This is a genomic window from Mycobacterium sp., from assembly GCF_019247635.1.
Classification (GTDB): domain Bacteria; phylum Actinomycetota; class Actinomycetes; order Mycobacteriales; family Mycobacteriaceae; genus Mycobacterium.
The window spans coordinates 1-57671 of sequence record NZ_JAFBAR010000023.1; the positions used below are offsets into that span (position 1 = coordinate 1).

At 65.4% G+C, this 57671-nt stretch carries 51 protein-coding genes and 3 pseudogenes (1 of these 54 running past the window's edge); 32 read left to right on the forward strand and 22 right to left on the reverse strand.

The features are described from left to right. Positions 1 to 375 (forward strand): annotated as a pseudogene (locus JO236_RS03710) (hypothetical protein); the annotation flags it as partial. Positions 376 to 381: 6 nt separating this feature from the next. On the opposite strand, the gene JO236_RS03715 reads toward JO236_RS03710, so the two are convergent. Together JO236_RS03715 and JO236_RS03720 are read right to left on the reverse strand one after the other, a co-directional pair. After that, positions 382 to 2229, reverse strand: a complete 1848-nt coding sequence (locus JO236_RS03715; RefSeq protein WP_293324906.1) for an Hsp70 family protein — start codon at positions 2227 to 2229, stop codon at positions 382 to 384. A gap of 118 nt (positions 2230 to 2347) precedes the next feature. Further along, positions 2348 to 3376 (reverse strand): dihydrodipicolinate reductase, encoded by a 1029-nt coding sequence (locus JO236_RS03720; RefSeq protein ID WP_323802147.1) that lies wholly within the window; start codon positions 3374 to 3376, stop codon positions 2348 to 2350. Between the two features lie 157 nt (positions 3377 to 3533). Between JO236_RS03720 and JO236_RS03725 the strand changes: the two genes are divergently transcribed. The 5 genes from JO236_RS03725 (at position 3534) to JO236_RS03745 (ending at position 9628) form a co-directional block, all read left to right on the forward strand. Then, complete coding sequence (locus JO236_RS03725; protein ID WP_293324909.1) at positions 3534 to 5408, forward strand: serine/threonine-protein kinase PknH/PknJ; 1875 nt, start codon at positions 3534 to 3536, stop codon at positions 5406 to 5408. A 201-nt stretch (positions 5409 to 5609) separates the two neighbouring features. Then, entirely contained in the window at positions 5610 to 5945 is a 336-nt protein-coding gene (locus tag JO236_RS03730) for an MmpS family transport accessory protein (protein WP_293324912.1), read from the forward strand. Positions 5946 to 6037: 92 nt separating this feature from the next. After that, positions 6038 to 7312 (forward strand): cytochrome P450, encoded by a 1275-nt coding sequence (locus tag JO236_RS03735; protein ID WP_293324915.1) that lies wholly within the window; start codon positions 6038 to 6040, stop codon positions 7310 to 7312. Between the two features lie 102 nt (positions 7313 to 7414). Then, the gene (locus tag JO236_RS03740; protein ID WP_293324918.1) at positions 7415 to 8788 is read left to right on the forward strand and encodes a flavin monoamine oxidase family protein; all 1374 of its coding nucleotides are present in this window, start codon (positions 7415 to 7417) and stop codon (positions 8786 to 8788) included. 318 nt (positions 8789 to 9106) lie between these two features. Further along, positions 9107 to 9628: a hypothetical protein gene (locus JO236_RS03745; protein WP_293324921.1), complete on the forward strand. Its 522-nt coding sequence runs from the start codon at positions 9107 to 9109 to the stop codon at positions 9626 to 9628. Positions 9629 to 9964: 336 nt separating this feature from the next. On the opposite strand, the gene JO236_RS03750 is transcribed toward JO236_RS03745, so the two are convergent. From JO236_RS03750 to JO236_RS03760, 3 genes are read right to left on the reverse strand one after another with little or no spacing between them, the layout of a single operon-like run. After that, complete coding sequence (locus JO236_RS03750) at positions 9965 to 10120, reverse strand: hypothetical protein (RefSeq protein ID WP_293324924.1); 156 nt, start codon at positions 10118 to 10120, stop codon at positions 9965 to 9967. A 6-nt stretch (positions 10121 to 10126) separates the two neighbouring features. Continuing rightward, positions 10127 to 10906 (reverse strand): Rv3717 family N-acetylmuramoyl-L-alanine amidase, encoded by a 780-nt coding sequence (locus JO236_RS03755; RefSeq protein ID WP_293324927.1) that lies wholly within the window; start codon positions 10904 to 10906, stop codon positions 10127 to 10129. 56 nt (positions 10907 to 10962) lie between these two features. Next, positions 10963 to 11307 carry a hypothetical protein gene (locus tag JO236_RS03760; RefSeq protein ID WP_293324930.1) on the reverse strand — a complete coding sequence of 115 codons (345 nt, stop codon included), beginning with the start codon at positions 11305 to 11307 and terminating at the stop codon, positions 10963 to 10965. Between the two features lie 149 nt (positions 11308 to 11456). Between JO236_RS03760 and JO236_RS03765 the strand changes: the two genes are divergently transcribed. Beyond that, positions 11457 to 12626 (forward strand): acyl-CoA dehydrogenase, encoded by a 1170-nt coding sequence (locus JO236_RS03765; protein WP_293324932.1) that lies wholly within the window; start codon positions 11457 to 11459, stop codon positions 12624 to 12626. 5 nt (positions 12627 to 12631) lie between these two features. On the opposite strand, the gene JO236_RS03770 is transcribed toward JO236_RS03765, so the two are convergent. Both JO236_RS03770 and JO236_RS03775 read right to left on the reverse strand, forming a co-directional pair. Beyond that, a complete protein-coding gene (locus JO236_RS03770; RefSeq protein WP_293324934.1) occupies positions 12632 to 13198 on the reverse strand; it encodes a TetR/AcrR family transcriptional regulator in 567 nt (188 codons plus the stop codon). A gap of 41 nt (positions 13199 to 13239) precedes the next feature. Next, entirely contained in the window at positions 13240 to 13695 is a 456-nt protein-coding gene (locus JO236_RS03775; protein ID WP_293324937.1) for a VOC family protein, read from the reverse strand. Between the two features lie 145 nt (positions 13696 to 13840). Between JO236_RS03775 and JO236_RS03780 the strand changes: the two genes are divergently transcribed. From JO236_RS03780 to JO236_RS03790, 3 genes are all read left to right on the forward strand, one after another. Next, on the forward strand, positions 13841 to 15112 hold the full coding sequence (locus tag JO236_RS03780) for a cytochrome P450 (RefSeq protein ID WP_293324940.1): 1272 nt from the start codon (positions 13841 to 13843) through the stop codon (positions 15110 to 15112). Positions 15113 to 15298: 186 nt separating this feature from the next. Beyond that, positions 15299 to 16732 (forward strand): FAD-binding oxidoreductase, encoded by a 1434-nt coding sequence (locus JO236_RS03785; protein ID WP_293324943.1) that lies wholly within the window; start codon positions 15299 to 15301, stop codon positions 16730 to 16732. Next, positions 16702 to 17484, forward strand: a complete 783-nt coding sequence (locus tag JO236_RS03790) for an SDR family NAD(P)-dependent oxidoreductase (protein ID WP_293324946.1) — start codon at positions 16702 to 16704, stop codon at positions 17482 to 17484. The genes JO236_RS03785 and JO236_RS03790 overlap by 31 nt, the downstream gene beginning before the upstream one ends. Positions 17485 to 17489: 5 nt before the next feature. Here JO236_RS03790 and JO236_RS03795 read toward each other — a convergent pair. Continuing rightward, positions 17490 to 18077 (reverse strand): annotated as a pseudogene (locus JO236_RS03795) (RsiV family protein); the annotation flags it as partial. A gap of 8 nt (positions 18078 to 18085) precedes the next feature. On the opposite strand from JO236_RS03795, the pseudogene JO236_RS03800 reads away from it, so the two are divergent. Together JO236_RS03800 and JO236_RS03805 are read left to right on the forward strand one after the other, a co-directional pair. After that, positions 18086 to 18535 (forward strand): annotated as a pseudogene (locus tag JO236_RS03800) (helix-turn-helix domain-containing protein); the annotation flags it as partial. Between the two features lie 80 nt (positions 18536 to 18615). Further along, positions 18616 to 20208, forward strand: coding sequence for a Na+/H+ antiporter (locus JO236_RS03805; RefSeq protein ID WP_293324949.1), 1593 nt, complete (start codon positions 18616 to 18618; stop codon positions 20206 to 20208). On the opposite strand, the gene JO236_RS03810 is transcribed toward JO236_RS03805, so the two are convergent. Together JO236_RS03810 and JO236_RS03815 are read right to left on the reverse strand one after the other, a co-directional pair. Next, on the reverse strand, positions 20099 to 20866 hold the full coding sequence (locus JO236_RS03810; RefSeq protein WP_323802146.1) for a TetR/AcrR family transcriptional regulator: 768 nt from the start codon (positions 20864 to 20866) through the stop codon (positions 20099 to 20101). The genes JO236_RS03805 and JO236_RS03810 overlap by 110 nt on opposite strands. 18 nt (positions 20867 to 20884) lie before the next feature. After that, positions 20885 to 22054 (reverse strand): aromatic ring-hydroxylating oxygenase subunit alpha, encoded by a 1170-nt coding sequence (locus JO236_RS03815; protein WP_293324952.1) that lies wholly within the window; start codon positions 22052 to 22054, stop codon positions 20885 to 20887. Positions 22055 to 22297: 243 nt separating this feature from the next. Here JO236_RS03815 and JO236_RS03820 point away from each other — a divergent pair, with 243 nt between their 5' ends. Both JO236_RS03820 and JO236_RS03825 read left to right on the forward strand, forming a co-directional pair. After that, positions 22298 to 23437, forward strand: a complete 1140-nt coding sequence (locus JO236_RS03820; RefSeq protein WP_293324955.1) for a glycosyltransferase — start codon at positions 22298 to 22300, stop codon at positions 23435 to 23437. A 197-nt stretch (positions 23438 to 23634) separates the two neighbouring features. Then, a complete protein-coding gene (locus tag JO236_RS03825) occupies positions 23635 to 24489 on the forward strand; it encodes a sulfurtransferase (RefSeq protein WP_293324957.1) in 855 nt (284 codons plus the stop codon). A 154-nt stretch (positions 24490 to 24643) separates the two neighbouring features. On the opposite strand, the gene JO236_RS03830 is transcribed toward JO236_RS03825, so the two are convergent. Next, positions 24644 to 25231 carry a hypothetical protein gene (locus JO236_RS03830; protein WP_293324959.1) on the reverse strand — a complete coding sequence of 196 codons (588 nt, stop codon included), beginning with the start codon at positions 25229 to 25231 and terminating at the stop codon, positions 24644 to 24646. A gap of 267 nt (positions 25232 to 25498) precedes the next feature. On the opposite strand from JO236_RS03830, the gene JO236_RS03835 reads away from it, so the two are divergent. Beyond that, a complete protein-coding gene (locus JO236_RS03835; protein ID WP_293324962.1) occupies positions 25499 to 26677 on the forward strand; it encodes a M23 family metallopeptidase in 1179 nt (392 codons plus the stop codon). A 54-nt stretch (positions 26678 to 26731) separates the two neighbouring features. On the opposite strand, the gene JO236_RS03840 is transcribed toward JO236_RS03835, so the two are convergent. Then, positions 26732 to 27982, reverse strand: a complete 1251-nt coding sequence (locus tag JO236_RS03840) for a cytochrome P450 (RefSeq protein WP_293324965.1) — start codon at positions 27980 to 27982, stop codon at positions 26732 to 26734. After that, positions 27979 to 28527 (reverse strand): TetR/AcrR family transcriptional regulator C-terminal domain-containing protein, encoded by a 549-nt coding sequence (locus JO236_RS03845; RefSeq protein WP_293324968.1) that lies wholly within the window; start codon positions 28525 to 28527, stop codon positions 27979 to 27981. Before JO236_RS03845 ends, JO236_RS03840 begins: the two co-directional genes overlap by 4 nt. Positions 28528 to 28684: 157 nt before the next feature. Here JO236_RS03845 and JO236_RS03850 point away from each other — a divergent pair, with 157 nt between their 5' ends. Together JO236_RS03850 and JO236_RS03855 are read left to right on the forward strand one after the other, a co-directional pair. Next, a complete protein-coding gene (locus JO236_RS03850) occupies positions 28685 to 29419 on the forward strand; it encodes a hypothetical protein (protein ID WP_293324971.1) in 735 nt (244 codons plus the stop codon). Positions 29420 to 29461: 42 nt separating this feature from the next. Then, positions 29462 to 29980: a lipoprotein LpqH gene (locus JO236_RS03855; protein ID WP_293324974.1), complete on the forward strand. Its 519-nt coding sequence runs from the start codon at positions 29462 to 29464 to the stop codon at positions 29978 to 29980. A 9-nt stretch (positions 29981 to 29989) separates the two neighbouring features. On the opposite strand, the gene JO236_RS03860 is transcribed toward JO236_RS03855, so the two are convergent. Beyond that, entirely contained in the window at positions 29990 to 31216 is a 1227-nt protein-coding gene (locus tag JO236_RS03860) for a hypothetical protein (protein ID WP_293324976.1), read from the reverse strand. A gap of 296 nt (positions 31217 to 31512) precedes the next feature. On the opposite strand from JO236_RS03860, the gene JO236_RS03865 reads away from it, so the two are divergent. The 3 genes from JO236_RS03865 (at position 31513) to JO236_RS03875 (ending at position 34666) form a co-directional block, all read left to right on the forward strand. Further along, positions 31513 to 32508: an alpha/beta fold hydrolase gene (locus JO236_RS03865; RefSeq protein WP_293324978.1), complete on the forward strand. Its 996-nt coding sequence runs from the start codon at positions 31513 to 31515 to the stop codon at positions 32506 to 32508. 66 nt (positions 32509 to 32574) lie between these two features. Further along, complete coding sequence (locus JO236_RS03870) at positions 32575 to 33357, forward strand: SDR family oxidoreductase (protein ID WP_293324981.1); 783 nt, start codon at positions 32575 to 32577, stop codon at positions 33355 to 33357. Between the two features lie 58 nt (positions 33358 to 33415). Then, complete coding sequence (locus JO236_RS03875; protein WP_293324984.1) at positions 33416 to 34666, forward strand: MalY/PatB family protein; 1251 nt, start codon at positions 33416 to 33418, stop codon at positions 34664 to 34666. Between the two features lie 45 nt (positions 34667 to 34711). On the opposite strand, the gene JO236_RS03880 is transcribed toward JO236_RS03875, so the two are convergent. From JO236_RS03880 to JO236_RS03890, 3 genes are all read right to left on the reverse strand, one after another. Next, the gene (locus JO236_RS03880; protein ID WP_293324988.1) at positions 34712 to 35911 is read right to left on the reverse strand and encodes an acyl-CoA dehydrogenase family protein; all 1200 of its coding nucleotides are present in this window, start codon (positions 35909 to 35911) and stop codon (positions 34712 to 34714) included. Between the two features lie 13 nt (positions 35912 to 35924). Beyond that, positions 35925 to 36716, reverse strand: a complete 792-nt coding sequence (locus JO236_RS03885) for an SDR family NAD(P)-dependent oxidoreductase (protein ID WP_293324991.1) — start codon at positions 36714 to 36716, stop codon at positions 35925 to 35927. A gap of 74 nt (positions 36717 to 36790) precedes the next feature. Continuing rightward, positions 36791 to 37219 carry a nitroreductase family deazaflavin-dependent oxidoreductase gene (locus tag JO236_RS03890; RefSeq protein WP_293324994.1) on the reverse strand — a complete coding sequence of 143 codons (429 nt, stop codon included), beginning with the start codon at positions 37217 to 37219 and terminating at the stop codon, positions 36791 to 36793. 161 nt (positions 37220 to 37380) lie between these two features. Between JO236_RS03890 and JO236_RS03895 the strand changes: the two genes are divergently transcribed. Then, complete coding sequence (locus JO236_RS03895; protein ID WP_416362149.1) at positions 37381 to 37965, forward strand: hypothetical protein; 585 nt, start codon at positions 37381 to 37383, stop codon at positions 37963 to 37965. On the opposite strand, the gene JO236_RS03900 is transcribed toward JO236_RS03895, so the two are convergent. Continuing rightward, the gene (locus JO236_RS03900) at positions 37962 to 39137 is read right to left on the reverse strand and encodes a thiolase family protein (RefSeq protein WP_293324999.1); all 1176 of its coding nucleotides are present in this window, start codon (positions 39135 to 39137) and stop codon (positions 37962 to 37964) included. The two genes, JO236_RS03895 and JO236_RS03900, sit on opposite strands and share 4 nt — an antisense overlap. 369 nt (positions 39138 to 39506) lie before the next feature. Between JO236_RS03900 and JO236_RS03905 the strand changes: the two genes are divergently transcribed. From JO236_RS03905 to JO236_RS03915, 3 genes are all read left to right on the forward strand, one after another. Then, on the forward strand, positions 39507 to 41441 hold the full coding sequence (locus tag JO236_RS03905; RefSeq protein ID WP_293325002.1) for a methyltransferase domain-containing protein: 1935 nt from the start codon (positions 39507 to 39509) through the stop codon (positions 41439 to 41441). After that, positions 41438 to 42214, forward strand: coding sequence for an aspartate/glutamate racemase family protein (locus JO236_RS03910; protein ID WP_293325005.1), 777 nt, complete (start codon positions 41438 to 41440; stop codon positions 42212 to 42214). The genes JO236_RS03905 and JO236_RS03910 overlap by 4 nt, the downstream gene beginning before the upstream one ends. A 205-nt stretch (positions 42215 to 42419) precedes the next feature. Further along, positions 42420 to 42788, forward strand: a complete 369-nt coding sequence (locus tag JO236_RS03915; RefSeq protein ID WP_293325008.1) for a hypothetical protein — start codon at positions 42420 to 42422, stop codon at positions 42786 to 42788. Between the two features lie 66 nt (positions 42789 to 42854). Here JO236_RS03915 and JO236_RS03920 read toward each other — a convergent pair whose 3' ends face one another. Continuing rightward, positions 42855 to 44036, reverse strand: coding sequence for a cation:proton antiporter (locus tag JO236_RS03920; protein WP_293325011.1), 1182 nt, complete (start codon positions 44034 to 44036; stop codon positions 42855 to 42857). Positions 44037 to 44151: 115 nt separating this feature from the next. Here JO236_RS03920 and JO236_RS03925 point away from each other — a divergent pair, with 115 nt between their 5' ends. Further along, entirely contained in the window at positions 44152 to 45012 is an 861-nt protein-coding gene (locus JO236_RS03925; protein ID WP_416362146.1) for an alpha/beta fold hydrolase, read from the forward strand. Between the two features lie 158 nt (positions 45013 to 45170). Beyond that, positions 45171 to 47069 (forward strand): ABC transporter ATP-binding protein/permease, encoded by a 1899-nt coding sequence (locus JO236_RS03930; RefSeq protein ID WP_293325014.1) that lies wholly within the window; start codon positions 45171 to 45173, stop codon positions 47067 to 47069. Positions 47070 to 47121: 52 nt separating this feature from the next. On the opposite strand, the gene JO236_RS03935 is transcribed toward JO236_RS03930, so the two are convergent. Further along, entirely contained in the window at positions 47122 to 48717 is a 1596-nt protein-coding gene (locus tag JO236_RS03935; protein ID WP_293325017.1) for a flavin-containing monooxygenase, read from the reverse strand. Positions 48718 to 49089: 372 nt separating this feature from the next. Between JO236_RS03935 and JO236_RS03940 the strand changes: the two genes are divergently transcribed. The 5 genes from JO236_RS03940 (at position 49090) to JO236_RS03960 (ending at position 54605) form a co-directional block, all read left to right on the forward strand. Next, positions 49090 to 50274 (forward strand): acyl-CoA dehydrogenase family protein, encoded by a 1185-nt coding sequence (locus JO236_RS03940; protein WP_293325019.1) that lies wholly within the window; start codon positions 49090 to 49092, stop codon positions 50272 to 50274. Between the two features lie 11 nt (positions 50275 to 50285). Further along, the gene (gene bphC / locus JO236_RS03945; protein ID WP_293325022.1) at positions 50286 to 51194 is read left to right on the forward strand and encodes a biphenyl-2,3-diol 1,2-dioxygenase; all 909 of its coding nucleotides are present in this window, start codon (positions 50286 to 50288) and stop codon (positions 51192 to 51194) included. Continuing rightward, entirely contained in the window at positions 51191 to 52654 is a 1464-nt protein-coding gene (locus JO236_RS03950; protein WP_293325025.1) for an FAD-dependent oxidoreductase, read from the forward strand. Before bphC ends, JO236_RS03950 begins: the two co-directional genes overlap by 4 nt. A gap of 215 nt (positions 52655 to 52869) precedes the next feature. Then, positions 52870 to 53694 carry an IclR family transcriptional regulator gene (locus JO236_RS03955; protein WP_293325028.1) on the forward strand — a complete coding sequence of 275 codons (825 nt, stop codon included), beginning with the start codon at positions 52870 to 52872 and terminating at the stop codon, positions 53692 to 53694. Further along, on the forward strand, positions 53691 to 54605 hold the full coding sequence (locus tag JO236_RS03960) for an alpha/beta hydrolase (protein ID WP_293325032.1): 915 nt from the start codon (positions 53691 to 53693) through the stop codon (positions 54603 to 54605). The genes JO236_RS03955 and JO236_RS03960 overlap by 4 nt, the downstream gene beginning before the upstream one ends. A gap of 14 nt (positions 54606 to 54619) precedes the next feature. On the opposite strand, the gene JO236_RS03965 is transcribed toward JO236_RS03960, so the two are convergent. Both JO236_RS03965 and JO236_RS03970 read right to left on the reverse strand, forming a co-directional pair. Next, positions 54620 to 55747: a BTAD domain-containing putative transcriptional regulator gene (locus JO236_RS03965; RefSeq protein ID WP_293325142.1), complete on the reverse strand. Its 1128-nt coding sequence runs from the start codon at positions 55745 to 55747 to the stop codon at positions 54620 to 54622. 142 nt (positions 55748 to 55889) lie between these two features. Beyond that, positions 55890 to 57113 carry a PucR family transcriptional regulator gene (locus tag JO236_RS03970; RefSeq protein ID WP_293325035.1) on the reverse strand — a complete coding sequence of 408 codons (1224 nt, stop codon included), beginning with the start codon at positions 57111 to 57113 and terminating at the stop codon, positions 55890 to 55892. Positions 57114 to 57318: 205 nt separating this feature from the next. Between JO236_RS03970 and JO236_RS03975 the strand changes: the two genes are divergently transcribed. Continuing rightward, a protein-coding gene (locus JO236_RS03975) for an alpha/beta hydrolase (protein ID WP_293325038.1) crosses the window boundary here: on the forward strand, positions 57319 to 57671 show its 5' portion. It continues 628 nt past the right edge of the window; only the first 353 of its 981 coding nucleotides appear in the window; the start codon lies at positions 57319 to 57321; its stop codon lies off the right edge, out of view.

Here is a 57671-nt window from a genome sequence, read left to right on the forward strand (position 1 = left end):
GAGGAGAAGTCTGGCAAAGACGAGAAGTCTGACAAAGACGAGTCTGGCAAAGACGAGAAGTCTGACAAAGACGAGTCTGGCAAAGCGGAGCCTGGAAAAGCCGAGCCAGCCGAAGACGAGTCGGAGCACAAGTCCGAAAGCGCCAAGGACGAGAAGCCCGAGGAACAGGACTCCAAGCGCAGAAACACCAATGATGAAAGCGACCGCGGCACCCGGGCCGATCAGACGGCCGAAGACAAGTCGGTCGAACAGCTGAACAAAGAGGCCCGGGAGAAGGCGGAAGAAAACGTCGAGAAAGACAAGGCTTTCAACGAGCAGATTCTCAAAGAGGCCAAGGACCAAGCCAAGGACCAAAAGGAAGGCGCGAGCACTTAACTCGTCTCAGTGCCGCACACTCGCCTTCAAACCGGCAATTGCCGGTAGCGAAACCGCACCCGGAGGTGTCAGCCCCGGAGCGTTGATGCCAGGAATTTGCGGCAGTCCCGGGATTTGAGGAATCGCCGGCACCGCCGGCGGACTGATCGGCGCAGGGGCTTGCTGTTGGGTGACGGGTGCTTGGGGCACGGCAGACGAGGCCGGAGGCACGGCAGACGAGGCCGGAGGCGTCTCGGCGGTCGTCGCCGGCGGCGGGCTCGTATCCGTGGGACTCGGTGGCGACGTCGGCTGCTGGCTCGCCGGGGCAGGCGCGGGAACTTCGCCGTTGCTCGCCGGTGGCGCACCAGATGGGGCCGGGGCCGGGGTGGAGCTGACGCCCGGCGACGGCGCCGTCGGCTTGTTATCGGAGCTCAGCCCGATCGCCACCGCCGCTCCCACGAGGACCACCGCCACCGCCGTGCTGATGATGATTACCGCCGGCAGGCGATACCAAGGGAGGATCGGTTGCTTAGGCTTTGCCGCGTTTGACCCTGGCGTCGACTCGCGCTCAAAGGTCAGCTGCGGGCGGGCGGAGGTAAGCCCCGAGCCGTCACCGCTCGGCACGGCGCGGGACGCGTCGTCGGCTTCCGACCAGGCCAAGGCGGGCTGCATGACCGAAGCGGGTGCCGCGCCGTGCGCGTGCTGGTAGGCCTCCCGGGCCGGCAGCGGTGCGCGTGCGTGGTCAACTCCGGCCTGCCGAGCGGCCGAAGCTTTCGAGGCTCCCGCCGCCGCGGGTGCGGGCGTCAACCTGGTCGCGCTTGCGTCGGCCGGACCACGGGCTGCCCGCAACGCACCGCCGATAGCTGCCGTCAATTGCGGGCGCGGTGCCGTGACGACCGGGATGCGAAAGTGCCCCGACAGCATCGTGGTGACGGCCGGGATGTTGGCACCACCGCCGACCGAGACGACGGCGGCCAGATCAGCAGCGCGAATTGCGTTGCGCGCCAACATTTCTTCCAACACAAGCATGAAGTTGTTCAGTGAGTCGTGCATGACGTCATCAAGCTCGGTGCGGGTGATCCGAATGCCGCCGTGCGCTTGGGGCAATTCGCTGAGCGTGGTCACCGTGCTCGACGAGAGCTGCTCCTTGGCGGCCCGACATTCGGCCCGCAGCCGGGCCAGCGAACCGATCGCCGACGTACCGGCCGGGTCAAACGCACCCGTGTTCGGTAACTCGCCCATCACATAGGTCAACAACGCCTGATCGATGAGGCCGCCGGAGAAGTCGTGGTGGCGCACGGTACCCGCCAGGGGCTGGTACTCGGCTGCGGCATCCACCAACGTGATGCTGGTGCCGCTGCCACCGAAATCGCACACTGCGACAACCCCGCGGGCAGGTATGCCCGGGTTGGCCCGCGCCGCAATGAGCGCCGCCGCCGCATCCGGTATGAGCGTCAGCGGCCGGGCCCGGTTCGACCATTCGGCTACCCGGCTCAGTGCGGCACCCAGTGCGTCCACCGCAGCAGATCCCCAGTGAGCTGGGTAGGTCACGGTGACATTTTCGGGCAGGGCGTGGCCGCCGGTGGCGGTGTAGGCCAGTGCCCGTAGCCCGTCGGCCACCAGCGCTTCGCTGCGGTGCATCGAACCGTCGGCCGCCACGATTCCGACCGGGTCGCCCACCCTGTCGACGAATTCGGTGATCACCAGGCCCGGCTCGTCGAGTCGCGGGTTTTCCGACGGCACACCGACCTCGGGCGGACGCTGCCGATACAGCGTCAATACGGGCTTGCGAGTGATGGAGTGATCGGCCGTCACGGCCGCCAGGTTGGTGGCACCGATAGACAAGCCCAGTGCGGGCCTAGCTCCTTCTGCCATCTGGTCCAATCCCCGTGTCTGGCGATCTGTCCCTTCAAATCCGCCCTACTCAAACTTAGTCGTAAAAGGCTATCGCCCATCTTTGTGTTAGCTATGCGGGAGCTGTATAACGGCCGGGTCAGCGGATCGTGCCGACCCCGGCTATCAGCGGCAGGTCGAGCGGGGTCACCCAGCCCGGCGGCAGGTCATTGACGGCCGGGACCGCATTGAGCGCGCGCAGCCCGGTGGATAGGCAGCCGGCTGTGGCGGCATCGCGGCCGGTGCCGTCGGTAAACCGGAACGCGGTTTCCTGGAAGATGCTGGGAGTCCCTTCGATGTCGACCCGGTAGACGTCATCGTCGTGGCCGGACGGCCAGTCAGGGGCGGCGTCGCGACCGATGCGGTTCACGTGTTCCAACTGGATCCGCGTTTCGCCCTGGTAGATCCCGTTGATGGTGAAGCGGACCGCGGCTACGTGGCCCGGCTTGATGACGCCCTTGACCGTGTTGCGTTCGGCGGGAGTGACCCACTTGTCCCAGGTGGTGGTGATCTCGTCGAGCATGATGCCGGCGGCGTGGGCGATCATCGGGACGGTGGCGCCCCACGCGAAGATCAGCACGTCGCGGTTCTCCAGCATGGGGCTGTACTCGGGCTCGCGGCCGATACCCATCTCGACCTCGTAGTCACCTTCGTAGTTGGTGTAGTCCAGCAACTCCGACGCGCGCACCCGGCGCACCTCGGAACACAGGCCCATCAGCGTCATGGGGAACAGGTCGTTGGCGAACCCCGGGTCGATGCCGGTGGTGAAACACGACGATTCACCCAGCTCGCAGGCATCGGTGATCGGCTCGATCCACTGCGGCGGGTTGAGGTGCATGGTCGGCCACACCCACGGCGTCATCGCGGTCGAGCAGACGTCGATGCCGGCCCGCAGGAAACGCGTGATGAGCGAGATGTTGTCCTTGGCGTGCATCGCCGTCGGACCGTAGTGCACCAAGGCGTCGGGCTTGAGCGCGATCAGGGCGTCGACGTCGTCCGTCGCAGTGACGCCGACGGGCTCGGCCAGACCACAGATGTCACCGACGTCGCGGCCTGCCTTGGCCGGGTTGCTCACGCCCACGCCAACCAACTCGAAGAGCGGATGTTTGACGACCTCCGCGATCACCATCCGGCCCACGAAGCCGGTGCCCCACACCACGATGCGCTTTGGCTCACGCGCCGAGATACCCAACTTCCGACCCACCTTCCGATCTTGACCCGCCGCTCTGACTCACACTAAGCGCGCCGCGCCGGGGCATCTAGACGGACCGGCGGCCGTTCGCCAAATGGCCCTGTTCGAGCGCTGGATCGGTACCATTGCTAGCCGGATCCTGGCGACGGAAGGGCTGCCGGTGGACGAGGTGGTGTTTGGTCGTTACCGGCTTTTGTCGGTGATCGGCGAGGGCGGCATGGGAAGGGTCTACCGAGCCCACGACACGGTGATCGGCCGCGATGTCGCGATCAAGGTGCTATCCGCCGACCTCAGTGCCGAGCCTGGCTATCAGGAACGGTTTCGTCGCGAGGCGCACATCGCGGCCCGGCTGGCCGAGCCACACATCATCCCCATTCATGACACCGGGGAAATCGACGGCCAGCTGTATTTGGTCATGCCGGTTGTCCAGGGCACCAATATCCAGGATCTGCTGGAGCGGGACGGGCCCATGTCGCCGCGCCGGGCGGCTGGCGTGATTGAGCAGTTGGCCGCCGCACTGGACGCCGCCCATACCGTCGGGCTGGTGCACCGCGACGTCAAGCCCTCCAACGCCCTGGTAACCGCTCGCGACTTCACCTACCTAATCGACTTTGGCATCGCCCACGACAGCGCGGCCACCAAACTGACCCGGACCGGCACCATCGTGGGCAGCTGGGCATATATGGCCCCAGAGCGGTTCAGCGCCGGCTCCGCTGATGCGCGCGCCGACATCTACGCCCTGGCATGTGTGCTACATGAATGCCTCACCGGCGCGCAGCCATATCCCGGCGACAGTCTGGAACAACAATTCACCGGGCACTATTCGCTCGAACCGCCAAGACCCAGCGGGCTGAATCCCTCGGTCCCGACCGGGTTCGACGAAGTGATCGCCCGCGGCATGGCCAAAGACCCCAACCACCGTTACCAAAGCGCATACGACCTGGCGACGGCCGCCAACCATGCCCTCGCGACCCAACCGGCGAGCACAGTGGTCCACGGTCGCCCGCCCCCGGCTCCTACAGCTGCACTGCAACCGCTGTGGCAGCAGTCCGCGCCCGCGAACGACGTGGCTCCCCCGCAAGGCGCGTCCGGGTGGGGCTTCGCCCCGCAAGCCCAGCCCGCCCTGGCCGGGGCACCCCAAGCCGCAGCGCCACCAGCCGCACCCGCGTACTGGCCCACCCCCGCGGGGAGCCCACCATCCGCGCCGCAGTGGCAGCCGCGACGCCGAAGGAAGTGGCCACTGATCACCGGGGCCGCGGTGACGCTGGCCGTCGTCGTCTCCGTCGCGGCGTACCTGTTGCTCGGGGGCCGGACCGCGTCCCGCACGCCAACGGCGCAACCCGCACCGGCTTCGAGTCCGACTCCCAGCACGGCGCCGGCGCCCGCCTCCAGCACTGCCCAGGCGCCCGCGCCGTCGGCAAATGGGCTGGATGGTTTGCTGCTCAGCGCCGACCAAATCAACGCCGCGATGGACACCACCGGAATGACTTCCGTCGGCACCATGACCACGATGCCCGACCAGAGCAGTTTTGTGTCCGACAAGGCGTGCCTGCCCCTGGCCTACGCGGTCCAGGCCAGCGTGTACGCGGGCAGCGGGTCGAGCGACATGCGCGCTCAGGTGTTGGCAAAAGGCCAACAGAACGCTGTGACCCAGGCCGTCGTGTTATTTTCCTCGGCGCATGATGCGGCCTCGTTCTTCACCGCGTCCACCCAAAGCTGGGGAAGCTGCTCGAATCGTCAATTCACCATTGCCATCAACGGCAATTCGCAGCTGCACACGGTGGGGCCGGTTTCCAACGCCAACGGCATTCTCAGCGCCACCGTCACACCCGCTAACAGCGCCGGCACCTGCGAGCGGGCACTTACCGTGGCCAACAACGTCGCGGTAGACGTCACCGTATGCCTCGGCCCGCCCACCGCCGCCGTCGACATCGCCCGTCAGATCGGCGCCAAAGTGCCCAAATCGTAGTGCGACCCGTCGCGTCTCGTGGATGACCATGAACGCGGCGTCCTTTGCGAGCTTGTCGAACGGACCACACGGCGCTGAGCGCAGTCAACGACGGCGCGATCGAGCGCCGTGCGTCACTGGCACGCCACGCTGCGCGTAGCGGTCGGAAATCAACCGGAAAAAGCTTTCGCGGGCCATCGCGGTGATGACAACATGAACACCATGACCCGGAAGATCCTGTTCGCTGCCTGCCTGGGGTTCGCGGCCAGCTATGGCACCGGAGTGGCGACTGCCGACAACATGCCTCAGGTCCGCTACGAGGTGACCGGCAGCTCCCCCACCGCCGAATACGTCTCGTTCCAAACCGATAGCGGTCAGCAGCGCGCGGTGAACGTCCAGCTGCCCTGGTCGACGCAGTTCACCGCGTTTGCGGGCCAGGTGTTCGTCCTCAGTGCGCAGGGCCAGGGCACGATCGCGTGCAGGATCATCGTCGACGGCAAGTCCGTGTTCGATGCGAAATCGTCGGGGACGCCCGGAAGAACTGTCTGTTCGCACTGATGAAGTCCGCCGAGCAGACGCAAAAGCACCCGACACGCCGTGCGTGCGGGTGACTTTGCGTCTGCTCGCGCACGGTGAGGAAGGTGGCCCCCATGGGTCTGGCGACTCGAGTCAACGGCGTGGCACCGCCCGAGCTTGCGCTCGCCGACTTTGACCTCGGCTCGTTGGATTTCTGGGGCCTCGACGACGACATCCGCGACGCCGCTTTCGCCGCCTTGCGACGAGAGGCCCCCATCTCGTTCTGGCCCGCACTCGACATTGCCGGCTTCACCCCCGGCGAGGGGCATTGGGCGCTCACCAGACACGACGACGTCCACTTTGCCAGCCGCCATCCGGACATTTTCAGCTCGAGCCCCAACATCACCGTCAACGACCAAACCCCAGAGTTGGCGGAATATTTCGGCTCGATGATCGTCATGGACGATCCCCGGCACCAGCGGCTGCGGTCGATCGTCAGTAGGGCATTCACGCCGAAAGTGGTGGCCCGTATCGAAGCGTCGGTGCGCGAGCGCGCCCACCAGGCGGTGGCGTCGATGGTCGCCAACCATCCCGACGGCCAGGCCGAGGTGGTCAACGAGCTCGCGGGGCTGCTGCCGCTGCAGGTGATCTGCGACATGATGGGTATTCCCGAGGAGGACCACCAGCGCGTATTCCATTGGACCAACGTGATTCTCGGCTTCGGCGACCCAGACCTGGCGACCGATTTCGAGGAGTTCCTCAAGGTGTCGATGGATATCGGGGCCTACGGCACCGCCTTGGCGGAGGACCGTCGCATCAATCACCGCGACGATCTGACGACGAGCCTGGTGGAGGCTGAGGTCGACGGCGAGCGGTTGTCGTCGCAGGAGATCTCGTCCTTCTTCATCCTGCTGGTCGTGGCGGGCAACGAAACGACGCGCAACGCGATCAGTCATGGTGTGCTGGCGCTGTCCCGCTACCCCGCCGAACGTGAGAAATGGTGGTCAAATTTCGACGCGTTGACGCCGACCGCCGTCGAGGAGATCGTGCGGTGGGCTTCCCCGGTGGTCTACATGCGACGCACCGTGACCCGCGACATCGAGCTCAGCGGCACCAGGCTGGCGGCCGGCGACAAGGCCACGCTGTGGTACAACTCTGCCAACCGCGACGAGTCAAAGTTCGCTAATCCGTGGGTTTTCGACGTCGCACGCAACCCCAACCCGCATCTCGGGTTCGGGGGCGGAGGTGCCCACTTCTGCCTGGGCGCGAACCTGGCCCGGCGCGAGATTCGAGTCGTCTTCGACGAACTGCACCGCGAAATCCCCGATATCGTTGCGACCGAGGAGCCCGCACGGCTGCTCTCGCAGTTCATCCACGGCATCAAGCGCCTGCCTGTTTCGTGGAGCTGACCCCGCGAGCCGACACAAAATCGCACGGCGCGCGTTGGTGGTGCGCGATCTCGTCTCTGCCCGCCGTTGACTGGCACCGCGATTGCGAGTACGCCTTTCACCATGACTGACGTCGACTTCTGCGTAATAGGTGCGGGTTTCGCGGGACTGACCGCGGCGCTACGACTCAAGCAGGCGGGCCACTCGGTGGCGGTGCTGGAAGCTCGGGACAGGGTTGGCGGCCGGACATTTACCGTTCCGTGCGACGACGGGTCGTGGATCGACCGCGGCGGAGCATGGGTGGGGCCGACGCAGGACCGGATCTACGCGCTGATGAACGAATTCGGCGTGCAGACCTTCAAGCAGTACACCGACGGCGACGCCATGATGGTCGTCGACGGAAAGCAGCACCGCTACAGCGGAATGGTTCCCTGGACCATGAGCCTGTGGGCCTCGCTGAGCTTGGGGGCGGCCATGTTCGAACTGGGTCAGATGTGCAAGTCGGTCCCGCTGGAGGCGCCCTGGGAAGCCAAGAAGGCGCAGAAGTGGGACCGCATGACGTTGGCCCAATGGCTGGAGAAGAATGTCAAATCCGCGGCGGCGCATGCCCTCCTGGACACCGCGGTCTCCGGTTGCTACACATCGGCGGCATCCGAGGTGTCGATGCTGTTCATGCTTTACCAGATGGGATCGGCCGGCGGCCCCACCTTCGTGTTAGGTGGGAAGGACGGCTCGCAAGACGCGCGGGTCATCGGTGGCATGGGCGCGATCTACCAGCCGATGGCCGACCAGCTGGGCGACGCGATCCAGTTGTCGCAACCGGTCCGCTACATCACGCAGGACGCCGACGGCGTCACCGTGCGGTCCGAACACGGCAGCGTTCGGGCCCTGCGGGCGATCGTCGCGGTACCGCTGGCCATCGCCAGCCAAATCATCTATGAGCCAATGCTTCCCACCGATCGCGCGTTCCTACATCAGCGGATGCCCAGCGGCGCGGTCGTGAAGATCTCGATCGTTTACGACGAGCCGTTCTGGCGCGCCGACGGCCTGTGCGGCCAGAGCGCCGCACCGGGGTCGCTGGCTACCGTGACGATCGATGCCTGCACGGACACCGGTACACCGGGGATCCTGTGCGTCGTCATCGAGGGACCGGTCGCACGCCAATACGAACGTCTCGACTCGCACGAGCGGCGCCAGGGCGTGCTGGACGCGCTCGTGGAGCGGTTCGGCGCCAAGGCCGGCAAACCGGTCGACTACCACGAGCAAAACTGGACCCGCGAGCCTTTTTCCGGGGGCGGGATGCTCAGCCACGCGCCGCCCGGTGTGCTCACCGAGTTCGGCCATGCGCTGCGCGAACCGTGCGGCCGCATTCACTGGGCCGGCACCGAGACCTCGACAAAGATGTGCGGCTGGATTGACGGCGCGATTCGCTCCGGCGAACGGGCCGCCGACGAAGTCATGACGCGTACACATACAGTACGTGCCGGTACAGGGTGAGTCATTCCGGCGGTTAAGGAACTACCGCGACACGAGTAGCGTTGTCGTCCAGCCACTCCAAGTGCCGTGCGATATTCGCCGATGCGCGCCGGCGGGAACGGGTAGTGGTAGTACCGCGTATGCCGGAAGGGCAGTTGGCGCGACGAAACTCTTTGATGTCCACGCGGCCCGGCCGCGGGCCGCAAGACGTTCCGGGGCTGCCCGACCCCTTGCCGATCTGCTCGGTAAACGGTTGCCTAGCCGTCATTTTGCCGTGAGTCCTAGTAGGTGCCAGCAAAAGCGGCGTCACTTGCACCAACAGGACTTACAATCGCTGCCATGCGAGGGGGCCACCGGCTATGCGGTCTGTCTACGGTCGCGGTGTTGGCGGCCTGCGCGACCAACGGCGTCCAGGCCGGCCCAGCATCAACGGCCCCGTCACCCACAAGCCCAGCGGCAAAAGCGATTACGGCAACCGGACCCGTCGCTCCCCCCACGCCTCGGTCCCGGACCGAGTCGTGGATCGAACTCCAAGTAGGCGACTGCGTCGCCGACCTGCCGCCTGCCGACCTCAGCCGGATCATGGTCACCGTTGTCGATTGCACGACAGCACATTTGGCTGAGGTATATCTGCGCGCACCGCTGGCCGTCGACACGGCCATCGCCAGCGTTGCCAATCGAACGTGTGCTGCGGGGGTTGCTTCCTACACCGGTCAGTCCATCGACGGTAGCCCCTATTCCGTGACATACCTGATCGATTCCAATCAGGACCGCACCGGCGCGAATCCCACGCCGAGCACCGTCATATGTTTGCTCCAGGGAGCCAACGGTCAACTGCTGAGCGGATCCGCGCATCGCTGAGGCGGTTCGGGCATAGATTTCGTGGGTGAGGCCAACCCCTCACTGCGCCAAGGCTGTTGAGGCGCAGTCGCATCCGTCACCTGTGTCCGTGGTGGTGGGCACTGGTGTTGCCCGCCTACCAGCGACTGTCGGGGCCGCGAGGTGTGGGACAGTTCACCAGCGTAACGGCACTGCGATTCTCGGGTGGCGAATTCCCGCAGTGACGGTACGCTCGCGGTCCAGAATTGCGCCGGCCGACTGCGCGCGCGGGGGCCGACCGCGCGCGGGCGGCGGCCGACCGCACACGGGCGGCCTGTCGCGCGTAGGCGGGCACAAAGGGGTGCCATCCTCCTGAGCTCAACCCAGATGCGGCGGTGTCGAGACTGACGGCGCCGGTGTGCGCTCGTACTCGAACAGCGCGGCCATAGTCACGATCGCGGCCATTACGGCCAACACCGCGAGAATGACGATCGCCCGCACGACGACCGGACGGGTCAACCAGCGCGGCGACACCGTCGGCTAGCCGGCTTTGGCGCTCAGATACGACGTAATCCCCTGGACAACGGCATTTGCGTAGCTCGCACGCCCGTCCGCGCTTTCCATTCGGGCGGCTTCGTCCGCGTTGCGCATGTTGCCGAGTTCGACGAGCACGGCCGGGTATAGGGCCAGGTTCAGCCCGGCGAGGTCGTCGCGGCCATATAGCCCGTCGGAGCCGATGTAGGTGGACGGCTGAAAACCGGCCGCAACCAGGGCCTCACGCATCGTCCGGGCCAGCTGTATCGCGGGACCCGACTGGGCATCGTTCAGGGGCGGGCTGGAGTAGTTGACGTGGAAGCCGCGGCCTGACGGCGGTCCCCCGTCGGCGTGGATGCTCACAATCGCGTCCGGGTGCATCGCGTTGGCCAACGCGGCGCGCTGGTCCACGCAGGGCCCGGCCGAGCTGTCGTCGTTTCGCGACAACTGCGTGCGCACGCCCAATTGGTTGAGGGCACCGGCGATAAGCCCAACGACGGCCCATGTGAACGCATGCTCCGGGTAGCCGTCATCGGTGGAGGTGCCCGACGTGTTGCACTGCTTTGTACCACCCCGGCCGTTGGGAACCTGCTGGGTAATCGACGCGTCGTTTACCGCGTTGTGGCCGGGGTCTAGGAACACGGCCATGCCGGCGATACCGACGGCCGACGAGCGTGGGGCGCCCAGCACCGCCGCGGCACCGAAGGTCGCCGGCGCGCCAGCCGCGTACTTCAGGACATCACGTCGTGATAGGGCGTAGGTCGGGGGCACACCCGGAGGGCTCACCGCGCGATGGTAACAATGGCGCGTCTGCGCGCGGACACCCGCGATGAGATCCGGCGTCAGCGGCGGTCATAACCGGGGCGGGTCCGGCGCTTGACGCGGTCGTGCGCCGGATACAGGTAGCGCATGAGTTCGGCGCCCTCGACGCCGTAGATTCCGCGGGTGTCGCCGCGCAATACCCAGTTGTGCTGTTGGTCGGCACGCGCGGCGAGCGCCTCCCGATAGCGCGCATAGGCGGCTTCGCGTCGGCGGTACTGGCGCACCAGCGCGCGCACCGCGATGTAGAGACCGATCAGCGCGGCGACCCCGAGAAGCCACCAGATGAACCGGATGATGATCGCGACGATCAGCAACACGCCCACTACACCGGCGAAGCCGCCATTCGCACTCGTTCTGGTACTCATGCCGGCAACGTACGCGGCACCGCCGACAGTTCCCCCCGGCGAGCAGACACAAAAGCACCCGACACGCCGACGTTTCGGGTGCGTTTGCGTCTGCTCGGTCAATGTGGCGACACACGATCCATACAAAAGAGTATGGTAGGGTCAACGGCGTGTCCGTCATCGACAGCCCGGCGGTATACGGCATCACCGACGACTTTGTCGGGCGCCTGGCCCAGCGCGCCGACGAGGCCGAGCGACTGCGCCGACTGCCCGCCGCCACCGTCAGCGAATTCAGGCAACTGGACCTGGCTCGACTGCTGCTACCGGCACGCTTCGGCGGTATCCAAGCGTCGTTTCCTGAACTGCTGGAACCGATTCGGCGCATGGCGCACGGATGTACCTCGAGCGCATGGACTTTGGGCTTCTACGCGCTGCATAACTGGATGTTGTCATTGTTCGATCCACGTGCCCAGGACGAAGTATTTGCCTCGGGACCTGTCCTGGCGCCGGCGCCCCTGGCTCCCACCGGCCGGGGCGCACCGACGGATGGCGGAGCACGGCTGACCGGCAGGTGGTCGTGGGCGACCGGCGCGATGGATGCCGATTGGGTCATTGTCGGGGCGCTGATACCGCGGCAGGACCGGATTGATCCGATGCTGGCGGTGGTGCCCGCCGACGACGTCGTGGTCGCCGATGTCTGGCACACCGCGGGCATGCGCGGCACCGGTTCTCAAGACGTGATCGTCACGGACGTCTTTGTGCCCGAGCACCGCATGATCTCAGTCGCCGACATCTACGCGGGTGATGGGCCAGGGGCGCATGCCCATGATGTCTCGACCTATCGCTGGCCGATGGTTCCGGCGCTCGCGCTGACCGCGGCGATGCCGGTGCTGGGTGCCGCCGAATGGGTGACCGAACTCTTCGCGAAACGGCTCGGCGATCGGATCCTCGCGTATAGCGGGGTGGCGCAGAAAGATCAACCCGCCGCCCAGGCCAGGTTGGCGGACGCGATCGTGCGACTGCGCGCATTGCGAACGCTCATCGCCGATACCGCCGACGACATCGAGCGCATCGTCGCCACTGGCACGCGTGTCAATCGAGCCACGCGGGCCAACGCACGGTTAGCCGCGGCGCACACGGTGCGCGAGTGCCGGTGGATCATCAGCGATCTGATGGAGGCGTCCGGGGCAAGCGCCCACTTCTTGTCCAGCCCTTTGCAGCGCGCCAAGCGCGACGTGGACATCGCGTCGGGGCACGTCGTGTTCGACTACGACGTCAGTCGGGAGCTGGCCGGGGCGCTGGCGATCGGTGCGAAGATCTCCCCGATGGCCATGATCTGAACGCATCACGTGCCATCGGCCAGCATGAGGTCCAGGAATCGTTCGCGTTGAGATGCCTTCTGCGCCTGGGCCGCCGAGTCCGCGAGGTGCAATAACCCGATCCCAGCCGCGAACGTCAACTCGGCACGCAGTTTTGCATCGCTAGGGCTCAAGCCGTAGTCGCTGTAAGCGCGGGCGACGGCGCGAAGCAGGCGGCGATCGGCCGCGCGGACATTGGCGGCGGCGGTCGGGTCCGAACGCGCCCATTCGCGCATCGCACGCTCCAGCGTCCAGTGCTGTGGCGAAACCAGCGCCGTCATCATGGCGGACAGGCGTTCCCGAGGTGGCAACGCATCGAGCTCAGTCAGGTGACAACGGTCATGTTCGAGGAACGCGTTCCACGATTCGACGAGCGCGCCCCGGTAGCTGTCCATGTCGTCGAAGTGCCAGTAGAAACTTCCCCGGGTGGCACCCACCTGCTGACACAGACGCTCGACTTTGAGTGCTCGTACACCGTGTTCGGCGAGCAAGGTGTAACCCGCCTGCAGCCAGTCTTCGACCGACAGACGCGACGGGGGCTTCTGTGCTGCCACACCGTGAAGGTTACGGGCAACAACGCCGCAGCCCCTGGCCCCTACCCCGGAATCGGCGGCACCACCGACAACCACCCGTCCGAAAGCAACTCCAGCAGTTGGCCGTCCGGGTCGCGGACCATCGCCGACCCCGCGGAGACGGTACCGTCGACCACCGTTCCCCCGAACTCGGCAACCTTGGCCAACACGCCGGCGAGATCGGACACCGAAAACGAGATATGCGTCAGCCCAACCTGATCCATCACCCGGGCGGGCCCGGTGTGAACGGGGCGTCCCGAGTAGTCGAGGAGTTCGAGCACCAATCCGTCCCGGACCAGATACGTCGCATGCAGCCCGACGGGCTTCTCGAGCCGCAGCAACTCGGCGGTGCCGTCTTCGGGAGCGTCGAGCTCCCACCAGAACTGAAACCCGAGCAGGCCCTCGTAGAACCGACGTGACCGCTGGCGATCCGCGACGCACAAGCCGACGTGGTTGAAAGTTGTTCGGTTGCTTGTCATTACAGCCTCTCCTGCATGGTTGAAGCGCGGACGCTCGGGGCTGCCCACTTCTTTCCACCGCTCAAAAGCGTAATAATGCAAAGATAGCGTGATTAGCTGCCGGCATCGCCGATCGGTGCAGGCTTGGTGTGGTGGAGGCCTTTCGATGGCTACGCGTCGTAGCGATGTCAATGCCGATGTCGTGGTTGACTTCGACCATCATTCCGACGAGTTCAACCTTGACCAGCTCGCCATCAACGCCGAACTGAGACAGAAGTGTCCGGTGGCATGGAACCAGAACCACGGCGGATTTTGGTTCCTCACCAGCTACGAAGCGGTCAGCCAATCGGCCCGCGACGGTGACACCTTCGCCCACAAGTACGAGCCGAACTCGGGCGACGGCATCGACTATCAGGGCGAGATGGGTGTTCCGCGTCCCGACGGCCAGCCGGCCCTGGGCATCGGCGAGGTCGACGGCCCCTACCACCTGGCGCTGCGACACGCGCTTGCCCCGTTCTTCTCGCCGGGGGCCGTTCAGCGGATGCGGCCGTTCATGGAGCAATCCGCACACTGGTTCCTCGACCGGCGAATAACCGACGGGCGAATGGACCTAGTGCTCGACTATGCCAGTCCGGTTCCCGCCATCCTCACCATGAGGTTGATGGGCCTGCCCTACGACAACTGGCAGCTGTATGCCAACCTCTTCCACTCCGTCATGGCGGTCCCGCAGGACAGTCCGGAGTACGCCAGCGCCATCGCGGAAGTCCCCGCCATGATGCAGGGCGTTCTAGAGTTCGCGGCGGCCAGACGCACGGAGGCCCGCGACGACCTGACCAGCTTCCTCATCCGATTCGAGTTCGAGGGCGAGCGCCTCAGCGATGAGCAGCTGCTCAACATCCTGTGGAACCTGATCGCCGGCGGCGTGGACACCACCACCTCTCAGACCGCGCTGACCCTGCTCTACCTGGGCACCCACCCGGAGTTGCGCCGCCAACTCATCAAGCATCCGGAGCTGTATCGCACGGCCACCGACGAATTCCTGCGCTACTTCTCGGTCAACCAGCAACTGAGCCGCACGGTGACCCGCGACGTCGTGGTCGGTGGCCAGCAATTGCGGCGCAACGACCGGGTCGTCGTCAGCTGGTTGGCCGCCAATCACGACGAGCGGGAATTCGACCGACCCGACGAGATCATGCTGGATCGCGCGCCCAACCGGCACGTCGCGTTCGGGCTCGGCCCGCATCGATGCATCGGGTCACATCTGGCCCGGCTGATGTCGGAGGTGATGGTCAAGGCCGTGCTGGACCGCATCCCCGACTACCGGGTCGACCGTGACGGAGTCGACCATTACCTGGGCAACCCGAGCATGACGGGGTTGGGCAAACTGCCGGTCACCTTCCAGCCGGGGATCGATTTGGCGACATCGGCACCCTGGTGACTGCTCGCGGTCACCTCGATGTGAACGCTCGCCGGTCGATCGCTCCGTCCTCACCGTCGCAACGGCCAATGCGCTTGCGTCAACGACCATCACGTTCCGCCCGAGCGTGATCATCAGCAGTCGTGCACGACCTCAGCAGTAAAGTGATCGCTGTCAGGCACACACGGTGAGAAGGCGAGGCCTTCGATGAGCGACATGGCGGCGCTATTCACTGAAATCGTCGGTAAACACAACTTGCTGACCGGCGATGCGATCCCCGAGGACTACGCACACGACGAAGAGTTGACCCTGCCGCCACAGAAGCCGGCGTTCGTGGCAAAGCCGGCAAGCGCGGAAGAGGTTGCGGCACTGCTGAAGACGGCCTCGGAGCACGGCATTCCGGTCACTGCGCGTGGGTCCGGGAGCGGCTTGTCGGGGGCGGTGCGGCCATGCGAGGGCGGCCTGTTGGTCTCTTTCGAGCGGATGAACGCGGTCCTGGAAGTCGACACCACCAACCAGGTCGCGGTTGTCCAGCCGGGCGTGACTCTGACCGAATTAGATGCTGCCACAATTGGTTTCGGTCTTCGGTACATGGTTCATCCGGGCGAGCTGTCGTCGAGTGTCGGCGGGAACGTGGGTACCAACGCCGGGGGCATGCGTGCGGTCAAGTACGGCGTAGCCCGTCATAATGTCCTCGGGCTGCAGGCGGTGCTGCCGACCGGCGAGATCATTCGAACCGGCGGCAAGATTGCCAAGGTCTCCACCGGTTACGACCTGACTCAACTCATCGTCGGCTCCGAGGGCACCCTGGCATTGGCCACCGAGGTGATCGTCAAGCTGCACCCGCGGCTCGACCACAGTGCCACCGTGCTCGCACCGTTCGCCGACTTCGAACAGGTCATGGAGGCGGTGCCCAACGTCCTGGCCAGCGGGCTGGCGCCGTGCATCCTGGAATACATCGACAACATGACGATGGCGGCCCTCGTCCACACCCAGAATCTTGAGCTGGGCATCCCGGACCAGATCCGCACCAGCTGCGAGGCGTATCTTGTTGTGGCGCTGGAAAACCGGGATGCTGAACGACTGCGAGAGGACGTTGGGTCGACCGGCGAACTGCTCGTCGAGTTGGGTGCGGTTGACGCCTATGTGCTCGAAGGAGGTGCGGCCCGCAAGCTGATCGAGGCGCGCGAGAAAGCGTTTTGGGCCGCCAAGGCGGCGGGCGCCGACGACATCGTCGACACCGTCGTCCCGCGCAGCGCGATGCCGAAATTCCTTGGCACAGCTCGTGAACTGGCGTCAACCGCCGGTGTTGCCGTTATCGGCTGCGGACACGCCGGCGACGGTAACGTGCACCTGGCCATCTTCTGCAAAGATGCGTCAAAACGAAAGCACCTGATGTCTGACATTTTTGCGTTGGCAATGGAATTGGGGGGTGCGATCTCCGGAGAACATGGCCTCGGACGCGCCAAGACGCCGTACTTCCTCGATCTCGAAGACCCCGCCAAGATCGACGTCATGCGCCGAATCAAGCAAAGCTTCGACCCGGCGGGCATCCTCAACCCCGATGTGGTGTTCGCGACAACTAATGATTCATACAAAAAGGAGCTGGGATGTCAAAGCAAGGCGGGTGGGCCGTGGTGACCGGGGCGAGTTCCGGGCTGGGCGCGATCTTCGCCGACCAGCTGGCCAAGCGGGGTCTGTCGTTGGTGCTGGCCGGTCGGGACCACACGCGGCTGAGCGCTGTGGCGCAGCAGGTGAGCACGAACGTTGACGTCGAACTGGTCGTCGGTGACCTTGGCACCGAAGCTGGTATGAACGACCTGGTCGAACACCTGGCGGGTCGACCAATCGAGGTCCTGATCAACAACGCCGGGTTCGGCACCTACGGACGGTTCGCGGAGCTCGACGCCGGTCGGGAGCACGATCTGCTCGCGGTCAACGTCGACGCGCTGGTGCGCCTGACCCACGCGGTGCTCCCCGGCATGCTCGCCCGTGGTCGCGGCGGAATCCTGAATGTAGCTTCCGTCATCGCCTTTCAGCCGGGCCCCTATCAAGCCACCTACGGCGCTTCGAAGGCGTTCGTGCTGTCACTGAGCCAAGCCTTGTGGGCCGAGACCCGCGGCTCGGGCGTCACCGTTACAGCGTTGTGCCCCGGCCCCACCGACACCGGATTTGTCGGCGCCCTCGACTCGGATGTCTCGCACACCGCGATCTATCGACGCCTTGCCCCACCCGAACCCGTCGTCGCCGCCGGCTTGCGTGCGTTGGACCGCGGGCGGGCGGTAACCGTTACCGGATGGCGTAATCGATTGTTGGCCACGAGTTCACGACTCGCACCCGGTTGGCTCTCTGCGCGCATTGCCGGCCGGATGCTGCGGCCCGCCGCGACGTAACGAAATTAGATGCGCAGTACTGGGGCCAGGGCCGACAGCGGGATGTGAACTTGGACGGTGCCTCCGTCCATGTACCACTGCGGGAGCCCCGGTGAAAAGTCGAGCGGCTCGTCGTGACCCACCGGATAGTCGGGCATGTACAGAATCAATTCGTCGGGAGTCAGCGCCCACGCCTTATACGCGCCGGAATAGACCTTGTCGGGTGTCCAGCGGTCGATGACGAACGGGTAGGTCCCCGGATCGTGCGGCGGCGCAGCCTGATTGAGCGCGGTCTCGATGAAGGGCTGCGTCAACGGAGGGATGGCGGTGAGCGGATTCGATGTCGTCACGTCCGACAGCTGCAGTCGCCGCCCGCTGGTCACGTCAAACGTGAAGGTGCGATAGGCGTGGTTGGCCTGGGGCCCGTCGGCGTGGTAGTCCTCGTGGAACACCGCGCTAAGCAGGTTGTCGTGTCGGAAGATTTCGTAGTTTTCCTCGCCGTAGCTATCGGCGGCCATGTGGGCGTTGGCGTTTCGCCAGTTGTTCACCAGGGTGCGCAGATAGTCGCGGATCACCGGTCCGGTCGTCGAATTGTCGACGAGGTCGGGCACGGCGTGACACCATGATGGCCGCAAACAACATTTCGTTGCGGGACCGCCGCCGCGCAGAGTTGCTCCACGAGATCCAGCAGGCCGCCCACCGACTCTTTGCCGAGCGCGGATTCGCCGCGGTCACCACCGAGGACATCGCCACCGCGGCCTGCATATCGATCAGAACCTATTTTCGGCATGCCTCTACCACGGAGGACCTGCTAGTCGCACCCGTCCGCCAAGCGGTCGCCGAGACCGTCAATCGGCGTGGATCACCGAGACCGATGATCGCCAGTTCATCGAAATGGTCGCTGCGCGCATGGGTGTCGATGCGGCAATCGATATGCGCCGTCGCTTCTGGTCCACACAGGTTGGCCACTGCACGATTCCTGCTGCGGCGCTGGCTGAGCATGGATGCCGAGACGAGTCCGGAGTTGCACGTTCAGCTGGAAGAAGCGTTGGGCACCTCCGAGTGTGCATTTCACGACGGTCCGGCGGCGTGTTGCGTCGCAGGGTTCACACTCGGCAGGACGCTCCGGCAGCCGTACGGCAGGATGGGCTGGTGCTTGGGCTCGTCGTCATAGTCGCGCTCGTTGCCACCGTCATCGTGGGAACGATCCTGGGCCGCCGCTACCGCGTGGGGCCCCCCGTTCTGCTCATCCTCCTCGGCGGCCTGCTGGGTCTGATTCCCAGTTTCGGTAACGTCCGGATCGACGGCGAAATCGTGTTGCTGCTGTTCCTGCCAGCGATCCTGTATTGGGAGGGCATGAACACCAGTTTTCGCGAGGTCCGTACCAACGCTCGCGTCATCGTCTTTCTCAGCATCGGCCTGGTGATTGCCACCGCCGTAGCGGTGTCGTGGACGGCGCGAGCACTCGGCATGGAATCCCACGCGGCGGCGGTCCTAGGCGCCGTGCTCTCCCCCACCGACGCCGCCGCCGTGGCGGGCCTGGCCAAAAAGTTGCCGCGCCGCTCCCTGACCGTGCTGCGCGCCGAGAGCCTCATCAACGACGGGACCGCGCTGGTGCTGTATGCCGTGAGCGTCTCAGTAGCCATCGGAGGTGCCCCCGTCAGCCCCGCCGCGCTGACCGTGCGCTTCGTCAGCTCCTATCTCGGCGGCATTGCGGCGGGACTCCTCGTCGGTGGAGTGGTGACCCTGTTACGCCGGCGCATCGACTCACCGCTTGAGGAGGGTGCCCTCAGCCTGCTGACGCCCTTCGCGGCGTTTCTGCTTGCCCAGGCGTTCGACTGCAGCGGGGTGGTCGCGGTGCTGGGTTCGGCGTTCATGCTCACATACTTCGGTCCCAAGGTGATCCGGGCTCGTTCCCGGCTTCAGGCTTTCGCGTTCTGGGACATCACGACGTTTCTACTCAACGGCTCGCTGTGGGTGTTTGTCGGAGTCCAAATCCCAAGTGCCGCAAAGGGCATTACCCACGTCGACGGGGGGCTGCACCATGCCGTTTTACTCGCTCTGGCCGTCACCGGCGTCGTGGTGGTGTCGCGGCTTTTCTGGGGGGAAGCCACCACAGTATTGATTCGTGTCATCGACCGTCGCGAGGTGCAGCGCACCCGTCGAGTCACCTGGCGCCAACGGATGGTGACCGCCTGGGCGGGATTCCGCGGCGCGGTATCTCTCGCCGCGGCGCTGGCCATCCCCTTGACAACCTATGGCGGCCAGCCATTCCCCGACCGGAACTTGATCATCTTCGTCGTTGTGGTGGTCATCCTCCTGACCGTCGTAGTCCAAGGGACCACGCTGCCGGCCGTCGTTCGCTGGGCGCGGATGCCCGAGGACGTTGCCCACGCCGAAGAACTGCGTCTGGCCCGCACCCGCGGCGCTCAAGCCGCCCTTGACGCCCTGCCCTCAGTCGCCAGCGCGCTCGGGGCCGATCAGGAAATGCTGCGCCGGTTGCAACAGGAATACGAAAAACACACCGCGCTCATTCTGGCCACCGAGGACGACTCCGAGATCAGCCACTTGGCCGAGCGCAGAGAGCTGATTCGTCGGGTGCGGCTTGGAGTGCTCGCGCACAAGCGGGAGGAAATTACCGCGCTGCGCAACCAAAACCTGATCGACGACATCGTGCTGCGCGAGTTGCAGGCGGAGATGGACCTGGAGGAAGTGCAACTCCTCGATCCGGTAGACCAGGACTGACCGCGCCCGATGCGGCGCTGGGTCCGGCCCGAGTCGGGCGGCTAGGGGGCTGGGCGACCGGTCGGTAGTGGGTGATCGCGGGGGCGACCCACTGGCGCAGGTAGTCGCGGAGGTCGGCGCCCGAGCGCTGGGGACGTCCTGGATCGACGATGAACGACTGCAAAATCCGCAGCATGAATTCGACCAAGCCGTCGCGGCGGTCGTCAGTGAGGCCGACGCTGTCCCAGTCGACGTTGAATCGATCGATGATCGAACGACCCAGCGCGAGAGCCACATCCGAGGTCACGCTCGCCGAGTAGGACGGCATCCGATCGGTGGTCAGCAACAACCCCAGATATTGGTCGTCGGGTAGCTGTTCTAGGGTGTGGGCGATGCCCTCGACCACCGCTTCGGCGGGATCACGAATCGAGTTGAGGTGGGCAGCCATCCGGTCGAGATACGGGCCGACTCGGGACAGTGCCGTCGCCGCCAGCAGCGCGTCGGTGCTGGGAAAATATCGATACACGGTTTGCCGGGTAATCCCGAGGTCGCGGGCGATATCGCTGATCCTGATCTCCGCACCGAATTCCTCGATGGTGCGGCGTGCCGCGCCGATGATGCGCGCGATGGCCTCGTCGTCGCTCGCCGGCAGTTCCCCAGACCAACCGTGTCTTCGCATCGAATTGCTGGCTCAACGCTAGAGAAGTCCCAAGCCGAGCTGCTCGGCGAAGACCCTGATCATGTGTTGGACGCCAATCTCGTTGCGGCCGATGATCATATGGTCGTGCTGCGCCTGGCGCACGCCCTCACCGCATTGCGGCAGCATCGCGAAGTCCTCGTTGCGGACCGCCGCGTGCACCGCGTCGTAGATCATGTCGTATCCGGCGCGCATCTCATCGCTGGTGGCCGGGATGCGCGCCAGCCAAGTGTGCCGCACGGTGCACCGAGTTGGCGCACCGGCGGGAAGGATATCGATGACCTCCACGCCCACGGAGCTGTTGGCCAGCACCAGGTTCGGGTAGATCCAATAGATCAGACCCATGTTGTCGCGCACATCCCAGGAAGCACCGGCGTCGGTTTCCAGGTTGGTGATCCAGGTGAACGGAAACCCGAGCCTGTGATGCCTGCCGTATTCGTCGTAAGTCGCCATATTCGGCAACGCATTTTGCCCAATCAGACTCTCGCCGTGCACATACGGGAAGTGATAGCCCTCGGCGAAGGCCTCCAAAGCACCCCTCCACGACACGTCGGAGACGAATTCGCGATGGGTGTGATAGCCGAACGAGCCGTAGTCCAGTTCGGCCAGCTGCGAAGCCATCGGGCCAAGGTGGGCGTCGATGTCGATTGAACTGTCGGTGCTCAGCACCGCCCAAATGAAGCCGTATGCCTCCCGGCTGGGCAACTCGACCAGGCCGTAGTCTTCGGTCTTCATTTCCACGAAGCCGGATTTACCTGGGACGGTGAACAATTCACCTGTGTTCCGGTAGGTCCAGGCGTGATAGGGACAGGTGAATCGCGAGGCGTTGCCCGATCCGCAGGCCGGCATGGCGCCGCGGTGGCGGCAGTAGTTCAAGAGCACGTGGCTGGCGCCGGAGTGGTCCCGGGTGACCAGCAGCGAACTGCCCAGCACCGACCGGACTTCGAAGTCGTTCGGATTAGGGATCTGCACGCTGGGCAGGATCGCCAACGGCGTCCGGCGCAGGATCTGCGATTCCTCGATCTCGGGGAGCTTGGGGTCCCGGTAATAGTGCAACGGCACCCGCAACACGTCGGCGGCCATGTCCGTGGTTTTGGTCAGCGCCAATTGCAAAGCGCGCCGCGTCAAATCCTCGGTGATTTCCCGCTGCTCGAGTCCCTCCGCGGTCATACCAACAGACCATACACGATGAACTGCATGGATGGTCAAGACTAAATTCGCTCGTGGGGCGTGCACCTGGAAAGGTGGACACCGATGACCGCGGTCCCAGCGCATCGGTGCGCAGCGCGCAGAAGGTCATCGGCGCGTGGCCGCGCTCGGTAATCCCGATAAAGTCGGGATTTCACGGAGTGTTCAGGCCAGCGTCTATCCCGCATCGTTGACTGCACATGAGCGCCGGTTGATCTCAGGAGTATGCGTGTCGTTCAGGTCGCCAACTTCTATGGCCCTCGCTCCGGCGGCCTCCGGACGGCCGTGGACCGGATGGGTGCGGAATACTGCGCCGCCGGACACCGGGTGTTTCTGGTCGTTCCCGGTCCACGCGCCGGCCGCAGCCAGCTACGCAGCGGAGTCGTGCGAATCACGCTGCCCGCCAGATTGATTCCCTTCACGGGCGGTTACCGGGCGGTGCTGCCCGGACCCGTGCGAGAGCTGCTCGAGGAACTCAAGCCCGACGCCTTGGAGGTTTCCGATCGACTCACCTTGCGGTCGCTAGGCCCGTGGGGCCGTGAACACGGCGTCACTACGGTGATGATTTCCCACGAGCGGTTGGATCGCCTTGTCGGCCAAGTGCTTCCGCCTCGGACCGCCCAGAGATTCGCGGACTTCGCGAACCGACGCACCGCCGCCAACTACGACGCCGTCGTCTGCACCACCGGATTTGCGCGAGAAGAATTCGATCGGATCGGCGCGACGAACACGGTGACCGTCCCGCTGGGCGTGGACCTCCAGACGTTCCACCCCCGCCGCCACTCGGCCATGGTGCGGCAGCGCTGGGCCGCGCCAGCGCAGATCCTGCTGGTCCATTGCGGCCGGTTGTCGGTGGAAAAGCGGGCGGACCGCAGCATCGATGCCCTCGCCGCGCTGTGCGACGCCGGCGTCGACGCGCGACTGGTCGTCATGGGCGAGGGCCCGTTGAGGGCCAGGTTGCAACGCCAGTCCGCGGGGCTGCCGATCGACTTCACCGGCTTTGTTCCCAATCGGCAGGCCGTCGCCGCGCTGCTGGCCTCCGCCGACATCACGCTGGCGCCGGGGCCGCACGAGACGTTCGGTCTGGCCGCACTGGAGTCGCTGGCTTGCGGGACGCCGGTGGTGGTGTCGCGCACGTCGGCACTGACCGAGATCATCTCTCCAGACAGCGGTGCACTCGCCGACAACGACCCGCGGGCCATCGCGCGGGCGGTCACCGCGGTGGTCAGTAGACCCGAACACCACCGTCGCCGCTGCGCGAGGCGTCGCGCCGAAATGTTCACCTGGCAGCGGACAGCGGCCCACATGTTGACGACCTTGGGCGCAGTGGCCGATCGGCGCGGCGATTCCGAACACACGGCCTAGAGGCTAAAGGCGGCACCTGGCCGATGAAAACTCCGTTGGCGCGGTTGCACAATACATTTGAAAATCGTTCCGGCATTGGCCAATACCGTCGCCGCAGCGCCGGGCTACGCCGCGCTTGCGACCGTCGCTCGTCCCGATGGCGACGGCCCGCAGCGCCCGGCTACGCCGCGCTTGCGACCGTCGCTAGGTTCGAGGGCATGGACCCACGCGCACAGGTTTTGCTCACAGCTTCAGAGGTCGCCGAACGTATCCAGGCTGGCGACCCGGTGTCGATTCTGGACGTGCGCTGGCGCCTCGATGAGCCGGACGGGCGCGCGTCTTATTTGCAGGGCCACATACCCGGGGCGGTGTATGTGTCCTTGGAGGACGAACTCAGCGATCACACGATCACCGGTCGGGGTCGTCATCCACTGCCGTCGGGGCCCAGCGTGGAAGCCGCCGCGCGCGGATGGGGAATCCGACAGAACGAGTTGGTCGTGGTGTACGACGACTGGAATCGAGCGGGCTCCGCGCGCGCGTGGTGGGTGTTGACCGCGGCCGGGATCCCCAACGTCCGCATTCTGGACGGCGGCCTGGTTGCGTGGCGATCAATCGGCGGAAGCCTCGAGACCCGTCCCGTCACCCCGTCGCGAGGGGATGTTGCTGTGCCGCAACAGGATTTGTATGACGGAAGCCTGCCGACCCTGACGGCGGAGCAAGCCAGCTCAGAAGCGTTGACATTGCTCGACGCGCGCACACCCGAACGCTTCCGCGGCGACGCCGAGCCCGTCGACGCCGTCGCCGGCCACATCCCCGGCGCAAAGAACATGCCAAGCGGCACAGTTTTGGCTGACGACGGCAGCTTTTTGGACAATGATGCGCTCGGTCGGCTGATCTCTGCGCGGGGCGTCGAACGGCACGACCATATCGGCGTCTACTGCGGCTCAGGCGTTACCGCCGCCATCACGGTCGCCGCGCTCACCGCCGCGGGCCAGGGGGCGGCGCTGTTTCCGGGTTCGTGGTCGGAGTGGATTTCGGATCCCGAGCGGCCCATTGCCCGCGGCCCCGAATAGCTTGTACCGCAGATCTTTCGGTCAGATGCCGGCGCAGTTTTCCATCAAGCCACGGTCGGCCGGGCGGCGTTTGTCCGCAGTGATTTGCTTGTAGTGCCAGACCCGCTCAAGTCACCGCACACCGTGGATGGTCACGTCGCATTTAGCACAACAGTCACATGCGTTTCTGCACCGGCCGATACGCGATGTGCCCGGCTCTCAGCGACAGATTGGTGGCGCGCTGTGTCGCGAATGAGGTTGTCGCGCAGAGGCGGACACATCGATGGTGTCTCCGAGGCAGTCCAGTGTTATGGATGCGGCTAGAGTTGCGCCCGCCGGCGAAGCAAAACGGCCACAGCAAGGGCTTGAACTCAATCGCCGAAGATACCTTCTTCGACATCCAATACGCGACGGCCATGGACGTCTGGCTAGTCAAAAAGCCGATTCCTTCGTAAACGACTTCGCCGAAATTCACTGGAAGCCGGACGTTCTCGGGTCGGTGTCGCCAGTTCAGCTGATAAGAGTCACCGATCGGTGCGATGTGTAAGTCGAGGTCGCCGGTAAATTTGCCTGCCGCGTCATAATATTGAACACGGTAATCGCCGGTGAAGCCCTTGGACGTGTCTCCCCTCGCCCGTCCAGAGCCAATCGCACGGCCGGACTTCGTCATCGAACGAGTAGTCACGTACTGCACGTCGATGATGCCGGTCTGCTCCGCGCTGATCCGGAATTCCCCAATCCCGATCACCCGTGTGTTGATCATCCGAGCATGGTAAGGGCTCCGCTGCGGTCTCGCCCGGCGAGTTTTCCGCCCGCGCAGCCGCCGCGATGCTTAGGTGGAAGAGCGAAGGAGGATAACCAGATGGCCCAACATCAGCAGGGCGTCCGCGGGACATCGCCACGACGCAGCGTGGCACGGCCGGGGCTTCGAAATATGCTGGCGGTCATCGGCTTAGCCGTGAGCGTGGCCGCGTGCTCAGCCAGTACGCCCACCTCCAACGGTCCGGCCCAAAACGATGCGCTCGCGGGGGTGACGGTGCCCGACGCGTTCACCCCGTTGGTTGTGCAGCCGATCAGCCAGCCGACCTTCCCCTTTCCCGGCACCGACGGCAGGTATCACCTCGCCTTCGACGTGCAGATCACCAACGCCACCGCGGCGCCGGCCAACCTCACCTCAGTCGACGTGGTCGACGCCCATGACCCGACGAAGGTGCTCGTCACCTTCTCCGGCAACCAATTGGTCGACCCCGCCTGCAACTACGGTGATTGCAACCGGCTGCGTCTGCTGCCCGCCGATCCTGCCCCCGACGCCACCATCCCGTCGCAAGCATCGCGCGCGCTGCTCCTCGATTTCACGTTCGACACGTTGGCGCAGTTTCCGAAAGCGGTCATGCTGCGGTTGCACGGCAGCGGCGCCCCAAGCCCCGTCTCGAAAGATCAGGTTGCGATCGATACGTTGGGCGATCCTTTCGACATCTCGGCGGGCACACCGCGGGTGATCAGCTCGCCGCTGCGAGGCAACGACTGGATCGCACTCAACGGGTGCTGCGATCCCGGGTGGGCACATCGCGACGCCATCATTCCGGCGAACATGAAGCTCAACAACAGCCAGCGCTTCGCGATCGACTGGATACGCACCGACGACCAGGGCAACTTCTACACCGGTGACAAAACCAAGAACGAGAGCTACGTCGCCTACGGATCCCCGGTATACGCGGTGGCCGATGGCACCGTGACCTCAACGCTGGACGATATGGACGCCAACGTCCCGGGCATCCTGCCCGCATCCGATCCTGTCCTCGCCGCCAAGCTGACGGTTGAGAACATCGACGGCAACCACATCATCATGGACCTTGGCGACGGCGTATACGCCATGTACGCGCACTTCATCAAGGGCTCACTGTTGGTCAAACCCGGTGACAAGGTGAAGAAGGGCCAGCAGATCGCGAAACTGGGCAACACCGGCAACGCCAACGCACCGCACCTGCACTTTCAACTGATGAAAGGCCCGTCGATCCTCTACGCCGATGCGCTTCCCTACGTCCTGGACGATTTCGGCTACCAGGGTCAGGTCAGCCAGGCATCGATCTGGAACGTCGACAACTACCTCAGTGGAACGTTTTTCGGCCCGCAGCGGTTGCCCACGGAGCAACCGCGGGCAAAGCAACTGCCCCTGCTGCAGGCGATTGTGAACTTCCCGCACAGCTAGCTGCGCTGCGCGGCGCGCTGCGCCTCGCGCCGCGAGCAGCGCCTCGCCAAGGAACTAGCCCGTGCGGCACGGCAGGCGCTTGATGCCGTGGAAGAACGAGGACCGCAGCCGGTCGGGTGCGCCGATGACCTCCAGGCGGGGCACGCCGGCGTACAGCTCTTCGAGCATCACGCGCAACTCGAGCCGGGCCAGCTGGGCACCCAAACAGAAGTGCACTCCCCCGCCGCCGAAAGCAGCATGACCGGCGTCTACGCGGGTGACGTCGAACTCGTCGGGCCGGTCGAACACGTCCTCGTCCCGGTTGGCGGATAGATAGTGCAGCAACACCCAGTCACCGGCGGGAATCCACTGTCCGCGGATTTCGACGTCGCGGGTGACGGTGCGACGGAAGTGCATGACCGGCGTGGCCCATCGCAGCAGCTCCTCGACCGCGGGCTGGACTGCGTCGGGATTGCCGGCCAACAGGGCCTGCTGTTCGGGATGTTGAGCCAACGCCAAGATGCCGTGGCTGAGCGTGTTGCGGGTGGTCTCGTTGCCGGCGATCGCCAGCAACAGAAAGAACTCGTTGAGCTGATCACGGTTGAGTTTCTCACCGTCGACTTCTGCGGCCAGCAACGCCGACAAGATATCGTCGGTGAGGCCGTGTTTGCGCCGATGTTCCACCAATTCGCCGCAGTACGAGAACATTTCGGCTGCAGCCTGACCGAGAGCCTGCGGCGTGGGAGCGTAGTCGGGGTCCTCGATACCCAACGTTCCGATGGCGTTGCTCCACCGGAAGACCGCCATTCGGTCCTCGGCCGGCACGCCCAGCACGTCGGCGATCACCTGTAGCGACATCTCCGCGGAAATATCTGGTACGGCATCGAATTCGCGCTTTTCGGTGATGCCGGCGACGATATCGCGGGCAACCTTGCGCATCTTTGCCTCCAACCGAAGCACATTGCGTGCGGTAAAACCCTGGTTGATGAGCTTGCGGTAGCGGACGTGTTGCGGCGGATCGATTCCGGGCAGCATCGCCGATTTCGGCGCCGCCTCGGTGACGACCAGCGTATTGCCCTTGGTGCTGCTGAAGGTCTCGGTGTCACGGCTGACCCGCCGGACGTCGGCGTGTTTGGTCAACAGCCAGGCCCTGGGCAGCCCAGATAGCTGTACCGGATGCACCGGTGAGTCCGACCGCAACCGGCGCAATGCGTCAAACGGCGCGCCGACGACGAAGGTGTCGGGGTCGAGCACCGTCGCGGCATCGCGATCGGCGGCGCTGTTCTGGTTCTCGACGACCAGGGATCCCAGCTGCGGAACGTTCATCGGTCCTCCGCAGATACTTTGACACCGGCCACGATCACATCGAGCCCCGCGCGAAAACGTGCCGCCGCGTGGCGTCTGCCACGCGCTTCCTCCAGACTCACGGAGCCCAAGAGGTAGGTGTACAAGACCGTATGTGCTGCTGCGGCAACAGTTTTCGTGAGTCCCGCTTCGATCAGGAGCGAACGGCTGAGCCGGTCCAGGCGGCGTGCACATTCGCTGCTGCGGTTTTTCTGCAGCGTGCCGGCGACGCCGGGAACGGCGAGGATCACTTCACGTGCCGCACAGTACAGGTCGACCAAACGGGTATCCCACGGGCCGGTTTGCGGGACGGGGATCTCCGCCAGCACGGATTCGGCGAGCAGATCCAGCGCGGCCTGTTTGCCCGGCACGTGATAGTAAACCGACGGCACCGCGGCGCCGAGTTCGGCCGCCAGGTCACGCATCGTCACGTGCTGGACGCCGACACGCCGCGCCAGGCTGTGTAGCGCCGCCACCACTTGGGCACGGTCGAGTTCTCCGTAGGCCCGGCGCACCGCTGCCGTCATCGTGACACCTCCGTAGACAGATCCGATCCATGTTAGAAATAATTCGAGCGCTGTTAGAATCTAACGGAATCCAAACCATACCTGCCCGAATCGGTCCGCGTCGACACCGGAGCACAGATATGAAACTGTCGGTAGCCACACCCGAACTGGGCGTCGCGTGAACCGGGTCAAGGCAGGCGTTTTCAGCCTCACCCCCGCGACGCCGGACGACGAAGACGGCTACCTGCGCTGGCATCTGCTCGATCACATGCCCGAGCAATATCAACTGCCCGGCATCGTGCACGGACTGCGCTGGGTCGCCGACGGCGAGTATCTCGACAGCCGTTTGGCGTCCCACGGTCCGCTCGGGCAGCTCGGCAACGTCGTCCACTATCTCGTCAGCGATCCGGTCGAGGACACCTTCGCCGATTTCGTGGCGCTCGGCAGCGAACTGCGAGACAAGGGACGCTTCCCCATGATGCGATCCTTGCTGCAAATATCCGGGCCGCGGCTGCTGCTGTGGCAATCTTCGCCGCAGGCGCACGTTTCTGCGGAGGTGGTGCCGTTCCGGCCGCACCGGGGGGTGCTGCTGATCGTCGAGGAACCCACCCACGGCCACCCGGACCAGTGGCTGCAATGGCTGCACAGTGAGCACAATCCGGCCCTGCTCAGCACACCCGGCACCGCCGGAGCGTGGACCTTCGGTACGACGACCACATGGAAACGCCTGCCGCGTGGGTGGCGAGCCGATCCGCACTACATCACCGTCGTCTACCTCGACGACAACCCCCTCGCCGTGACCCGCGCACTGGCGCCGATCGTGGCAGAACGTTGGCGATCATCGGCCGTGCGACCGGCATTCGCCGGACCGCTACGGACCATGATCAGCTGGGAAGCCTGGCCGTCAGGCTAGGGTCGTCTCCGGACACCGTGCAGCTTCCGGAGAGGAACTGAGATGGCGAATCGCCAACCGGCCCGTCGGGCCCTTGTCTGCGTCGCCACGCTCGGCGTCGTCGGGCTCGGGACTACCCTGAGCGCCTGCTCGTATGACAACGCCCACCCGACTTCTCAACCAAGCTCCAGTCCACCGCCGACCACCGCAATGATCATGCTGGACGGCCACACTCACACGATCTCCACCGGAGTCAGTTGCACGACCACCGCTGCGCAGCCCAGTGCCACCCCCGCCGAGTCGGGGAATGAGACCACGCGGATCGAGGCGAAAGACGACTCGGCTTCGCTGTCACTATCTCTGTCGGACGAGACACCGCCTACGGTCAACAGCTTTGCGCTTTCGCTGAAGGCCGGGACAACCGACTATCAGATGCCCTATCAACCCATCCAGTCCGCGAGCCAGGTCCAAGCGACAAAGCAGGGCAAGGGGTACACGCTGGCCGGAACGGGCCAGACGATTACGACCGGTCAAAGCGATATGCGCCAGCTGCAGTTCGGCATCCACGTGACCTGTCCGTGAGAACGCCGATCAGACGACGATCAACGGCAGCGACCTGCGGAGCTCGAATTCAAAGGACGCACCTTTGCTCACCTTGGTGATAGCGACCTCGCCGAACTCTGTTGCGGGCTCGTCGGTCTCGATCACCCGCGCGCTCCAGCTCGTCTCCGAGCCGGTCAGCTCCACGCGCAGACGCGGGTCGACCGCCGCGACGATCGCCTGTAACGCGGCGTCATTGGCCGGCGTCACCAAGCTGATCCACGCTCCGTCTTCGACCGCCGGGGACGGCGACACACTCAGCTCATCCGGTCCGAACTCCGCGAACACGTACTCGCGCGGATTGAACAGCGGATGCAGCTCGAGCACTTTCTTCGCGCCGTCGACGCCGGCTGGCAACGACAGGCCGCGGTGGATGCGCTCCGCGGCGACCCCCGCGATCCCGGTCAGCGCTTTGCTGCAGATCTCCCTAACCAGATCGGCATCGTCACCGGCGCGTGCCCGGACAGCCAGGGCAAAGGACAGGTACAGCAGATGCATCTGGAGGCACACCTCGTCGGCCATGCGCACCAGTGCGGAGTGTGAGAACGAGGCGAAGTCGAAGTCGGAGACCAGCGCGCCGGAGTAATCCGAGCTGCCCTCGTCGGAGGTGTCTATCGGGTCGAGTTCCGTTGTCGCGGCACGTGTTCGGCTGAGGATGGCCAACTGAGGGGTCGCCTGGGCATCCGGGTATGAATCGTCGATGATGACCGTCCACGCGCAGTGCGGGTGCCGGTCGGCGGGCACCCGCGGGGGCCGGTGCAGCGGGCGGACCTGCGCCTTGGGGTTGGTCGCGATCGCGGTTGCGTCGAATGTCGGGTCCTCGATGGTGTGGCACATGCCGAAGACGTAGTCGTCGCCCATCGGCTCGACGTCCAGCAGCGCCCCGCAATGGTCGAGGTGGAATTCGCCGTGCCAGCGGTCGTGCACCGTGTAGCGGAAATCCATGAACTGCGGCGGCGCGCCGATGTCCAGCTGCAAACCCTTGAAGATGGTGATGACGTCGTCGCCCTCGTAACGGAGCGCCTGCTGCATCCGCCGGGTGTAGATCGGGCTGGCCGCCGCCCATTCCTCGATGGCAATCTGCAGCATTTCTTCGCGGCCGAAAGCCTGGATGCACCAGGCCATTCCGGACCGGTCGATGAGCTGTCCGATCAGCAGCAGTTCGGGAACCAGGGTGATCAGCTGGTCGCGGGAAAGACCGGCGTAACGGCTGGCCATAGCTCTCCTAGACAGGTGTCCACTTAATCTGTATGCAACAGTAACGGTGATTTGGCTACGAAACAAGCTTTGGCGCGATTGACCCCCACTAGCAGGCAAAACAATGTCTACCGGGCGCAGGGCCGGCTTGGACAGGTGTCCAGTGCACTACCGCTCGGGCAACGGCACCCATTCGCGCGACACCGAGCTGGTCCCGTCTGATCCACGTCGCTGCACGGATGCGTCCAGACCCTTGCGAGCGTCCGCGCAGCCATCAGCTGGTGGTGGAGTTGGAACACCTCTGCGATGCTTGCAGCTTGGACATCTTCGAGGAGTGGCAGAACGGCGCGACCAAATTTCGTTGGCGCTCGACAACCGCCGCCAACGACGGCAAAGAGGTCACGATATTCGGCCGTCGGTGCGGCACGCCCGGCGCTCCCCCGCTGGTCTTGGTGCACGGATTCCCGACGTCGAGCATCGACTATTTCGCCTTGGCGGGTGAACTGGGCGCTGAGTTCGACATCTTCCTGCTGGACTTCCCAGGTCACGGCCTGTCGGGCAAACCGCCTGAGCCATATGTCTATTCGTTGTATGACGACGCCCGGCTGCTGGTGCACGCGATCACGGAAGTGTGGGAGCTGTCGGACTACCGGATGCTCACCCATGACCGCGGCAGCAGTGTCGGCATGATCGCGCTAGGCATGTTGACCGCCTTACCCGCCGACGTCATCGTGACCAATGCCAATATCTACCTTCCGTTGTCGAACCTCACCGTCTTCCAGACCGCGCTGCTGGATCCCGCAACGGCGCGGGACACCGCCGCTGCGACGACGCCGGAGATGCTGGCGGCCGGCCTGGGAATGGCCACGTTCATGCCGCGACGCACCCTGGACGACCCCGAGATCGCAGCCCTGGCAAAATGCTTCGCGCATGACGACGGGATCCGCGTGCTGCCCGATGTCATCCAGTACCTCAACGAGCGGGCGGCCGATGAAACCGGTTGGCTGGAAGCGCTTTCCAAGACTTCGGTGAACACCACGCTGGTGTGGGGTGTGCATGACAACGTGTCGCCCCTACGGGTGGCCAACCACGTCTGGCAGAACTATCTGAGGGACAAGCCCGGCCGAAACCGCTACTGGGTGGTGCCGGGCGCCGATCACTACCTGCAGTGCGACGCGCCCGGGCAACTGGCTCAGATCGTTCGTCTCACCGCAGCGGGTGAGGACATCGCGCTCCAGACGCTCGGTAACCAACCCGAGGGCGCGGTTCTGGTGGATCAAAACACGGCGCGAGCAGTCGCAAAATCACCCTAAAACCCCGGTGGTTTGGGTGCCTTTGCGTCTGCTCGCGCCATTCGTAACAGGAGAACAGGAGTGGATATGACAGGTCGGTTGGCGGGCAAGGTCGCGTTGATCAGCGGCGGCGCGCGGGGCATGGGCGCGTCGCACGCGCGGTCGATGGTGGCCGAGGGCGCGAAGGTAGTGCTGGGCGACATCCTCGACGACGAGGGCGAGGTGGTGGCTAAGGAACTGGGTGAGCAGGCGCGCTACGTCCACCTCGACGTCACCCAGCCCGAAGACTGGGACTCGGCGGTCGCGACCGCAGTAGGCGAGTTCGGTGGCCTGGACGTCCTGGTCAACAACGCCGGGATCATCAACGTCGGGATGATCGAGGACTATGCATTGTCGGAATGGCAACGGATCCTCGACATCAACCTGACCGGGGTTTTCCTGGGCATCCGGGCCGCGGTAAAGCCGATGAAGCAGGCGGGCCGCGGTTCGATCATCAACATCTCGTCGATCGAGGGCATGGCCGGCACTCTTGGATGCCACGGCTACACCGCGACCAAGTTCGGGGTTCGGGGACTCACAAAGTCCACCGCACTGGAGTTGGGGCCCAGTGGAATTCGGGTCAACTCGATTCATCCGGGACTGGTCAAGACGCCGATGACGGAGTGGGTTCCCGAAGACATCTTCCAGTCGGCGCTCGGTCGGATCGCCCAGCCGCAGGAGGTATCGAACCTGGTGATCTATCTGGCCAGCGACGATTCCAGCTATTCGACGGGCTCGGAATTCGTCGTCGACGGCGGCACCACAGCCGGCTTGGCGCACAAGGACTTCAGCGCGGTGGACACCTCCCAACAACCCGAGTGGGTCACCTAGCCGGCGGAACTGCCGGCTCCAACGTGAGGCTGACCCCGTTCACCGCTAGCATCCTGGCGTGGCATCAAACCCACTCGAGGAACTGACGCTCGAACAGCTGCGCACCCGCACCAGCATGAAGTGGCGTGCGCACCCGGCTGACGTCTTGCCGCTGTGGGTCGCCGAGATGGACGTCAACCTCGCGCCCACGGTGGCCGAAGCCCTTCATGCCGCCGTCCGCTCGGGCGACACCGGCTATCCCTATGGAACCGGGTTTGCCGAAGCGGTCAGCGAATTCGCCTCGCGGCGTTGGCAATGGCACGGACTGGAGGTCGGCCGCACGGCACTCGTTCCCGATGTCATGCTGGGCATCGTCGAGACGCTGCGCCTGATCACTGATCGCGGCGGTGCGGTCATCGTCAACCCGCCGGTATACGCCCCGTTCTACGCTTTCGTGTCGCACGACGGCCGTCGGGTGATCGAGGCGCCGCTGAGCCCCGAGGGCCGAATCGACTTGGCGGTCCTAGAGTTAACGTTCGTGCGTGCGCGCGCCGCGGGCGGGAATGTTGCGTACCTACTCTGCAACCCGCACAACCCGACCGGCACCGTACACAGCGCCGACGAACTGCGTGCGGTGGCCGAACTTGCCCGCCGATCACGCGTCCGCGTCGTCTCCGATGAGATTCACGCGCCGGTGATCTTGCCCGGGGCGCGGTTCACCCCGTACCTGAGCGTCCCAGGCGCGGAGAATGCGTTCGCACTGACGTCAGCGTCCAAGGCGTGGAACCTGTCCGGCCTGAAGGCGGCCCTGGCGATAGCCGGTCCCGAGGCGGCCGCGGACCTGCGAAGGATGCCCGAGGAGGTTAGCCACGGACCGAGCCACCTCGGCGTCCGAGCGCACACGGAAGCATTCAAGACCGCGGGCGACTGGCTCGACGCGCTGCTGCAGGGACTTGACGCCAACCGAACGCTGCTCGGCAAGCTGATCGCCGAACACCTGCCCGGGGTCAAATACCAACCGCCGCAGGGTACTTACCTCGCTTGGCTGGATTGCCGGCACCTCGGCTTCGCCGACCAGAGCGCCGATGGCCTGCCGGTGGTCTCCGATCTGTCCGGACCCGCGCGCTGGTTCCTCGACCACGCCCGCGTCGCGCTCAGCTCCGGCCACGTCTTCGGAACTGGCGGAGACGGGCATGTACGCGTCAACTTCGCCACCTCCCAAGTGATCCTCACCGAAGCCCTAACGCGGATGGGCCGAGCGCTGACCCACGCGCACTCCCCAGTACCCCCACGCGAACGTGCGAGTCGGTACGACGACACGCCGCGTTAAGCGTCCTTGTGCGCACGCTCGTGGGGTGGCTGGTCCCAAAGGGGTCTACAGCCCAAACTGGTCGTCGATGATGCCGAGCCAGATCTGCGCGACGTCGATGGCGACCTTCTCGCTGATGAAGGCGTGCTGCGTGCCGGTGTAAATGTCGCGGAAGGCGCGCTCGAGCCGACTGCCCTCGCGGATCGAACTGGTTCCGGCGACCAGATGCGCCCATTCCGCACAGCCTCGCGCCATGTCGGTGGCGAAGACGGCCGCCACCCGCATGTCCGCCCGCAAGGCCGGGCTCAACTCGTCACCGGCGGCGACGGCGGCCTCGGCCGTCGTGAAGGCATCGAGCACCAACAGGCGCGCCGCGCGCCACGCGGCGACGTGGTGCGCCAGGCCCTTCTGAAAGGTCGGCCGGCTAGCCAGTGACGCCATGTCGCTCATCCGATACTTCGTCGCCGCCAATTCCGCGACATCGTCGAGCATGCTCTTGGCGACCCCGAGCGCCCAGGAAGCGTGACCGGCGGCCGTCACCGGCATCAGCCCCATGCGTGTGGCCGGCGAACCGCCCCGGTACGGTTCGCGGGAAAACAGAGCGAATGTCCGGCTGTGCGGGACGAACACGTCCTGGGCGCTGTAGTCATAAGACCCAGTTCCCTTGAGCCCTTGGACAAACCAGCCGTCGTTGAAGCTGATGTCCGCTCGGGGAACCACGGCCACCTGCATGTCGGGGATGCCTTCACTGATCCAGCGCATCTCGCCGTTGTCCATCGGAAAAAAGCCCGCGGCGATGTATTGCGAATGCCCGGTGCCGGAACCGAAGCTCCATGATCCGCTCAATTTGTAGCCGCCGTCGACCGCGGTCCCCTGGCCGTTGGGAAAGAACTGGCCACCCATGGTGACCCGGTTGTCGTGAGCGGTGAATACCTCGGCGAACCCCTCGTCGGGCAGATAGGCGGCAGCCGCGAAAGACGACGGCAGGTTAGCGATCCCGATCCAGCCGAACGAGCCGTCCTGCCAAGCCATTTCGATCCACGTCTCGATCATCTCGGCGAACGACGGCTCCACACCGCCCGCTTCGACCGGATTGAATGCCGACATCAGCCCGCCGCCCCACATCCCGTCGACGACCGCGTCGGTGAGCGTGCGCTTCCGTTCAGATTCGGCGGCCTCGGCCTGGACGAGTTCGCGCATCCCCCGGGCCATGGCGACGACCTTGCCGCCCATTGCGGTTGTCTCCGATGCCGAAGTCGAAGTCATGGCTGCTCTCCTATCAGTCGGTGGGGAAGCCGAATAGTGCGACCACGCCGTGATCGCGGCCCGCGGTGTAGCCGCCGTCGACGGCGATGGCCTGACCGGTGACAAAGGACGCTTCGGTCGACAGGAGGAAGGCGGCCACCGACGCGATCTCCTCCGGCCTGCCCAGCCGTTGCAAGGCGTGCTCCTTGGTGATGGAAGCGAGCGGATCTTCCATCCCGGGCATGCCAAAGACGCTGTGCGCCATGGGAGTTTCGATGAAGCCCGGGCAGATCGCGTTGGCCCGGATGCCACTCGGGCCGTAGTCGAGCGCGATGTTCTTGGTCAACAACACAACACCGCCCTTGGCGGCGTTGTACGAGCTGCCGCCCGCCGTACCTTCGAGACCCTCGATGCTGGCCAGGGTCACGATGGAGCCGCGTTCGCCCTCGACCCTGGGTTGCTCGATCATCCGGGCCAGGGCGGCCTTCGCCACCAGGTAGGTCGCGGTGAGGTTTATTCCGATTACCCGGTCCCATTCCTCGCGCGGGAGCAGATGCACCGGGCCGCCGCCGGCCACCCCGGCGGAGTGGACCACCCCGTCGAGGCGGTCGGGCACCGCGTCGAAGACGGCCGCGACCGCGGCCGCGTCGGTGACATCGGCCGTTACGAACCTGAAGTCCGGACCCAGCTCCGGCGGCGGAGCCAGGTCCGCGCCGACGACGGTTGCGCCTTCGTCCAGCAGGCGGCGGGCGGTGGCTAACCCGATGCCAGACGCCGCTCCCGTCACGACGAACGTTCGCGCGCGGGCGCGATCGGTGCTCACCATGGGTGCGGGGCTCCTCTCGCTCGCCAACCGCTTGACCATACATCCTGGCCCAAGTGTCTAGGGCATGGCGATGTTCAGCCGTTGTGTGAGCCTCGCGGGAGCAGCGCGAGGACGGGGATCGTGCGGCTCGTCTTGCGTTCGTAATCGGCGAATCCCGGGTAGCGCTTGGCCTGCTCGGCGTACTTCTCGTCGCGTTCGGCGCCTTCCAGTTCGACGGCGTGGACGTCCAGATGTTCGTCGCCCACCTCGATGTTGGCGTCGGGATTGGCGGCGAGGTTCCAATACCAGGCGGGGTTGCGGTCGGCTCCTGCCGCCGAGGCGAAGACCAGGTAGCGGTCACCGTCGGCGAGGTACATCATGGGGTTCACCCGTTCTTCGCCGCTGCGTGCTCCGATGCTGTGCAGCAAGAGAACTGGGGCACCTTCGAATTGGCCGCCGAGTCGACCATGGTTGGCACGGAACTCCTCGATGTTGCGGCGGTTGAAATCGTCGGTGTCGGTCATGGTGCCTCCTCGGGTTATCAGCGATGGCGCGCTCCCCTCGGTTCAAGGCAGTTGGCGTCCTGTCGCATCTTCTCACCAGAAGGCCCGGCGTGAAATTCCCGCCATAACCTGTAAATCTGGTACTCGTGAGCGACAACGGCAGCGCCCCTTCGTCGAGCCCGCTGCGGCGCGTTGCGCGCGAGCCCCGGACCGTGGCAGGCGCAATCCTGGCCGCAGAGCTGATCGCTGGGCTCGCCTTCGTCGGGGTGAAGCTGGCGCACAACCACCCAACCGCAGCGCCGCAGCCAGCCTCGTCGACTCCTGCGCCGCCGCCGTACGTCGCGATTCCCGGCTGCTACAAATCGGTCCCACCGGCCGAACGCCCGAAGACGCTCAACATTGTGGGATGCGCGAGTGTCGCCGTTGCGCTGCAAGACATGTCGTGGAGCGCATGGGGAGCGCAAGGCGCCGACGGGGCGGGCACCGCCGTGTTCAAAGTCTGCGATCCGAACTGTGCGATGGGCTATCAGCTCACCGACCAGGTCGTCGTGCACGCCTGGAATCCCCAGTCACCGAAAGCCGACGCCACCTGCCCGGTCGGCCTGAAGATCTTCGCGGACATGATCTTGGCGTTCCCGAAGGGCGTTCCCCCGGCTACGACCCAGAAAATGAACACTCAGTACAACGGAATGCCGGCGGTGCACTACGCCAACTACTCCACCGACAAGGCCGACAGCGAATTCATCGGCTACACGTTCTGCTACTAGACCTCGATGACGACGGCCCCACCCTGGCCGCCGCCCGCACACATCGCCGCCACTCCGATACCGCCGCCGCGCCGGGCCAGCTCATAGGTCAACGTGGTGACCATGCGCGCACCGGAGGCGGCGATGGGGTGTCCCAGGCTGCAGCCGCTGCCCGAGAAGTTCACCTTCTCCTCGTCGATGCCGTACTCCCGGCACGCCGCGATCGGCACCGAAGCGAACGCCTCGTTGATCTCCCAGAGCGCCACGTCGTCGACCGACAAACCGGCCCGCTGCAGCACCTTGCCGATGACCTTCACGGCACCCAGACCGCAGTCCCTGGCCGGCACACCCGCGGCGGCCCATGCCCTGATGGTGCCCAGCACGTTGAGGTTCTCGGCGCTGGCGTAATCGCGGTCGACGAGCGCGACCGCCGCGGCGGCGTCGTTGGTGCCGCTGCTGTTGCCTGCCGTAATCGAGAAACCTTCGATTTCGGGGTGCAGCACCTTGAGCCCGGCCAGTTTTTCGACGGTGGTGTCGCGACGGGGATGCTCATCGACGGCGAACTCGGTGACCGAACCGTCCGGTTGGGTGATCTTCAGCGCCAGGATCTCGTCGACGAACTTGCCGGCGTCCATCGCCGCGATGGCCCGCTGATGTGACCGGGCCGCCCAGGCGTCCATCTCCTCGCGGGTGATGCCGACCTTCTTCGCGGTGTTCCAGCCGACCGTGATCGACATGTCCTTGGCGGGCGCGTCGGGGGTTTCGACGTGCGTCGGCGGCATCCAACGCTCCTCGAACTTCAGCTCGGGGCCGGGAATGCGCCAATTGGTCAGCGGCGTCATCGACAGCGACTGCACACCGCCGGCGATGAGCACGCGCTCCATGCCCGAACCGATCTGTGCGGCGGCGTTGCCAATCGCGGTGAGGCTGCCCGCGCAGTGCCGGTTGACCGACTGGCCGGGGATGTCATCCATGCCCGCGGCGGTGGCGGCATACCGGGCCAAATCACCGCCGCCGTAATGCGATTCGGCGAAGATGATGTCGTCAATTGCCGAGGGGTCGACGCCGGACCTGCGCACCACCTCCGGAAGCACCGCCGTGATCAGTGTCTCGGGCGGGGTATTGACCAGCGTCCCCTTGAAGGAGCGGCCGATCGCCGTCCGGACGGCTCCGACGATCACGGGTGTAGCCATGTTGTCAACCTCGAAACTGTCTGGCTGCGGTAGGCAGCGCCGATGGGATTCGTTGGCGCGAATCGTAACAAATACTGTATGGGCAATAGTAAACGGCCTGAGGTCAGGTGCGGGCGGATATGCGCCGCGCAGGGGTGGGCAGGGCCGTCGCCTGGCGCGCCGGGCGTCCGAGTGACGCTCGGCGGAGCTTCCAAGAATCCACCAAGAATCCTTTGAGAATCCTTCAAGGAGTCATCACGAGCCTGGGCGCAATAGGCAAATAACACGGCGGCTTTTCCGCCGAGCAGACGCAAAGTCACCCCTTTGGGCACCGAATTGCGTGCTTTTGCGACTGCTCGCGGGGATGGGTTCGTCGAGAACGGACACGCCATGACCGACATCGCGCACGACCTGCCATTCACCGCGCGGCTCGGGGAGTTGGCCCCGCTATTCGACGCCCTGGCCGACGTCGCGATCCGCGGCGAGGTCCCGGGCCCCGAGTTGCTGGACCGCGTCGCCGCGACAGGGCCTGTGCTGTCGGCCCTGGCGCAAAACCCCAACGACGGCGAACCCTACTCACGGTCGATCCTGCGTGTCGACGACAAGGTCGAGATCATGCTCGCCCGCTGGCGGCCGGGTCACAGCTGCGCGCCGCACGACCACGGGGGCGCGGGCGGCTTCGTCGTCACCGTCGAGGGGACATTCCACGAACGCCGGTTCGGCTGGGACGGCCCACGGCTAGTGGTCAGCCACAGCACCATGCGGCACCAGGGCACCGCGATTCCCATCACTCCCGAGGTGATCCACGACATGAGGGCCGAGGACAGCGGGCTGACGCTGCACCTCTACAGCCCGCCGCCGGCCGGCATGCGGGTGTTCGATCTGGACCGGGCCGAAGCACTGGAACTGGTTGGCAACTATGGCGCCTGGATCCCGCAGGGTGATCACCCACGCATCCCCTTCGCAAACATCACACCCAAAGACCCAGGGACACCTATCATTTGGGTTGCGTACAGCACGCACTACCGCGGCGGGTCGGCCGAATTCGGCGTCGCCGCCGCGACCATGGCCCGTGAGCTGACGCTCGCGCATCCCGAGGCCGAGGTCATCGTCTCCGGGCTCGAGCACAAAGCGGATTTCACCGCCGAGTTGGCCCGGCTGGTCGATGTGGGACAAAAACTCAGCCAACTGCACCTGATCGGTCACGCGGGGATGTACGGCCCGATGTTCGGATCGACGGAGTGGCCCGAGCAGTTTTCGCCGCACGAGTGGCGAGCGATGACGATTCCGTTCGCCGACGACGGGCGAGCGTATTTCCACGCCTGCCGGACGGCGCGGTGGTTCGCTCCCTTCTTCGCCGACGTGTTCGGTGTTCCGACGTTCGGCAACCAGAACTACACCACTGTCTCTGCCCACAAAGACCATTTCGCGTGGGCGGGTCGTCACCCGGCGATCCGTCCGAATCTTTATATGATCGCCGCACCCGGCAAGAAATCGCACGGTTTGCGCGGCTCGGTCCGCAAGTACCTCGGCTGCGCCGCGGAGCCAATGCTGGAAAGCCGCCCTGCCGCAACGTATCCGGAGCGGACCTACGATCGCGTGGCCGACCTCTACGACCGCGCCTACGTCGACATCCGGGTGCGCGATGCCGAATGGCGCTGGATAACCGGCCGGGTTGCCGGGGTGCGCACCGAGCTCGGCCGTCCCCTGCGCGTTCTCGACATCGGCTGCGGCAATGGCGCTCTGCTGCGCGCGTTGGACGACCGCGGCGATATCGACTTCGGCATCGGGGTGGACAACTCCGCCGGCATGCTCGCCCGGGCGCGGCAACGCGGCCGCGACCGCGACCGCGCCAGACTACGGTTCATCAGGGTCAACGGGCCAGAGCTGGACGTTCCCGACGACCACGTCGACGCGGTGATCTCGTTTCTGTCCTTCCGGTACCTGGACTGGGATCCGGTCATGGCGGAGATCCGCCGGGTGCTGGCGCCCGGCGGACGGTTATGGGTGGTCGACATGGTCGAGCGCCCGGCGAGGATGCGCGACCTGCGGGTGCTCGCCGGGTCGGCCGTCGCGCACGTGCGGACCCGGCGCGCCCGACCCCAGTTCGCCACCGACCTCGCCGCTTTGACGACTCACCCTGACTGGCTGAACATGCTGCGGCACAATCCCATTCGCGCCGAGCACGAGTACCGTTGGTACTTTGGCAGCCGCTTTCCTGCCGCCGTGCTGGAAACGTTGACGGCAACCATGTCGGCGCGGGTGGTGGCCTTCGATTCAGGTCCCTTGGCCAAGGGGCATTCCGCTCCCCTCAGCTACCCATGAACGCCTGCCTTGGCATCGTCGACTGGGGCATCGGCGGCATCGGCCTGCTGGGCACCCTGGACCGGTTGGCGCCTGGGCTGCCGGTGCTGTACTGGTCGGATGCGGGGGTGACCCCATACGGCCGGATGAGTGCCGACGAGCTCACCGATCGCCTGACGACGGTGGTGATCGACCTCGCGGTGCGTGGCGCCACCGAGGTGGTGCTTGCGTGCAACGCGGCCAGCACCGTGATGAAAGCGCTTGGTGCGGCGCCGATCCCGGTGGAGGGAATCATCGACCACGGGGTGGCCTCCGTTCCGGACGACCTCGCGGGACCGATCGGCGTGGTCGGTGGTCGACGCACGATCGCCGCCGGACACTATCGGCGCGGGCTAACCAGACCCGGACGGGCGGTGTTGTCCCGTGTGGCGCAACCGTTGTCGGGGCACATCGAGGCAGGCCGCATCGGCTCCCCACAGTTCCGCGCCGATCTGACCAGGATTGTTGCTCCGCTCCACGAAGTGCAAGCGTTGGTGTTGGCCTGCACCCATTACCCGGCCGCGAGCCGCTGGTTTGCGGCAGCGCTGCCGCACGCGCTGCTGATCGACCCGGCCGAGCGCATGGCTACCGTGATTGCCGCGCGGTATCCGGGCGCGCGCGCCCTCCCCCGGGCTTCCCGAGCCTTTCTCACCACCGGCGATCCCGAAGCGATGCGCCTGGGTGCCGCCCGCGCTTGGGGTGCAACGGTGACGGCCAACCGGGCTGCGGTCGAGTCGACCCGTTCGGCCGCTTAGTCACGGCAAGGCCTCGGGCTCGTCGCATTCGAAAAGCGATGTTGCTCAAGACATCCAACACGGCGCCGGTGCCAGCCTCCTATTCACCGGATCGGAGCCCTGATCGTCAGCCGGGTCAACCGCTCGACGCGCACGTCCTCGGCGAGTGAACAGCCGATGGGCGGGGGGAACCTGCGGCGTTCTTCCTACAAGACACAATGGGGCGATGACCACCACACAGACCACCGCATACCGGCTCGCGACGTTGTTGATCGGCGTCGGCACGGTCCATTTCCTGGCACCCAAGCCGTTCGACGACATCATCCCCGTCGAACTGCCCGGCGAGCCGCGGCTCTACACCTACCTGTCGGGGGTCGCCGAGGTCGTCATCGGTGCGCTGCTGCTGCCGCGACGCACCCGTCGGGCCGCCGCGAGCGCCGCCGCGGCGCTGTTCGTTGGGGTATTTCCCGGGAACATCAACATGGTCCGGCTCTGGTGGGACAAGCCGTGGCCCATGCGCATTGCCGCGCTGGCCAGGCTGCCGTTGCAGATCCCGATGATCACGGCCGCGCTCAACGTCAGACGTGAAAGCTAGCGAGCCTCATGGCCGAGGCGGACATGGCTTCGCCGACCGGGGCGCTGGCCCGAAGCCAGGCCGCCGCTAGTGCCCAGCCGTAGCGGACTTGGCCGGCTCGTCCGTCTCCACGGCAGATTCGCCGCGGGCCGCCAAGGCGCCCGCGATTGATGCGCAGGCGATCGACAGCACCGCGCCGAGCATCATCGCCGACGCTTCGCCCGGAACCAGCAGGTGTTCTTCGGTGCCGATGGTCGCCGCGGCAACGGTCACGCCGAGCTGCGTGGCCGACAGCACCGCGAGAGTCAGCGGCTGCCGCAGCAGCCTTCCCACGCAATGCGCCAACACACCACCCAGACCCAGAGCCGCGCCCAGCAGAATGAGTTTCGGGTGCGCGCCCAGCTCGCGGACTTGCAGCGAGGCACCGAGCCAGACGAAGAACAACGGGCTGAAGAAACCGTCGGTGATCCCAAACAGCTGACGCGCCAACCGCCGCGGCTCACCGACCGAGGCGATCACCAGTCCCAGCGCGAAGCCCGCCAGCATGATCGACACCCCCGTCGTAACGGCTAGCGCCGCCAGCGCGAACAGCACAAGCAGGTTGGTCCGCAACTCCAGCGCCAACTCGTGCTTCTGGGAGTACTCATGGGTGCGATGCCGCCAGCCCCTGCGGTCGACCGCACGCAACACGAGGTAGAAGACCACCGCGCAGCCCGTGACCGCCAGGCCGCCCAGGGCCGCCGTGGGGGCCCGCTGAAAGTCAATCACCAAGGGCAGCAACACGATGCACGCGGCGTTGGCGATGGCGGTTTGCGCCTGCACGGAGAGCACCTGGGGTCCGCGCAACCGCAGCGAATCGATGATCGGCAATGTCAGCGCCGCCGACGAGGAGGCCATCAGCACCGCGTAGAGCGCGGCGTGGCCGGTGCCGAACGCCACCGCCAACCCGAGACCGAGAGGCGCCGCGACAGCACCCACCAGAACCGCCCGCGCCAATGCCATCGGCACCGCCGAGCGCAACTTGGGGTCGCGGACGGGAACATGGGTGCCGACGACAAACATCACCAGCGCAAAGCCGATATTCGCGAATAACTGAAACGTCGGGTTGGCGTCGTCAACCAGCGCGAATCCCGTCTTGCCGATGACCAGACCCACTATCAGCTCGGCGATGGTGATAGGAATCTGAAAGCGCGTCATTGACGCCACCAGCGGACCGGCGAAGCCGACGGCGGTCAGCAGCGCCAGCGTGTCGAAGCCGAACTTCTGCATGCCAGGCACCCTAACCGCTCTGCGAGCGTGCGCGTCTGTACAACGACACGCCGCTTAGGCCGTCATTCGGCGCACGCTCACGCGGCGTCGGCGTCGGCGTGGCAGGGTGAGACGGGTGCCAACCATCACTGAACAAGACCTGCGCGAGGTCAGCACTCCGGCAGGCGCTTTGCGTTACTACGACGGCGGACCTGAATCCGGCCCAGTGCTGCTGTTCCTGCACGGCTCCGGTCCGGGCGTCACGGGCTGGCGCAACTTCCGCGGGATACTCCCCACGTTCGCCGAGCACTTCCGCTGCCTGATCCTGGAATTCCCCGGCTTTGGTGTCAGCCCCGACTCCGGCGGCCACCCGATGGTCACCGCACAGGGAGTCACCGCACCGTTCCTGGACGCGCTGAGCGTCGACAAGGTGCACATCGTGGGCAACTCGATGGGCGGCGGCGTCGGCATCAACTTCGCCATCCGCAACCCGGACCGCATCGATCGGCTGGTGACGATCGGCGGCATCGGCACCAACATCTTCAGCCCAGGCCCCAGCGAGGGCATCCGGTTGCTGCAGGAGTTCACCGAGGACCCGACGCGGCAGCGGCTGGTCGACTGGCTCAAGTCGATGGTGTATGACCAGTCGCTGATCACGGAGGAGCTGATCGAGGAGCGCTGGCGTTTGGCCACTGACCCGGAGACGCTGGCCGCCGCGCGCCGCATGTACGGTAAGGCCGCATTCGCGGCGATGAATGCGGCGATGAGTGCCTCCGACCGGCCGCTGCCGTGGGCGGTCATGCACAAGGTGGCGGTGCCGACGCTGCTGACGTGGGGGCGCGACGACAGGGTCAGCCCACCCGACATGGCCCTCATCCCGATGCGCACCATTCCCAGGGCTGAACTGCATGTGTTCCCCAACTGCGGGCACTGGGCGATGATCGAGGCCAAGGCCGCCTTCGAAAGCGCGGTCCTGGCGTTCCTCACACGTCGTTAGCGACGCGTCCGGCCTCGCCCGGTGCGGTCGCCCTGGCCTTCGGCAACCGAGAAGCCGCCTCGCGCGCCCGCAGACGTGACCACCGCTTGACGCTTCCCCGGCCACCCGGCCGCGTAGCGGTAGTTTCGCTTGCAGGGTGTGTCGAAGGGGAGTTCACCTTGAAACGCTATAGCCCGTCGATCGACTGGGGTCGCGCAATCGTGGATTCGCTGACGTGGAGCATCGCGACCTGGGCGCTCAGCACAGTTTGCTTCCTGATCGTCGCTACGCTGCTGGCGCGATACACCGTGTGGGGCAGGCAATTCTGGCGAATCACCGGTGACTACTTCAAGGGCCGCACCAGCCTGCCGGCGTGGGGCCTGCTTTTGACGCTGATGATGCTCGTCATCATGGCCGTACGCATCGAGGTGTTGCTCAGCTACTACAACAACGACCTGTTTTCGGCCCTGCAGGTCGCCTTCGAGGGCGGCGCCACGCACAACGCAGCCGTGCGTGATTCGGGCATCCGCGGCTTCTGGATGGCGATCGCCACGTTCTGCGCCATCGCGGCCGCGCACGTTGTTCTGCTCTTGGTCGACCAATACGTCACGCAGCGATTCATCATTCGGTGGCGAGTCTGGCTGACCGAGCGACTCACCGGTGACTGGCTGACCGGAAGGGCGTACTACCGCGGTCCTTTCATCGACCGCACCATCGATAATCCGGATCAGCGGATCCAGATCGACGTCGACATCTTCACCACCGGGGTGGGCTCCAGCCCTAACCGCCCCAGCTACCGGACGTCGAACATCCTGCTCTTCGGTTCGGTCGAATCCGTGGTGATGGTGTTGTCGTTCGGCGCGATCCTGTGGCATCTGTCCGGCACCCTGACACTGGCGGGCCTGTCGATCCCCAGGGCGCTGTTTTGGATCGTGATCGTCTACGTGCTGGTGGCCACCGCCATCGCGTTTCGCATCGGGCATCCGCTGATCAGGCTCAGCTTCCGCAATGAGTCGTACAACGCCGCCTTCCGGTACTCGCTGGTACGGCTGCGTGACGCGGCGGAGCCCGTCGGCTTATACCGCGGCGAACGGGCCGAACACGTGTACGTCACCGGACGGTTCTCGGCGATCATCGACAACTACCGGCGCTACGTGCGGCGCACCGTCGGTCTGTCCGGCTGGAACATCGCCGTGGGCCAGGCGCTGAACCCGCTGCCTTTCGTCCTTCAGGCCCCGCGCCTGTTCGCGGGTGTGGTCAAACTCGGCGATGTCGCGCAGTCGGGCAGAGCCTTCGGCGCCATGCAAGGGTCGCTGTCGTTCTTCCGTAACTCCTACGACTCGTTCGCCAGCTACCGCGCCTCGATCATGCGATTGCACGGCCTAATGGTGGCGAACGAAAAAGCCCGTGCGCTGCCCGAGCTGAGCGCCGCGACGAGTGAGGACGGTTCGGTCGAGCTGATCGACGTCGAGGTGCGGACGCCATCCGGTGTCCAGCTGATAGACGAGTTGAAACTACGGCTGACGCCGGGTGATTCGCTGGTGGTCACGGGGCCGTCCGGAAGTGGAAAATCCACGCTGCTGCGCAGCCTGGCACAGCTGTGGCCATACGCCTCGGGCACATTGCGCCGCCCCGAAGGCGACACCGACGTCATGTTCGTGTCCCAGGCGCCGTATGTCCCGCTCGGCGACCTGCGCGGTGTCGTATCGTACCCCGCCGTGGCGGGCGATATTCCCGACGCCGAGCTGCAACGGGCACTGAATCAAGTTGCCCTTGCGCACCTGGCCCACCGTCTCGACGAGGTCGACGACTGGGCCAAGGCGCTGTCCCCTGGCGAGCAACAGCGCGTCGCATTCGCCCGAATCCTGCTGACAAAGCCCAAAGCGGTGTTCCTCGACGAATCCACCTCGGCGCTCGACGAAGGGGTGGAGTACGCGCTGTATCAGTCCCTGCGCAGCGAACGCCCGGGCATGATCGTGATCAGCGTGAGCCACCGGCCCGGCGTCGAGCAATTGCACGATCAGTACCTGCAGTTGCTGGGTGAGGGCGCGTGGCGGCTGGGTCTGGTCAACGGTTAATCGGCAGGGGCCTGACGGTGGCGACCTTGTCCCGCAATCCCCGCCGATGCCGTCATGCAATCTTGATCAGATCGAAGCCCTTGTACCCTGCGTCGGCGACCTCGGTGCAAATGTCGTTGTACACGGCGAATCCACCGATGAACAGCATGAAAACCCTTGGCTTTCCAGGAACATTGGCACCCATGTACCACGAGTTTGCCTTGGTGAACAGCGATTCGTCGGCACGCCTGGCCAATTCGGTGACCCAGCCGTCCACGGCGTCCCGGGTCGGTTCCATCGCGGCATAACCGTGGTCGTCGAGATACGCGATGGCGTGCGCGATCCAGTTCACGTGGGCCTCGGCGTGCAGCACCATGTTCGCCAGCACGGCCGGTGCTCCCGGACCTGAGATCACGAACAGATTGGGGAATCCGTTGACGCCCAGTCCCAGGTAGGTGCGCGGGCCGTGCTCCCAGTCGTCGCGCAGGCGAAGACCGTCGCGGCCGATGATGTCGATATTGGCCAGCGCACCCGTCATCGCGTCGAAACCGGTTGCCAGCACGATCATGTCGAGGTCGTAGTGCGATTCGGTGGTGTTGATACCGGCAGAGTCGACGGATTTGATCGGCGTAGCGCGCACACTGATCAGCGATACGTTGGGTTTGTTGAAGGTCTGAAAGTAGTTGCTGTCCGTACAGATTCGCTTGGTCCCAATCGGATGGTCATTGGGGATCAGCAGCTCGGCGACGGCCGGATCGTCGATGACCGCACGGACTTTTTCTTCGTAGAATCTGCGCGCCTCGTCGTTGGCCGTCATGTCGGTCATCTGGTCTGGGAAGGTCTTGGAGTACAGCACACCGCCCAGCTGCCAACGCTTTTCGAACGCGTTTCTGCGCTCCTCGGCGGTGAAATCCATGGTCGGCCTGGGAGCGGTGATGTGCGGAGACCCGCCGCCGCTGCGCCATGACAGGCGGCGACGCTCGGCGTAGCCGGCCTTGATCTCGTCGAGTTCGCCTTCGGAAAACGGCCGGTTGCCGGCAGGGACGCTGTAGTTGGGGGTCCGCTGGAAGACGTAGAGCTGCGCGGCCTGTTCCGCGATGATCGGAATCGTTTGGATGCCTGAGGATCCAGTGCCGATCACCGCGACCCGCTTGCCGGTGAAGTCGACGGGCTCATGCGGCCAGTGCGCCGTGTGATAGATCTCGCCGGCGAAGCTGTCCAGACCGGGGAAGTTCGGGGTCATGGCGGCCGACAGCGGTCCGGTTGCCATCAAACAGAACCGCGCCGTGTGCACCGCACCGCCATCAGTGGTGACCGTCCAGCGCAACGTCGTCTCGTCGAGCACCGCGGAGACGACGCGGGTGTTCAGCTCGATGTCGCGGCGGAGGTCGAGTTTGTCGGCGACCCAGTTCAGGTAGCGCAGAATCTCGCCCTGGGTGGCGTACTTCTCGGTCCAGTTCCACTCTTGCTGCAGTTCCTCGGAGAATGAGTAGCAGTAGTCGACGCTCTCGACGTCACACCGCGCGCCCGGGTACCGGTTGTAATACCAGGTGCCACCCAATTCGGGTGCGGCCTCGAGCACTCGGACCGAGAGGCCTTGGGCGCGCAGCCTGTGCAGGGCATACAGGCCGGCGAATCCGGCGCCCACCACTAGCGCATCTACGTTCACAAGCATTCACGGTAGGGCCTGTGCTGCAACGATCCCAACCCGGTCCCGGTCATCGGGCAGTGCAGACGAGTTTTCCCGGCCATCGGCTGATGGCAGAAGTCCCGCGCGTCGAGGTCGACCTGAACGGTAAGTCGCATACGTTGTGCTGGCCGGCGACAGTCATGCGGGGCGAGGTCGAGGCGGCTGCCTGCGACATCCTCGAACCGCAAAGGTTTGCGGGACGGGCTGATTCTCGCCTGCCTGGCCACGCCGGCGCCGATCTTCGGGTCGCGTTTTGACGGATTTTCGTCCGCTCACCGGGAATCGGCTTCGGGTCCGGCACGGACTGCGGTACACCATTAAGTACGCCCCCACACACGTTAGGACGACAGCATGAGCGATCGCGTACTCGATCGAGTGACGGACCTGGCCGACCAGCTACGCGAGCAGGCCCCCGAAGCCGAGCGGATCGGCCGGCTCACCGACGACACAGTCAAGCTGATGAAGTCGGCCGGTCTGATACGGCTGCTGCAGACCAAGCAGTACCGGGGGTTTGAGGCCCACCCACGCGAGTTTGCCGAGACCGTGATGGCGACGGCGGCGCTGGACCCCGCCGCCGGCTGGATCGTTGGCGTGGTGGGCGTGCACCCCTACCAGTTGGCCTATGCCGACCCGAAGGTGGCCGCCGAGATCTGGGCCGACGACGTCGACACGTGGATGGCGTCGCCGTACGCACCGCAGGGCGTGGCCAAGCCGGTCGACGGCGGTTACATCTTCAACGGCCGCTGGCAATTCAGTTCGGGCACTGACCATTGCGACTGGATCATCCTGGGCGCGATGCTCGGCGACGACAAGGGCATTCCGCTGATGCCACCCCAGATGCTGCACATGATCCTGCCCCGCAAGGACTACGAGATCGTCGAGGACTCATGGAATGTCGTGGGGCTGCGCGGAACCGGCTCCAAGGACGTCATTGTCAAGGACGCGTTCGTCCCGGCATACCGAACGATGGATGCGACGAAGGTGATGGACGGCACCGCTCAGCGTGAGGCCGGCATGACCGAGCCGCTGTATCTGATGCCGTGGTCGACGATGTTCCCGCTGGGCATCTCCGCGGCCACCCTGGGCATCGCGGAGGGAGCCCTCGCCGCACACCTGGATTACCAGCGGGAACGGGTCGGCGCCACCGGAACCGCCGTCAAGGACGACCCCTACGTCATGTACGCCGTCGGGGAGGCCGCCGCCGACATCAACGCCGCGCGGCAGGAACTGCTGGCCAACGCCGACCGCATCTACGACATGGTGGCCGCCGGCAAGGAGGTGTCCTTCGCGGACCGGGCCGCGGGTCGCCGCACCCAGGTTCGCGCGGTGTGGCGCGCGGTGTCCGCCGTCGACGATATCTTTGCCCGCTCGGGCGGCAACGCCTCCCGGATGGACAAGCCACTGCAGCGCTACTGGCGTGACGTACATGTCGGCCAGATGCACGCCATCCATGTCCCGGGCACCACCTACCACGCGTCGGCGCTGAGTTCGCTGGGCGTCGAACCTCCGGAGGGCCCGCTCCGGGCTCTGATTTAGTGGCGGCTACCATGACTGACCTGAAAAGCCTTGGCTATATTACTGTTTCGACTTCTGACATCGAGCGGTGGCGGCACTTCGCCTTCGACGTACTGGGTTTCGCCGAGGGCAAGGGCCCCGATCCGGCCGCCCTGTATTTGCGGATGGACGAGCGCGCCGCCCGGATCATCATCGTTCCCGGCGAGGCCGACCGGGTGATCAACATCGGCTGGGAAGTCCGCGACCGCACCGCATTACAGCGGGTCAAGGCGACCCTGGACGGCGCCGGGATGCCGTTCAAACAACTGCCCCTGGAGGAGGCAGAGGCACGCCGCGTCGAAGAGGCGATCACCTTCGAGGACCCGGCCGGGACCACGCTCGAGGTGTTCCACGGCGCGGTGCTGGACCACAGCCCGGTGGTCACCCCGTTCGGCGCCAGATTCGTCACCGGCGATCAGGGCCTGGGCCACGTCGTGATGCCGGGCACCGACCCGAACGGTCTGTTCGACTTCTACACCGAGATCCTGGGCTTCCGGTCCCGTGGCTCATTCCGGGTGCCGGCACCGCCGGAGTTCGGTCCCATTCGGGTACGCTTCCTCGGCATCAACGAGCGCCATCACAGCCTGGCGATCTGCCCGGCCATGCATCAACGTGACCCCGGCGTTGTCCACCTGATGGTCGAGGTCGACACCCTCGACACCGTGGGACAGGCCCTGGACCGCATCAACGCCGAGGGCATCCAACTCTCGTCGACTCTGGGGCGTCACACCAACGACAAGATGGTGTCGTTTTACGTTCGCACACCCGGCGACTGGGACATCGAATTCGGGACCGATGGTATGCGTGTCGACGAAACCTATTACACCGCAGAGGAAATCACCGCCGACAGCTACTGGGGCCACCAGTGGGTCAGCGACATGCCCGCCGCGATGCGGCCGTGACGGCCGATTTTGACGTCACGCCCGTCACGGCGGCATCGATCACGTCCTGGGACCACGAGGCCGACGTCGTCATCGCCGGCTACGGGATCGCCGGCGCGGCGGCCGCGGTCGAAGCGTCCCGCTGCGGCGCCGATGTCCTGGTGTTGGAGCGCACCGGCTCCTGGGGCGGGGCCGCGGCCATGGCTGGTGGATTCATCTACCTCGGCGGCGGCACCGAACTGCAAAAGGCTTGCGGCTTCGAGGATTCCGTCGACAACATGACGGCGTTCCTCAACGTCGCGATGGGGCCGGGCGCCGACGAGGACCGGATCGCGGACTACTGTGCCGGCAGCGTCGCCCACTTCGACTGGCTCGTCAGGTGCGGCGTGCCGTTCAAGGCGGAGTTCTTCTCCGAGCCCGGCTGGGAGCCGATGGGCGACCAGGGCCTGATGTACAGCGGCGGCGAGAACTCCTTTCCGTTCAACACCGTCGCCTCCCCGGCCCCGCGCGGACACGTCCCGCAGATGTCCAACAAGAAGCAAGGCGAAGCCAGCGCGGGCTACATGCTGATGAAGCCGTTGGTCGAGACGGCCGAGACGGCCGGCGTGCGGGCGTTGTACGACGTCCGGGTGCGCTGTCTGGTCGTGGAGTCGGACGGCCGGGTGGTCGGTGTGCGGGCGCGGCAATACGGCACCGAGATGACGATCCGGGCACGCCGCGGAATCGTGCTCGCGACAGGCAGTTTCGCCTACAACGACGCGATGGTGGCGCAGTACGCTCCGCGGATCGCCGGGCGTCCGGCCGCGTCGATCGAACAGCACGACGGGCAGGCGATCCGGATGGCGCAGGCACTGGGCGCCGACCTGGCTCACATGGACGCCACCGAGGTCGCGATCTTCATCGACCCCCAGCAGCTGGTGCGCGGCATCCTGGTCAACGGCCGCGGTCAGCGTTACGTCCCCGAGGACACCTACCCGGGCCGGATCGGGCAGCTCACGCTCTACCACCAGGACAACACCGCGTACCTGATCATTGACAGCGATGCCCAAGACGAAGCGATGGCGTCATGGTCGCCGAAATTGATGCTGCGGCCGGCGACGTGGGTGGCCGACACCGTCGTAGACCTGGAACGCGACATGGGCCTGTCCCCGGGTTCGCTGCAGGCGACGGTGACCGCCTACAACGAGGCCGCCGCGCGGGGCGAGGACCCGCTACTGCACAAGAAGCCGCAGTGGCTGAAGCCGATCGGTTCGCCCGTCGGGGCGATCGACCTGCGCGAAAACACCGGCGGCTTCACCCTGGGCGGCCTGCGCACCACGTTGGACGCCGAGGTGCTGCACGTCAACGGGGAGCCCATCCCGGGACTGTTTGCCGCCGGCCGATCTGCGGCCGGACTGGCCGCGTGGGGTTACGCCAGCGGTATCTCGCTGGGTGACGGCAGCTTCTACGGACGCCGCGCCGGGAGGGCCGCGGCGCGCTAGGTTCCGCGAGCAGGCGCGCGCTAGGTTCCGCGAGCAGACACAAAAGCACCATTTTGGAGCCAAAATGGGTGCTTTTGTGTCTGCTCGGCCGTGGTAGCCGCACTCTCCCACGCGCAACTGAGCCGGCGACAGTCAGCGCATTGCGAGACAGCCACGGGTGTAGTATTCCTAATAGGAATATGCCAGCCAGATACAAGTAGTCTTTTGGAGAACCCGTGACCGCACAGACCGTCGAACCAGCCACCGAGACCCCCAGCGCCGTCATCGACCGAATCTCCCTGGTCCTCGACGCATTCGACGGACCGGGCCGTCTGACGTTGGCTCAGATTGTGCGCCGTACAGGGCTGCCACGCTCGTCGGCGCACCGAATGTTGGAACGCCTGGTGCAGCTGCGCTGGCTGCGTCGCAGCGGTCGCGACTACGAGCTCGGCATGCGACTGGTGGAGTTGGGTTCGCTGGCGGTGCACCAGGACCGGCTGGTGCGGGCGGCCACGCCGCTGCTGGGTGAATTGCACTGCGCCACAAGGCTCGTCGTGCATTTGGCGGTACTGGACGGCCCCGACGTCGTCTACCTGGAGAAGATCGGTGACCGAGTGATCGGTGCGCTACCCAGTCGGGTCGGCGGTCGTCAACCCGCGCACTGCACGGCGGTAGGCAAGGCGATGCTGGCCTATGGCGACGACGACGTAGAGGTGGATTTGCAAGTCCGCAAGACCAAGTACTCGATCGCGACGAGCGCGCAACTGGCAATCGAACTGGCCAAGGTGCGGGCGCACGGCGTCGCGTTCGAGCGTGAAGAGTCGCAACTCGGATTCGGCTGTGTCGCGGCCCCAATCGGCAATCTCGGCGAAGCTGTAGCGGCTGTGTCAGTGAGTGGGCCGATGAACCGCATGATGTTCGACCAGCGTCTGGCCGCCCCGGTTCGGATGACCGCGATGGCCATCTGGCGCAACGTCGAAGACGGCCCGCAGCGGGTGGTGCCAACCCTGCAGTCGCTGCGCTCTATACGGCCCGTGCGGCCGGCTATGCAATACGCGTGACGCTCGATCCGCAGATCGCCGCCCTGATCGACACGCTGGACGCCGGCTTCCCGCCGGTGCACACCATGACCGGCGCGCAAGCCAGAGCCGTCATCAGGGCGCGGTTCGTCCCGGCCGCCGAGCCCGAGCCCGTCGCCGTGGTGCGTGACCAGACCATCCCGGGCCCGGGCGGCGACATCCCGGTACGCATCTACCGGCCCGTCGGTGACGGCCTACCTATGCTGGTCTTCGGTCACGGCGGCGGGTTTGTGTTCTGCGATCTGGACAGCCACGACGGACTGTGCCGCGATCTGGCCAATCGTCTTCGCGCCGTGGTGGTTTCGGTGGCATATCGGCTGGCGCCCGAAAACCGTTGGCCCGCAGCGGCTGAGGACTTCCATGCGGCCACACAATGGGTGGCGCGCAACGCCATGAGCCTTGGTGGTGACAGCGGACGCTTAGTTGTCAGCGGTGACAGCGCCGGCGGGAACCTGGCCGCCGTCACCGCTTTGATGGCCCGAGACCGCGGTCCGGCGATTGCCGCCCAGCTCTTGCTCTATCCCGTGTTGGCGGCCGATTTCGACACCGAGTCCTACCGGCTCTTCGAGCGCGGCTACTACAACCCCAAGCCGGCCATGCAATGGTACTGGGACCAGTACGTGCCGTCGAAGGCCGATCGCACCCATCCGTACGTCGCTCCGGTCAACGCCGACCTGAACGGGCTACCGCCCGCGGTGATCGTGATCGCCGGACACGACCCGTTGCGCGATGAGGCGCTGGCCTACGCGGCGGCGCTCGAAGCGGTGGGGGTACCCGTCGTGCGCGCCAGATTCGACGGCGGCATACACGGTTTCATGACTATGCCGACCTTGGACATCGCACACGAAGCCCGCCGCCGTGCCTGCGAGGAGATAAGCAAGTTGTTGCGATGACCCAAGGGCGCCCCTCAGCTCGCTTGGACCTCGAATACGAAGTCGTGGCCACAGATGCTGATCCGGTCGCCGTTGACGAGGGCGGCGCTCGGCCGAATTTGCCGCTGTTGGACTTCCACGCCGTTAGCCGACCTCAAATCGGTTATCACGAAACTACCACCGGTATCGATGATTACGGCGTGCTGCCTGCTGACGTCCTCGCCGTTCAGGACGATGTCATTGTCTGGATGGCGTCCGATCCTGGTGGCCGCTCCACGCAACGGGTGCTGTCGCCCCGCAGCATCGCGCAACGTGGCGAACACCGACTCGCGATCGAAAGTAATGTGCACAGCAGCTATTCCGCGCGCGGCGGTGGTCTTGGCGGCTTTCTTGGTGTCCAGGCGTTCTTGGCGCAGGATTCGACCATGCAGCGCGTTCACCGTGGGACCGGGGTCGATGCCGAGATCCTCCGCCAGCAAGGCTTTCAACCGTCGGTAGGCCTCGAGCGCGTCGGACTGCCTTTCCGCAACGTAGTAGGCAGTGATCAGCTGTGCCCATAGCGGTTCGTGGTACGGATACTTGGCGGCAAGCGTTTCGAGTTCAGCAATCATGGAGTTGGCGCGCCCGCAAGCGATTTCGGCTTCCGCGCGGGCGATTTGCACCAACATGTAGTCCGCCGCCAGCGCGGTAGCGAACTCCTCGACGAAAACGAAGGTGCGTAAGTCGTCAAGTGCCGGGCCGCGCCATTCGTCCAGCGCGGCCGACAGGTGGCTGCTGGCCTGGTCGAATCGTCCCGCGGCGGCGGCGCGCATACCCGCGGTCTTCCCGGCGATGAAGCGGTCGAGGTCGCAGTCCTTGTCGGCGACGTTGAGTCGATACCCCGGCGGCGCGCTGACCAACACGTGTTGCGGGTCCAATCCGGCGTCGCTCAGCAACCGGCGCAGGTTCGACACGTAGGAGTGGATGCTGGTACGCGCTGCCGGCACGGGCGACTGATCCCAGGTGGCGTCGATCAACGATTCTGTGCCGACCGCACGATTGCGGTTGATCAGCAGCATGGCCAACAGCGCCCGCTGCTTCGGTGTGCCCAACGGCACGGGCACATCCGACACCGTCATCAGCAACGGCCCCAGAAGACCGAACCTGGGACGAGTCTCGACCATCACTCTCCAAGCCTCCGGGTCATCGGCGACATCAGTTTGCCATTGCGATGCCGCGGGGCCAATCTGCGGCACCCGCTGCGAGGATTTTGCAATCAGTTCTCACTTGTCACTGACACTCACCGTTGTGGCGGACCGTCTCCCTTCAGGTGAGCCAGTTGGCTAGTTCGAGCGCGAGAGCGACCTCGATGTTGTTCTGGCTCAGTGGTTTTGGCAATAACCGTTCGGCTCGCGCAATGCGGGACAAGACCGTGTTGCGGTGGGTGAATAGCTGGGTGGCGGTGCGGGGGGCATTGGACTGCTCACGCAGGTAAATCCGTACGGTGTCGCGCAGTTCGGGATCGGCGCTGGCGAGCGGGCCGAGGGTGCGCTGAACGAACTCGCGGGCACGCGGCTCGTCCTGGCTTACCAAAGCGACCAGTTCGATAGATTCCCAGCGGGCAAGCTGGATGTGCTGTGCGCGCATCAGGAGCCTTTGGGTGGCCAGCGCCTCTAGATGGCTGCGGCGAAACCCATCGACGCCGAGAGCGGGAGAACCGAGCGCCACGAACACGTCGGGGTGGCGGCCCAGGATATTGCCGATGGGCTGAAGATCAGGATCGTGGCCGCTTGGTAGCCATACCCATAGCGCGCCGACGCTGGCAGTGACGGCCAAAGGTCGTGTTTCCCCCAGGGCGGCTGCCAACGCCTCGACAATTTCATCCAACACAGCCGCGTCGGGTTCGGGTTGGTTACTCCACACGATTGCCGCCAGGTGTGACCGGTCCAGCCGATAGCTCAGGCGGGTTTCGGCCAATGCGCGACGGATGGGCGCGCCGTTGATGATGAGGGTGACGGTCTGGAGTCGTTCGGCTTGGGTGCCGCGGGTGAGTTGTTCGCGCTCGCTACGCATCTGGGCGGAAATCAGGGCCGTGGTGGCGTCGACGTATCCAAAGATTGACCGAGCGCTGTAGTCGAGGAGTTCAGCGAGCTCGCGCGGGTCGTCGGTCAAGCCGAACGCGACGGTCATCCAGCGGCGCCATGCCATGTTCTGGCCCGCTCGCCAGGCTTGCAGCACGCTGTCGTCGAGTCCGCGCCGAACGAGGTCACGAGCGATGATCTTGGGCTCGGGCCCGGGATTGGCCGTCGCGGCAGCCCCGGGATCACGACGAATGGACTGTGCCCAAAACAAAAAGTTTGCGCGGTTGCTGCGGCGCATCGACGCGATCAGAGCGGGATCGTCCGACAACGCGGTGTCCTGGTCAGCCAGGGTGGCAGCATCGATGTCGGCCAGGAAGTCCGCCAACACGTCGCCGGGCGCATCGAGGATCTGCTGTACGCCGGCCTGCATCAATTCACCGATGCGCGATGAGGGTCGGTGCCATGCCATGCGTTTCACTCTAAAGCGGCGGCAGTGCAAATGCACATCCCACGCGGCAAATCTTGTGCCGTCGCCTATAGGCATACAGTGCCGTTGCGAGGAGCATCACCTGTAGCCCTTGAGCGGGTGGACATCACAGCCGTTGTGCGGCGGGGTCAAGCACACCCGCAACTGTTTTGCCGAAAGGAATGCTCCGTTGTCTACAAAGTTATTGATGCCGGGAACGGCCGCCATCACCCGCGCCCGTGCGGAGGCGCATAAAGACGTTGGGACACTTCCGCATCGCGAGGAGCAACCGACGAGCACGCGGCTAAATGTCGAGTTCGTCTCCGGCGATGCGACGTGCCATGCATGGTTGTACCTCCCGCAGGCTAATGCGCCGCGCCCCGTGGTGGTGATGGCCCACGGCCTGGGCGGTATCCGAGAGATGCGCTTGGACGCCTACGCGCAGCGGTTCACCCAGGCCGGGTATGCATGCCTGGTTTTCGACTATCGCCACTTCGGCGCCAGCGGCGGGCACCCCCGCCAGCTCCTCGACATCGGCCGCCAACTGGCGGACTGGTCGGC

Excerpts from the sequence above, each read along its gene's own strand:
- JO236_RS03715 (WP_293324906.1), bottom strand. The coding sequence starts at position 2,229 with ATGGCAGAAGGAGCTAGGCCCGCACTGGGCTTGTCTATCGGTGCCACC.
- JO236_RS03720 (WP_323802147.1), bottom strand. The coding sequence starts at position 3,376 with ATGGTGATCGCGGAGGTCGTCAAACATCCGCTCTTCGAGTTGGTTGGC.
- JO236_RS03725 (WP_293324909.1), top strand. The coding sequence starts at position 3,534 with ATGGCCCTGTTCGAGCGCTGGATCGGTACCATTGCTAGCCGGATCCTG.
- JO236_RS03730 (WP_293324912.1), top strand. The coding sequence starts at position 5,610 with ATGACCCGGAAGATCCTGTTCGCTGCCTGCCTGGGGTTCGCGGCCAGC.
- JO236_RS03735 (WP_293324915.1), top strand. The coding sequence starts at position 6,038 with ATGGGTCTGGCGACTCGAGTCAACGGCGTGGCACCGCCCGAGCTTGCG.
- JO236_RS03740 (WP_293324918.1), top strand. The coding sequence starts at position 7,415 with ATGACTGACGTCGACTTCTGCGTAATAGGTGCGGGTTTCGCGGGACTG.
- JO236_RS03745 (WP_293324921.1), top strand. The coding sequence starts at position 9,107 with ATGCGAGGGGGCCACCGGCTATGCGGTCTGTCTACGGTCGCGGTGTTG.
- JO236_RS03760 (WP_293324930.1), bottom strand. The coding sequence starts at position 11,307 with ATGAGTACCAGAACGAGTGCGAATGGCGGCTTCGCCGGTGTAGTGGGC.
- JO236_RS03775 (WP_293324937.1), bottom strand. The coding sequence starts at position 13,695 with ATGACAAGCAACCGAACAACTTTCAACCACGTCGGCTTGTGCGTCGCG.
- JO236_RS03780 (WP_293324940.1), top strand. The coding sequence starts at position 13,841 with ATGGCTACGCGTCGTAGCGATGTCAATGCCGATGTCGTGGTTGACTTC.
- JO236_RS03785 (WP_293324943.1), top strand. The coding sequence starts at position 15,299 with ATGAGCGACATGGCGGCGCTATTCACTGAAATCGTCGGTAAACACAAC.
- JO236_RS03790 (WP_293324946.1), top strand. The coding sequence starts at position 16,702 with ATGTCAAAGCAAGGCGGGTGGGCCGTGGTGACCGGGGCGAGTTCCGGG.
- JO236_RS03810 (WP_323802146.1), bottom strand. The coding sequence starts at position 20,866 with ATGCGAAGACACGGTTGGTCTGGGGAACTGCCGGCGAGCGACGACGAG.
- JO236_RS03815 (WP_293324952.1), bottom strand. The coding sequence starts at position 22,054 with ATGACCGCGGAGGGACTCGAGCAGCGGGAAATCACCGAGGATTTGACG.
- JO236_RS03820 (WP_293324955.1), top strand. The coding sequence starts at position 22,298 with ATGCGTGTCGTTCAGGTCGCCAACTTCTATGGCCCTCGCTCCGGCGGC.
- JO236_RS03825 (WP_293324957.1), top strand. The coding sequence starts at position 23,635 with ATGGACCCACGCGCACAGGTTTTGCTCACAGCTTCAGAGGTCGCCGAA.
- JO236_RS03830 (WP_293324959.1), bottom strand. The coding sequence starts at position 25,231 with ATGATCAACACACGGGTGATCGGGATTGGGGAATTCCGGATCAGCGCG.
- JO236_RS03840 (WP_293324965.1), bottom strand. The coding sequence starts at position 27,982 with ATGAACGTTCCGCAGCTGGGATCCCTGGTCGTCGAGAACCAGAACAGC.
- JO236_RS03845 (WP_293324968.1), bottom strand. The coding sequence starts at position 28,527 with ATGACGGCAGCGGTGCGCCGGGCCTACGGAGAACTCGACCGTGCCCAA.
- JO236_RS03855 (WP_293324974.1), top strand. The coding sequence starts at position 29,462 with ATGGCGAATCGCCAACCGGCCCGTCGGGCCCTTGTCTGCGTCGCCACG.
- JO236_RS03860 (WP_293324976.1), bottom strand. The coding sequence starts at position 31,216 with ATGGCCAGCCGTTACGCCGGTCTTTCCCGCGACCAGCTGATCACCCTG.
- JO236_RS03870 (WP_293324981.1), top strand. The coding sequence starts at position 32,575 with ATGACAGGTCGGTTGGCGGGCAAGGTCGCGTTGATCAGCGGCGGCGCG.
- JO236_RS03880 (WP_293324988.1), bottom strand. The coding sequence starts at position 35,911 with ATGACTTCGACTTCGGCATCGGAGACAACCGCAATGGGCGGCAAGGTC.
- JO236_RS03885 (WP_293324991.1), bottom strand. The coding sequence starts at position 36,716 with ATGGTGAGCACCGATCGCGCCCGCGCGCGAACGTTCGTCGTGACGGGA.
- JO236_RS03890 (WP_293324994.1), bottom strand. The coding sequence starts at position 37,219 with ATGACCGACACCGACGATTTCAACCGCCGCAACATCGAGGAGTTCCGT.
- JO236_RS03900 (WP_293324999.1), bottom strand. The coding sequence starts at position 39,137 with ATGGCTACACCCGTGATCGTCGGAGCCGTCCGGACGGCGATCGGCCGC.
- JO236_RS03905 (WP_293325002.1), top strand. The coding sequence starts at position 39,507 with ATGACCGACATCGCGCACGACCTGCCATTCACCGCGCGGCTCGGGGAG.
- JO236_RS03910 (WP_293325005.1), top strand. The coding sequence starts at position 41,438 with ATGAACGCCTGCCTTGGCATCGTCGACTGGGGCATCGGCGGCATCGGC.
- JO236_RS03915 (WP_293325008.1), top strand. The coding sequence starts at position 42,420 with ATGACCACCACACAGACCACCGCATACCGGCTCGCGACGTTGTTGATC.
- JO236_RS03920 (WP_293325011.1), bottom strand. The coding sequence starts at position 44,036 with ATGCAGAAGTTCGGCTTCGACACGCTGGCGCTGCTGACCGCCGTCGGC.
- JO236_RS03940 (WP_293325019.1), top strand. The coding sequence starts at position 49,090 with ATGAGCGATCGCGTACTCGATCGAGTGACGGACCTGGCCGACCAGCTA.
- bphC (WP_293325022.1), top strand. The coding sequence starts at position 50,286 with ATGACTGACCTGAAAAGCCTTGGCTATATTACTGTTTCGACTTCTGAC.
- JO236_RS03965 (WP_293325142.1), bottom strand. The coding sequence starts at position 55,747 with ATGGTCGAGACTCGTCCCAGGTTCGGTCTTCTGGGGCCGTTGCTGATG.
- JO236_RS03970 (WP_293325035.1), bottom strand. The coding sequence starts at position 57,113 with ATGGCATGGCACCGACCCTCATCGCGCATCGGTGAATTGATGCAGGCC.